The following is a 57671-nucleotide window of genomic DNA, read 5'->3' as shown; positions in this document are numbered from 1 at the left end:
CATCTGGGCCACGCCCAGGCCGGCGACACAAAGGCGCTGGTAAGCGTCGGCGTCGCTCACCGTGAGCCGTGCCGGCACGTCCACCAGGATCTTCCTGCGCCGCCGGTGGAATTCCCAGGGGAAGGGCCGGCCGGTGAGCGGATCGCGGAAATGGATGCAGCGGTGGTTCGGGCTGGCCAGTTCCTGCGGTGTGGCGGGCGGGCCGTGCCGCGCCAGGTAGGCGGGTGCGGCCACGGTGAGGATGCGTGATTCGAGCAGCTTGCGCGCAACCAGGGTCGAGGAGGGTGGATGGCCGAAACGGATGGCCAGGTCGAAACCGTCGCCCACCATGTCGCCGAGCGCGTCGCGCGTGATGAATTCGAGCTCGAGTTCCGGATGCGCGTCGAGAAAGGTGGCGAGCCGCGGCCCGGCAAGCAGGCGCGAGATGAACGCGTCGACATTGACACGCAGCCGCCCGCGCACCGCGCTGGCCGCGCCGCGCGTGGCATGGGTGGCATCTTCTAGCGCGGCCAGGAGCGGCATCACCTGGTCGTGGTAACGCCGGCCCTCGTCGGTCAGCCGCACGGCACGGGTGGTGCGCTCGAACAGGCGGATGCCGAGCCTGGCCTCCAGGCGAGCGATGGCGCGGCTCACGCCCGACTGCGACATGTTCAACGCCTCGCCCGCGCCGCCGAAGCTGCGCGCCTCGACCAGCGCCGCCATCACTTCCACACCTTCGAGCAACTGGGCGTTGAACCTGGGCATTGATGATTCTCCGGCATGGATCAAATGACTTTCATGCTATCGCAATTCCGGCCGAAGGTTTCCACAATCGCCTCCAAGCGGTGCACGGTGTGCCGCGCACAGGAGAAAACATGTTTGCGATTACGGGAATCACGGGGCAGGTCGGCGGCCAGTTGGCCGGTGTTTTATTGGGCCAGGGCCTGAAAGTCCGCGCGGTGTTGCGCAATGAGGGCAAGGCCGTCACCTGGGCCGCGCAGGGCTGCGAGATTGCAATCGCCGCGATGGATGATGCTGCGGCACTGCGGGCCGCGTTCACCGGCGTCGAAGCCGTGTTCGTGCTGCTGCCGTCCAACTTCGACCCAGTGCCGGGCTTCGGTGAGGTGGCGCGGCTGCGTGATGCCTTGGTTGAAGCGCTGCGCGCCGCGATGCCCCCGCGCGTGGTGTTCCTCTCGACCATCGGCGCCCAGGCGCGCGAGGAAAACCTGCTGACGCAACTGCAGATCGTGGAGCGCGCCCTGGCCGAATTGCCGATGCCGCTGGCCTTTCTGCGCGCGGCCTGGTTCATGGAGAACACGGCGATGGACATCGAGTCGGCGCGGCAAAGTGGCGTGGTGCAGAGCTTCCTGCAACCGGCCGACAAACCCGTGCCGATGGTGGCCACGGCCGACATCGCCGCCGTGGCGGCCGAGTTGCTGCAGGAGCGGTGGACCGGTTTGCGCGTGGTGGAGCTCGAAGGGTCGGCGCGCATCACACCGCATGAACTCGCGGCAACGCTGGGCCGGGTTCTGCAGCGCGAGGTGAAGGCCGAGGCCGTGCCACGCGGCAGCTGGGAAGACCTGTTTCGCGCGCAGGGCATGGCCAACCCCGGGCCGCGCATGCGCATGCTCGATGGCTTCAACGAGGGCTGGATCGAATTCGAATCCGGCCCGGGCGGGTCGCGCAAGGGCACGACTTCGCTCGAGACGGTGCTGCGCGGCCTGGTGGCGGGCTGAGCCGGAGGTCGGTTCAGTCGATCGCCACCTTCGCCTCCTTCACGAGCCGCGCGTACTTGGCCGTGTCGTCGTGGATCTGGCTGGCCATCTGCTCGGGGCTGTTGCCCACCGGTTCGGCGCCGATGTCCTCCATGCGTTTCCTGAACTCGGGCGACTGGATGATCTTCACCATTTCGGTGTTGAGCCGGGTGACCACTTCCTTGGGCGTGCCCGCGGGCGCGAGGACGCCGAACCAGGTGCCCTGGTCGAAATCCTTCAGGCCGGCTTCGGCGAGCGTCGGCACTTCGGGCAGGGTGCTGGAGCGTTTGGCCGTGGTGACGGCCAGCGCGCGCAGCTTGCCGCTCCTGATGAAGGGCACGACCGGTGTGATGGTGTCGAAGGACATGTAGACCTGGCCGCCCAGCAGATCGGTCGTCAATGGTGCGCTGCCTTTGTACGGCACGTGCAGCAGTTCGATGCCGGACATGCTGGCGAACTGTGTGCCGACGAGATGCTGCAGCGTTCCGTTGCCATTGGAGCCGAACGCGAGCTTGTCCTTGGCTGCCTTCGCTTCGGCCACCAGTCCCTTCACGTCCGTGACCGGCGAATTGGTGTTGACCGCGAGCACGTTGGGCACCAGGGCCACGGTCGTGACCGGTGCGAAACTCCTCTCGAAGTCGTACGGCAGCTTCTTGTACACGCTGGTGGCGATCGCATGGTGCACCGCGCCCATCAGCAAGGTGTAGCCGTCCGGCTTGGCCGTGGCGACGTAGGCCGCGCCGAGCGTGGCGCCGGCGCCGGGCCGGCTGTCGACGATCACCGGCTGGCCCAGGCTCTGCGACAACTTCTCGGTCAATGCGCGGGCCAGCACGTCCGAGCTGCCGCCGGGCGGAAACGGCACGACCAGCGTGACCGGCTTCGTCGGAAAACCCTGGGCGCCGGCCGCGGCCGCGGCAAGGCCGAGGACCAGCGCGGTGAAGCTGGCCCGCAGGCCGGATGGATGGCTATGCATGTCTTGTCTCCTGTTCGATTTTTCTTATGCGGCCTTGCGCTGGCTGGTCGCGGTCAGCAGTTCGCACATCGCCTGCGTGACCTGCTCCGTGGTGGCCGTCCCGCCAAGATCGCGCGTGTGCAGCGCCTGGTTGGCGGTAACGCTTTCCACGGCGTGCATCACGCGTGCGGCGGCATCGAGTTCGCCCAGGTGTTCCAGCAGCATGACCACCGACCAAAAGGTGCCCACCGGATTGGCCAGGCCTTTGCCCATGATGTCGAAGGCCGAGCCGTGGATCGGCTCGAACATCGAGGGATAGCGACGCTCCGGGTCGATGTTGCCCGTGGGCGCAATGCCCAGGCTGCCGGCCAAGGCCGCGGCCAGGTCGGAGAGGATGTCGGCATGCAGGTTGGTGGCGACGATGGTGTCCAGCGTGGCCGGGCGGTTCACCATGCGCGCGGTGGCGGCGTCGACGAGTTCCTTGTCCCAGGTGACGTCGGGGAACTCCTTGGCGATCTGCACCGCGATCTCGTCCCACATCACCATCGCGTGGCGCTGCGCATTGCTCTTGGTGACCACGGTCAACAGCTTGCGTGGCCGCGACTGGGCCAGCTTGAAGGCGTAACGCATGATGCGTTCGACGCCAGCGCGCGTCATCATCGACACGTCGGTGGCCGCCTCGATCGGATGGCCCTGGTGCACCCGGCCGCCGACGCCCGCATATTCGCCTTCGGAGTTCTCGCGCACGATGACCCAGTTCAGATCATCCGGGCCGCAGCGCTTGAGCGGGCCGTCGATGCCGGGCAGGATGCGCGTGGGCCGCACATTGGCGTATTGGTCGAAGCCCTGGCAGATCTTCAGGCGCAGGCCCCACAGCGTGATGTGGTCGGGGATGTGCGGGTCGCCGGCCGAACCGAACAGGATGGCATCCTTGTCCTTCAAGGCCTCCAGGCCGTTGGCCGGCATCATCTCGCCATGGGCGCGGAACCAGTCACCGCCCCAGCCAAAGTTCTCGAACTCGAACTGGAAGGTGCTGCTGGTGCGGGCCAGTGCCTGCAGGACCTCCTGGCCGGCCGGTACGACTTCCTTGCCGATGCCGTCTCCGGGGATGGTGGCGATGCGGTACGTCTTCATGGCTTGTTTCCTGTCGATGGAGTAGTTTCAAGTGGCGCCAATGTAGGTCTTGTACGGGCTGCACGATCAGCGCTAAAGTGAAGGCATCGTTAACCTGCGTTCAACAATCGGCCCGCCATGCCCAGCAAGATTCAACCGGCCGACCTCGGCTTCTTCTCGACGCTCGCGAGTGCCGGCAGCCTGAGTGCGGCGGCACGTGAACTCGGCATCACCACGCCGGCGGTGAGCAAGCACCTGGCGCTGATGGAGTCGCGTGTGGGCGTGGCGCTGGTGAACCGCACGACGCGGCGCATGGGCCTCACGCCCGAGGGCGAGGTCTACCTGGCGCATGCGCGGCGCATCCTCGCCGACATCGACGGCATGGAGGAACTGCTGGGCGCGGCCAAGGCCGTACCCAAGGGCCTGCTGCGCGTGAACGCCACGCTGGGCTTCGGCCGCAGCCACGTGGCGCCGCTGATCTCGAGGTTCGTGCGCCGTTTTCCAGAGGTCGAGGTGCAACTGCAGCTGTCGGTGAACCCGCCACCGATCACCGAAGACGTGTTCGACGTCTGCATCCGCTTCGGCGCGCCGCCGGACAGCCGCATGATTGCGCGGCACATCGCGCCGAACCGCCGGCTGCTGTGCGCCGCGCCGGCCTATCTGGCGCGGCACGGCACACCCAAGGTCCCGGCCGACCTGACGCGGCACAACTGCATCGGCATCCGCCAGGGCGAGGAGGCCTATGGGCTGTGGCGGCTGGCCAGCGGCAAGGCCCGGCATGCGCGGGCCGAAGCCGTGAAGACATGCGGCAACCTCACCACCAACGATGGCGAGATCGCGGTGAACTGGGCGCTCGACGGCCATGGCATCCTGATGCGCGCCGAATGGGACATCGAGCGCTACCTGCGCAACGGGCGGCTGGTGCGCGTGCTGCCACAGTACGACACGCCGGATGCGGACATCTACGCCGTTTATCCGCAGCGGCACCAGATGGCGGCGCGGGTGCGGGCCTTCGTGGATTTCGTGGCCGTGTCGCTCGCGAAATAACGCGCGTCAGGCGAGTTGCAGCGTCCACCAGTCCGGCAGCAGCTTTTGCACCTCTGCGCGCGCGAAGCGCTGGTCCATCAGCAGCAGCACGCCCTGGTCTTCGGGCGTGCGGATCACGCGGCCGGCGGCCTGCACCACCTTTTGCAGGCCCGGGTAGAGGTAGGCGTAGTCGTAGCCGTTGGCGAACACCGCTTCCATGCGCTGGCGGATCTGCTCGTTCACCGAGTTCACCTGCGGCAGGCCCAGCGTGGCGATGAAGGCGCCGATGAGCCGGTCGCCGGGCAGATCGATGCCTTCGGCGAAGGCGCCGCCTAGCACGGCGAAGCCGATGCCCTGGCCCCCCGGCACGAAGCGCGCCAGGAAGGCCGCCTGGTCGGCTTCGCCCATGCGACGTGACTGCAGCCACACCGGCACTTCGGGGGCGTGCGCGGCGAAACGTGCCGCAGCCTGCTGCAGGTAGTCGTAGCTGCTGAAGAACGCGAGGTAGTGGCCCGGTGCCGCGGCGTATTGCCGGGCCATGAGTTCGGCGATCGGCTGCAGCGAGCCGGCGCGGTCGGCGTAGCGCGTGGACACGCGGCGCGCGACCTGCACCGACAACTGCGCGGCCTGGAACGGCGCCGGCACATCGATCCAGGCGGTGTTGGCCGGCAGGCCCAGCGTGTCCTCGTAGAAGCGCGGCGGGCTCAGCGTGGCCGAGAACAGCGTGGCCGCGTGCGCCGCGGCCAGGCGCGGTGCGAGAAACGGCGCGGGCACGACGTTGCGCACACACAGTACGGTGGACCGTGCATCGGCTTTGCCAATGTCGAACAGCGAGTGCGCGCCAAATTGTTCGGCCAGGCGGACGAAGTGCTGCGCATCGAACTGGAAACGCTGCAGCGCGGCGTCCACCGCCGCCGGATGTTCGGCCAGGTGTTCCCCGACGTCCGATGCCGCGGACTGCAGAGCGGTCAGAAATTTCGCAGGGATCGTGTCGTACGCCTGGTAGGTCCCGGTCTGGGCCTGGTGCAGTGCCTGCCACTGGCGCTGCAGCCGGTCGAGCGATTTCTTCAGCGCGGGTGGCGCGCTCTGGCGCAGGCGCTTGAGGTCGGCCTGGTCCAGGCTCGCGCTGTACATCTTGCGGCCACGCTCCAGCAGGTTGTGCGCCTCGTCCACGAGCAGGCTCACGCGCCATTGGTTGGCCTGCGCCAGCCCGTGCAGCAGGGCGCTGGTGTCGAAGTAATAGTTGTAGTCGCCCACCACCACGTCGCTCCAGCGCGCGAGCTCCTGGCCCAGGTAGTACGGGCAGACCCGGTGCGCGAGCGCGGTGTCGCGCAGGGTGGCCTTGTCGAGGAAGCCCTGCGCCACGGCGGCGGCGCGGGCGGCCGGCAGCCGGTCGTAAAAGCCCTGTGCGAGCGGGCAGGACTCGCCGTGGCAGGCCTTGTCCGGGTGTTCGCAGGCCTTGTCGCGCGCCACGAGCTCGAGCACGCGCAGGTGGGCGGTGCCCAGGCTCTTCAGGGCATCGAGCGCGAGTTGCCGGCCCGAGGTCTTGGCGGTGAGGAAAAACAGCTTGTCCAGCGCCTGGCCCGGCGCGGCCTTGAGCAGCGGGAAGATCGTCCCCACCGTCTTGCCGATCCCGGTGGGCGCCTGCGCCATGAGGCAGCGGCCGGCGCGGTTGGCCTGGTAGACGGCGGTGGCGAGTTCGCGCTGGCCGGTGCGGAAACGCGCATGCGGAAAGGCCAATGCCGTGAGCGCGGCGTCGCGTGCGGCGCGGTGCGCCAGTTCCTGCGCGGCCCAGTCCAGGAAACAGTCGCACTGCGCCTCGAAATGCTGCCGCAGCGCGTCGGCCGTGGCGGTCTCGAGCAGCACCGTTTCGCGTTGGCTGTCGATGTCGAAATACACCAGGGCCAATGTGACCTCCGCCAGGCCACGCTGCGCGCACAGCAGCCAGCCGTACAGCCGCAGTTGCGCCCAGTGCAGCGTGCGGTGGTTGGCCGGCTGGCGCGCCAGGTCGCCACGGAAGGTCTTGATTTCCTCGAGCCGGTTCGAAGCCGGGTCGAAGCCGTCGGCCCGGCCGCGTACTTGCAGATGCCGATGGCTGCCCGCGAGGCTGAGCTCGGCTTCGTAGCCCGCGCCGCGGCGCTTGGCCACGATGCCATGCCCGGCCACGCCTTCCTGGGCTGTCGGGCTGGGCGTGAAACGCAGGTCGAGGTCGCCGCGCTTGGCGGTGAACTCGCACAGGGCACGGACGGCGATGGTGTAGGTGGGCTGCTGCAAGGGTGGTCGCGTGGAAGCCGCGACGGTGTGAAGCGCCATTCTAGGAAGATTTCCTTCCGGGCCGACAAGCCATGCCATTCTCATCTTGCAAAATCGGCAGCAATACCAAAGTAGTCTTTTATCTAGAAATACTACTTTAGAAGTATTAAATTTTGACAATCAAATCATCCTGAAGTAGTATGAGTGAACAAAATACTACTTTGGTACCATGAAATCCATCGCAGATATTGCCAATGGCCTGCGTAGCCAACTCAAGGCCACGGGCATGACACAGGCCGCATTGCGCGCAGCGGCCGGCCTGTCGGCACGCACGTTGACACTGCTGCTCAGCGGCAGCCACGATTTCAAGCTCTCCACCCTGCTGGCCGTGGCGGACCGGCTCGGGCTGGAGATGGTGCTGGTTCCAAAAGGCGCCGCGGCTGGGCTCCCCCAGGCCGGCGCCGCCCCCGCCTCCACCGTACCTTCGCTGATCGACCTGGCCCAGCGCCGCATCGGCGCCGACCAGGGGGCTGACGCGGGCAGGCCATGAACGTCCAGGCGCTCGACATCTTCCTCGGGGCACGGCACCTCGGCGTGCTGTTCCGTTACGCCATGCCCGGCGCGCCGGTGATCACGCGTTTTGTCGCCGATCCGGATGTCACCCGGCAGTCGCAACCCACACCGCAGCCTCTGCTGGGCGCCGCCTTTCTCGCCCCCACACCCGACAGCCAGCGCCAGCTGTGGCTGGACATCCAGTCCCCACGCTTCAACGGCCGGTATTCCGCGCAAGGCGGCTGGCTGCTGCCGCCGTGGTTCCAGAACCTGCTGCCCGAAGGCGTGTTCCGCGACCACGTGGCCGCCCGGCGCGGTTGTGATCCGAACGACCATTTCGAGATGCTGGCCGCCTGCGGCCTGGATCTGCCGGGCAACGTGTCGGCCCGGCCCGCGCACCTGGACCGCGAGGGCCTGGCGCACCTGGTCACGCAGGACAACGACGCGCTCGAGATGTCGGTCACCGCCGAGCCGATGGAAGAGGGCGTTTCCGTCTCCGGCATCCAGCCCAAACTGGCCGTGTTGCGCCAGGGCGACCGCTACGTGGGCCGCACCAAGGCGCACGACACCCACATCATCGCCAAGCTGCCGGTGGTCGGCCGGCCGCGCCTGCCCGAGCTCGAGCACCTGTCGCTGCAACTGGCCGGTGCCGCCGGTGTGAACGTCTGCGAAACCAGCCTGGTGCCGCTGCGGCAACTTGTGGCCGAGCACGGGTACGAACTGGAGGACAGCGACGGCACGACCAACTTCCTGGCCGTGGTGCGCTTCGACCGCACGCCCACGGGCCGCATCCACTGCGAGGATTTCGCGCAGGTGCTCAGCGTGATGCCCGAGGAGAAATACAGCGGCAGCTACCTGGCCGTGGCGGCGGCCATGATGGCCCTGCCTTCGCTGGGCGAGCCGGCCGTGCACGAATTGCTGCGCCGCCTGGCGGTGAACGAAATGCTGGGCAACCCCGACATGCACCTGAAGAACATCGGCCTGATCTACCCCGATGGCGTGACGCCAGCGGTGTCGCCGGCCTACGACATCGTCGGTTACAGCGCCTTCAGCAAGATCTCCGGCCATGCGCTGCGCATCCTGCCGGCCGAGTTCGATGCCGAACTGCAGAGCGCGGCGGCGCGGCGGTCCGCCCCGGCGCCGGCCGCCGATGGCAAGCCAAGGCTTGGCCCGTATGTGCTGCGCATCTTTTGCGACAAGCTGGGCATCCCGGAAAAGCCGGCGACCGCGGCCGTGCGGCACTGCGTGGCCGCGGCCGCGCGCGATTGGCCGGCGCTGATTGCGCAGTCGCTGCTGTCGGAGGCGCAGAAGGCCAGGCTGCTGGCGCACTTCAAGGCGCATCCCTGGCTGAGCCAGAAGGCCGCGCATTCACTGCGCGCGGCTCCCACCATCGCTTGATTCAGCGCACCGGCCCGAAGCCGAAGAAAGCCTTCTTTTTCGCAGGCGCCGGTGCTTCGTCGTCTTCAGGCGCATCCGCCGATGCTTCATCGGCCTTGCCGCGCTTTTGGGCGGGCGCTCCGACCTCCGGTTCGCCGCGCGGCCCGAGGTTCACGTCGTCCACCAGTTCCTGCAGCGCCGCCAGTCCACCGGCCATGGCCTCCTGGTAAGACGCCACGGGTTTGCCCGCGCGCTGCAGCATTTCCCAGTGCACGCCGCCGTCGGCGGATTCGTTCAACACCCAGGCGAAACGCTTCGGGCGCGGCTCCTCCACGTAAACGGCGATGTGGCGCAAAGGCAGGTGCGATGGCATGCTAAGAGCCTAGCGCAGACGGAGCGGCCGGGTTGTCAACGCCGGCCTACTTTGCGTGTGCTGCGCAACCTACAGCGTCCGAAAATGGCTGCGGGAAGAATCGAAGTTTCATCGTCCAAAGGAAATCCCATGGCCACTGGCAGTCGCGTGCTCTGGAAAGGTGCCATCACCTTCGGCTTGGTGCACATCCCGGTCGGTCTGCATACGGCCAGCTCCGAGCAGGGCATCGATTTCGACTGGCTCGACAAACGCAGCATGGACCCGGTTGGTTACAAACGCATCAACAAGAAGACCGGCAAGGAAATCGACAAGGACAACATCGTCAAGGGCATCGAATACGAGGACGGTCACTACGTGATCATCTCGCCCGAGGAAATCGCCGAAGCCTATCCGCGCACCACGCAGACCATCGACATCCAGCGTTTCATTGACGCCGGCGACATTCCTTTCGTCTTCCTGGAACGGCCGTATTACGTGGCGCCGATCAACAAGGGCCAGAAGGTCTATGCGCTGCTGCGCGAGGCATTGGTCAAGACCGGCAAGATCGGCCTGGCCAAGGTGGTGATCGCCACCAAGCAGCACCTGGCGGCGCTGGTGCCTTCCGGCCCGGCGCTGGTGCTGAACCTGCTGCGCTGGGGCGACGAGGTGAAGACGCTCGACGGGCTCGACCTGCCGCCGGCCGGTGCCAAGGCACCCGGCTTCAGCGCCGCGGAGATGAAGATGGCCACGCAGCTGATCGCCGAGATGTCGGGCGACTGGAACCCCGACGACTTCAAGGACGAGTTCAAGCACGAGGTGATGAAACTCGTGGACAAGAAGGTCAAGGCCGGCAAGACGGAAACGGTGATCCAGCCCGAGGAGGAAGCGCCCGGCGGTGCCGAGATCATCGACTTGAGCGAACTGCTCGCGCGCAGCCTCAAGGGCGGCAAGAAGCCTGCGGCGAAGGCGGCGCCGGCCAAGAAGGCCGCGGCGAAAAAGAGCACCCCGCAACGCAAGGCGGCCTGACGCAACAGAACACAAGCCATGGACGACCTGCTGACGCGTTACAAGGCCAAGCGCAACTTCGACATCACCTCCGAGCCGGCGGAAGGCGGCGAATCGAAAGACGGCCAACTCGCCTTCGTGATCCAGAAACACTGGGCCTCGCGCCTGCACTACGACTTCCGGCTCGAACTCGGCGGCGCGATGAAAAGCTGGGCCGTGCCCAAGGGGCCGAGCTACGACCCCAAGGACAAACGCATGGCGGTGCAGGTGGAAGACCACCCCATCGCCTACAACCAGTTCGAAGGCGAGATTCCCGCGGGCCAGTACGGCGCGGGCAAGGTCATCATCTGGGACGAGGGCACGTGGACGCCACTCGGCGACGCGGCCAAGGGTTACCGCGACGGCAACCTGAAGTTCGAGATGCACGGCCGAAAGATCCAGGGCCATTGGGCCTTGATCCGCATGAAGGGCAAGGGCGAGAAACAGCCGCCCTGGCTGCTGATCAAGGAAAAGGACGCCTTCGCACGACCCGCCGCGGACTTCAGCGTGGTCGACGAGATGCCCGATAGTGTCGTGCCGTTGCGAAGCAAGACCAGGACGCCGGCAAAGGCTGCCAAAGTCAGGGCGAGCGAAACGCCAGGGGAAAAAGCCGCGCTGCCAGCCACGATTCAGCCCCAGCTGGCCACGCTCGTCGATGGGGTGCCGGGTGATCCCAGTCAATGGTTGTTCGAGATCAAGTTCGACGGCTACCGCATGCTCGCGCGTGTGGAGGGCAAGACGGTGCAACTGTTCACGCGCAACGGCCACGACTGGACCCACAAGCTGCCGCATTTGGCCAAGGCGATCGCCAAACTCAAACTCAAGTCGGGCTGGCTGGATGGCGAGATCGTGGTGGCCAACGACAAGGGCGTACCGGACTTCCAGCGCCTGCAGAACGCGTTCGACAGCAGCGAGACGGAAAGCATCGTCTATTACCTGTTCGACGCGCCTTTTCTCGACGGCCGGGATCTGCGCCATGAACCGCTCGAAACCCGGCGTGCGCTGCTCAAAGGGCTTTTCGACGAGAAGACGCCGCCATCGCTGCGGTTCAGCGACGTGTTCGACGTACGGCCGCAGGACCTGGTCGCCTCCGCCTGCCGGATGGGCCTGGAAGGCGTCATCGGCAAGAAGAAGGACGCACCCTACAGCAGCCGGCGTTCGCCCAACTGGATCAAGCTCAAGTGCACGCAGCGCCAGGAGTTCGTGATCGGCGGCTACACCGATCCGCAGGGCACGCGCACCGCATTGGGTTCGCTGCTGCTGGGCGTGCACGACGACAAGGGCGCGCTGGTGTATGCGGGCAACGTGGGCACGGGTTTCGACCAGAAGACCTTGGGTGAACTCAAGGCGAGGCTCGATGCCGTGGCCGCCGACCAAAGTCCGTTCTCGGCGAAGACCGACCTGGACCGCAAGGCGCATTGGGTCAAGCCGCAATTGCTGGCCGAGGTGTCGTTCGGCGAATGGACGGGCTCGGGCCGCATTCGCCATGCGGTGTTCCACGGCCTGCGCGAAGACAAGAAGCCGCTGGCGATCAAGCGCGAAAAGCCGGTGCATGCCGTGGCTGAAAGGGGCGCTGCATCGAAAGCCAAGGCCGCGGTTCCGCGGTCGAAGCTGCACGTGACGCATCCCGAACGCGTCATCGACCCCTCCACCGGCCTGACCAAGCTCGACGTGGTGCGGTACTACGCGCTGATCGCACCGTTGCTGCTGCCGCATCTCAAGGGGCGTCCGGTCTCGCTGGTGCGGGCGCCCGGCGGCATCCAGGGCGAACTCTTCTTCCAGAAGCACATGGAAGGCAAGATGCCCGGCGTCAAGCCGCTGTCTCAGGCGCTCGACCCGGACCACGCGCCGTTGATGGAGGTGCCCACGGCACAGGCCGTGTTGTCTGCCGCGCAGATGAACGTGATCGAATTCCACACCTGGAACGGCGTGAAGACCGCCATCGACAAGCCCGACCGCATGACCTTCGACCTCGACCCCGGTGAAGGCGTCGCCTGGGAGAGCATGCAGCAGGCCGCGAAGCTGGTGCATGAGTTCCTCACGCAGCTCGGCCTCGAATCCTTCGTCAAGACCAGTGGCGGCAAGGGCCTGCATGTGGTGGTGGCCGTGAAGAAACAACACGATTGGGACACGGTGAAGGCGTTTTCGCAGGCCGTGGTGCAGCACCTGGCAAAGACGCTGCCGCAGCTGTTCGTGGCCAAAAGCGGGCCGAAGAACCGCGTGGGCAAAATCTTCGTCGATTACCTGCGCAACGGCTTCGGCGCGACCACGGCTTCGGCCTGGTCCGCACGCGCACGGCCGGGCCTGGGGGTGTCGGTGCCGATGGCCTGGGACGAGCTGGACAGCATCGGCAGCGGCGCGCATTGGACCATCACCAACATCCAGACGCGGCTGCATCGGGGCAACTCTCCATGGGATGCCTATGCGCCGCAAAGCCTGTCCAAGGCCATGAAGCTGCTCGACTTCAAGCCTTCGGCCAGCAAGTCATCTTGAAGGACGACAGCCGCTTGCGCATCGCCACCTTCAACATCAACGGCGTGCGCACGCGTCTGCCCGTGCTCAAGGCCTGGCTCGACGTGACCCGACCCGACGTGGTCTGCCTGCAGGAACTCAAATGCACCACGACGCAGTTCCCCGTCGAGGCGGTGCGCGAAGCCGGCTATGAAGCGCTGGTGGTCGGCGAGAAGCGCTGGAACGGCGTGGCCATCCTCGCACGTGGTGCGGCACCGCTGGAGATCCGGCGCGGCCTGCCCGGCGATCCGGCCGACTTGCAGAGCCGCTATGTCGAAGCCGCGGTGCGCGGCATCGTGGTCGGCTGCCTGTATCTGCCCAATGGCAATCCGCAGCCCGGTCCGAAATTCGACTACAAGCTCGTCTGGTTCGAACGGCTGCTGGCGCATGCGGCCGGCCTGCTCAAGTCGGGCCACCCGGTGGTGCTGGCGGGCGACTACAACGTGGTGCCGACCGATGCCGACATCTATTCGCCCAAATCCTGGCAGAACAACGCGCTGCTGCAGCCAGCACCGCGCGCGGCCTACCAGAAGCTGCTGAAGCAAGGCTGGACCGATGCGCTGCACGAGCAGTTCCCCGACAAGCCGGCCTTCACCTTCTGGGACTATTTCCGCAACCATTGGCCACGCGACGCCGGCCTTCGCATCGACCACCTGCTGCTGAGCCCCAAGCTCGCAACTCGCATGAAGGCCGCGGGGGTGGACAAGGCCGTGCGTGGCCTCGAAGGCGCGAGCGATCATGCCCCGGCGTGGGTAGAAGTCGAGGATTAGCGGGCTTCGCTGCCGCATCGATCCGCTCGTGCGCCACGCGGACGTCGGACCCTGCCTACGGGCATACGGGCCCTGGCCTGCTAACCCGGCGTGGCTTCGCCGGTATGCTCGGCCTGCATGACGACCTCCCGCACCGTTTCGTTTCCCCGCCGGCATCCGATCCTCGTGGCGCTGCTGGTCGCCCTGGTCGTCCTGGTGCTGCTGTTCGACTGGAACTGGTTCCGGCATCCGCTGGAGCGCTACATCTCGAACAAGACGCAGCGCACCTTCACCATCTCCGACCTGCATGTGCGCCTGGGCTTGACGCCGACCATCAGCATGCGCGACGTGTATTTCGGTAACGCCGACTGGGCGGACGACCAGGCCATGGCCCGCATCGCGCAGGTGGAGTTTTCCGTCTCCCTGCGTGACTTGCCCGGCAAGGTCTACATCCCGCGCGTGGCGCTGGCGAAACCGGAGTTGCTATTCGAGCAGCACAAGGACGGCCGGCGCAACTGGACCTTCCAGGAACCATCCAAGAGCACCGAGCCGAGCAAGCTGCGCATCGGCAGCCTGTCGGTCGACGAGGGGCGCCTGCGCTACCTGAACCACGGAGAGCCGTTCGACATCGACGTGATGGCCTCGACCTTCGACCCGGCCAAGCAGGCGCAGGTGAAGGACGCGGACGCCAAGCCGGTCAATGACCGCTACGCCACCCGTTACGCCTTCAAGGGTAGTTACCATGGTGCGGGGTTCTCGGGCACGGCCCTGAGCGGCGAGGTGCTGAGCTTCCAGGAGACGGGTGTGCCGTTTCCGCTGAAGGGCGACCTGGTGGCCGGCACGACCAAGCTGTCGGTGGAGGGCACCATCGCCGACGCGGCCAACATCACGGCCATCGACACCCAGCTCAAGATCCAGGGCCAGACGCTCGCCAACCTGTACCCCTTCCTGCTGTTGCCGCTGCCGGCTTCGCCGCCCTACAGCCTGCAGGGCCATCTGGTGCTGAAAGGCAACCGCTACGGCATGGACGACCTCAAGGGCCGCATCGGCTCGACCGATGTGAGCGGCAGCGCCTCCTACATCGACCAGAAGCCGCGCCCGCTGCTCAAGGCCGACCTGGTGAGCAACAAACTGCACGTGGCCGACCTCGGGCCGATCGTCGGTGTGCAGACCAAGGAAAGCGGCGGCAAACCCGCGCTGTCGCAGGCCGACACCAATACCGCCAAGGGCGCCGCCGGCAAGGCGAACCGGGTGGACCCCGACCACGTGCTGCCCGCGGGTTCGTTCGACGGCAGCCGGCTGCAGAAGATCGATGCCGACTTCACGCTGGTGGCCAAGAAGCTGGAGGTGCCGGTCGATCTGCCGCTGGAGAGCATGAATGTGGTGTTGAAACTCAACGACGGCTTGCTCAAGCTCACGCCGCTGGAGTTCGGCTTCGCTGGCGGCAAGATCACCTCCGAGCTCAGCCTGGATGCGCGGCAGCCGGTGATCAAGACCGACGCCAAGATCGACTTCCGCAGCATCCGCATGGACCGCCTCGTGCCGGCCGATTCCAAGCTGGCGCAAGGCGCGGGGCTGCTGGGGGCCAGCGTGCAACTGGCCGGCGCCGGCAATTCCATCGCCGATGCGGCCGCCGCGTCCAATGGCAAGGTGTCGGCGGCGATCTCCAACGGCCGCATCTCCAACCTGCTGGACGCCGCCAGCGGCCTGAATGGCGGCAAGGTGCTCAAGCTGCTGGCCGGCGGCGACAAGACCATCAGCGTGAACTGCGGCGGCATGGTGTTCGACATCAAGGACGGTATCGGCAAGTCGGACCTGATCGTGGTCGACACCGAGCAGACGCAGATCCTGGGCGAGGGCGGCTTCAACCTGAAGAACGAGCGCTTCGACATGACGCTCACGCCCAAGCCGAAAAGCATGGGCATCCTGTCGTTGCGCACGCCGGTGCGGCTTTACGGCAGCTTCAAGCAGCCGGATTTTTCGCTGGAAAAAGGCCCGTTGCTGGCGCGCGCCGGCGGGGCCGTGGCGCTGCTCGCCGTGGCGCCGATCGCGGCCCTGCTCCCGCTGATCGAAACCGGCCCCGGCGAAAACTCCGACTGCCGCAAGCTGCAGTCCAGCGCAGGTGTGCAGGAGGCGCAGAAACAGGCCGTCACCAAACGCAGCTCGACCAAGAAGGCCGGCGCGAAGTAAGTGCTTGGGCCGTTTGTCAGGCCTTCTTTTGCAGCAGCTTGATCACACTCGAAAAATCGAGCGCGCCATGGCCCGCTAGGCTGTGCGCCGCATACAGGTTGCGCGCCAGGCCGCCGAGTGGCGTCGCCGCGTGCACGGCGGAGGCGTTCTCCTGCGCCAGGCCCAGGTCCTTGAGCATCAGGTCGGTGCCGAAGCCGCCCGCATAGGCCTTGGACGCCGGCGCCGTCTCCATCACGCCCGGCAGCGGGTTGTATTTCTCCAGCGCCCAGTTGCCGCCCGAGCTGCGCCGCATGATCTCGGAGAGAACCTTGGGATCGAGCCCGTTGGCCACGCCCAGGGCCAGGGCTTCGGAGGTGCCGATCATCAGGATGCCGAGCAGCATGTTGTTGCAGATCTTTGCGGTCTGGCCCGCACCGACCGCGCCCGCGTGGAAGATGTTCGCCCCCATTTTTTCGAGCACGGGCCGCGCGCGCTCCAGGTCGGCGTCGCTGCCGCCGACCATGAAGGTCAGCGTGCCGGCGATGGCGCCGCCGGTGCCGCCCGACACGGGTGCATCGATCATCGCCACACCGCGTCGGGCCGCGGCTTCGGCGACCTTGCGCGAGGTGGCGGCGGCGATGGTGCTGCTGTCGATGACGAGCGTGCCGGCGGCGATCTGCGCCAGGATGCCGGGTTGGCCCTCGCGGCCGAGGTACAGGCCTTCCACATGGGCGCTGGCCGGCAGCATGCTGATGACGATTTCCGCGTCAGCCAGCGTGGCCGCGGCCGAGGCGGCGATCGGCAGGCCGGCTGCGGCGAATTTATCGCGTGCGACAGGTGAAAGGTCGAAGGCGCTGAGCGTGTGGCCGGCTTTCAGCAGGTTCAGGGCCATCGGCCCGCCCATGTTGCCCAGGCCGATGAAGGCGATGTTCATGTTGTCTCCTTGAATTGGTTGGCCATTGGTATCTCCGCATTGCCTGACGACCCCGCCCGTTCTCACTGCGCTTGTCGAAGTGCCTGCTTGCCGTCGCCAAGGGCTTCGACAGGCTCAGCCCGAACGGCGGGTTCGCGTGTCTTTGATTTTGAAAGCCTCAATGGCCGAGGGTGGCCAGTTCCACCGGCATCTCGCCGCGCGGCTTCAAGTGGTCCTCGATCAAGTCCGGTGTGATGTCTTCGAGGCGCGCGGGACTCCATTTCGGATGGCGGTCCTTGTCGATCAGCACGGCGCGGATGCCTTCGGCGAAGTCGGCATGGGCGCAGCAACCGAGCGAGGCCCAGTACTCGAGCCGGAACACCTCGGCCAGCGACATGTGGAGCACGCGCTGCCACAGGGCGAACGACAGCGCCGCCGAACTCGGCGCACCCTTGACGAAGGTGCTGGCGGCGGTCTGCAGCCAGGGCTCGTCGCTGTGCAGCGTGCGCAGGCGTTCGGCCATGTCGATCAGGGCGTCGCCCGCCATCAGCGCGTTGATGGTGTCGAGATGGCCGCGTACCTTGGACGCCGGCACGTCCGCACCCGCCGCGGCGCTGGCCAGCAGGCGGGAGAGGGCGGCACGGTCGGCCAAGGGTTCACCACGCCAGGCCGTGGCCCCGATGCCTTCGAGCACCTTCGCCTTGTGTTCGTGCGGCACGGCGATGTCGGCGAAGCCGCAGAAGATGGCATCGGCCGCGTTCAGCGGCGCGGCGGTGAGCGCGAGGAACAGGCCCGTGCGGCCCGGTGCGCGGCGCAGGAACCAGCTGCCACCGACGTCCGGGTACAGGCCGATGCTGATCTCGGGCATGGCAATGCGGCTTTGCGGCGTGACCACGCGGTGCGAGGCGCCGGCCATCAGGCCCACGCCGCCGCCCATGACGATGCCGTGGCCCCAGCACAGGAAAGGCTTGGGATAGGTGTGGATCAGGTGGTCGAGTTCGTATTCCTCGGCGAAGAAACGCTCGGCGTAGACGTTGCGTTCGGAGCCGCAGTCGCGCAGCGTCTGGTAGAGCTGGCGCAAGTCGCCACCGGCGCAGAAGGCCTTCTCGCCACTGGCCTGCAGCAGCACGCCGACGACGTTCGCATCGGCAGCCCAGGCGCGCAGCCGGGGCGTGAGCAGCCGCACCATGTCGACCGACAGGGCGTTGAGCGAGGCCGGCGCGTTCAGCGTGGCGATGCCGAAGACCCGGCCGTTGATCGTGGCGAGTTCTTCGAAGAGGACGACGTCGGAGGGTTCGAGCATGGGCATGATTTGCTATGTTGTTTGTAGCTGGCCGCGCAGGTGGTTATTGCGCTGGAGGCCGATTTTTCTTGAAAAAATTACCTCGTCGTTCGGGCTGAGCTTGACCCCACGGCTCCGGCTGAGCTTGACGCCACCGTTCGGGCTGAGCTTGTCGAAGCCTCGTTGCGGACACCAAGCCCTTCGACAAGCTCAGCGCGAACGGTGGCTGTGTTCACCTCGGCACCTCCGCATCCGGGTCCAGCAGCCGCCGCGCCACGATCACCCGCATGATCTCGTTCGTGCCTTCGAGGATCTGGTGCACGCGCGTGTCGCGCACCAGCCGTTCGAGCGGAAACTCGGCCAGGTAGCCGTAGCCGCCGTGCAGTTGCAGCGCGTCATTGCAGACGTTGAAGCCTGCATCGGTGGCGAAGCGCTTGGCCATGGCGCAGTAGGTGCTGGCGTCGGGATGGCCGGCGTCGAGCTTGCTCGCGGCCAGCCGCACCATCTGGCGCGCGGCGACGAGTTCGGTGGCCATGTCGGCGAGCTTGAACTGCAGCGCCTGGAAGCTGGCCAGCGGCTTGCCGAACTGCTGCCGGTCCTGCAGGTAGCGGCGCGCCGCGTCGAGCGCGCCCTGCGCCGCACCGACCGAACACGTGGCAATGTTGATGCGCCCACCGTCCAAACCCTTCATGGCGATGCGAAAGCCTTCGCCTTCGGCGCCGAGCCGGTGGTCAGCCGGGATGCGCACGTTGTCGAAGGCGATGGTGCGCGTGGGCTGGCTGTTCCAGCCCATCTTGTGTTCCTTCTTGCCATAGCTGATGCCCGGCGCATCGGCCGGCACGGCGAACGCCGAGATGCCGTTCGCGCCCGGCCCGCCGCTGCGCGCCATCAGCACCAGCACGTCGGTCGCGCCCGCGCCGGAGATGAAGGCCTTGCCGCCGTTGATGACATAACTGTCGCCATCGCGCTCGGCGCGGGTCTTGAGCGAGGCTGCGTCGGAGCCCGCGCCGGGCTCGGTCAGGCAGTAGGAGCCGAGCTTGCGGCCAGCCGTGAGGTCTTCGCCCCAGCGCGCGCAGACCGTATCGCTGCCCCAGGTGCCGATCATCCAGGCCGCCATGTTGTGGATGGTGATGAAGGCCGTGGTCGACGGGTCGATGGCCGCCATTTCCTCGAACACCAGCGTGGCGTCGAGCCGCGGCAGCGCCAGGCCACCGATGCGCTCCGGTGCGTAGAGGCCGCAGAAACCGAGTTCGCCGGCATGCGCAATGGCCTCCCTCGGGAAGATGGCCTCGGCGTCCCAGCGCGCGGCATGCGGCGCGAATTCGGCCTCGGCGAAGGCGCGGGCGGAAGCGGCGAAGGCCTGTTGTTCTTCGGAGAGTTCGAAGTTCATCGCCTGCGACTACTTCAAGCTGATCGTCGTGTTCACCCCATGCGACACCGTGCTGTCGTCGAACCAGCGCTGCGTGATGGTCTTCGTCTGCGTGTAGAACAGGATCACCTGCTTGCCGTAAGGCCCCAGGTCGCCGAGCTTGGAGCCGCGCGAGCCGCTGAACGAGAACAGCGGCACCGGCACCGGGATCGGCACGTTGATGCCGACCTGGCCCACGTCGATGTCTTCCTGGAAACGGCGCGCCGCCGCGCCGCTCTGCGTGAAGATGGCCGTGCCGTTGCCGTTCACGTTGCGGTTGATGAGCTCGATCGCTTCGTCGATGTTGTCGGCTGCGGCCAGGCACAGCACCGGGCCGAAGATTTCCTGGTCGTAGATCACCATGCCCGGCTTCACGCCCGAGAACACCGTCGGCCCGACGAAGTTGCCCTTCTCGAAGCCCGGCACGCGGGGTTGGCGGCCGTCGAGTTCCAGCATGGCGCCGTCGGCCACGCCGCGTTCGATCAGGCCGTTCACGCGGTCGTAGGCGGCGCACGAGACCAACGGGCCCACGTCCACGCCTTTCTCGGTGCCGGCGCCGATCTTCAGCGTCTTCGCCTTGGCCACCAGGTCGGGCACCCATTGCTGCGCCTCGCCGACGAGCACCACCACCGACAGCGCCATGCAGCGCTGGCCCGCGGCGCCGAAGGCCGCGCCGGCAATCGCATTGAGCGTCTGCTCCTTGTTGGCATCGGGCATGACGATGGCGTGGTTCTTTGCGCCCATCATGCATTGCGCCCGCTTGCCGGCCTGCGTCGCGCGGTTGTACACATGGGTGCCGACCTTGGTCGAACCGACGAAGGACACAGCCTTGACGTCCGGATGGTCGCAGATGGCGTTGACCACGTCCTCGCCCCCATGCACCACGTTGAGCACGCCCGGTGGGATGCCGGCCTGGAGCGCGAGCTCGACCAGGCGCATGGTCACCATCGGGTCCTGCTCGGATGGCTTGAGCACGAAGGTGTTGCCGGTGGCGATGGCCATGGGGAACATCCACAGCGGGATCATCGCCGGGAAGTTGAACGGCGTGATGCCGGCGCAGACGCCCAGCGGCTGCAGCAGGGTGTAGGTGTCCACGCCGCCGGCCACGTTGTTGGCCAGTTCGCCGAGCTGCAGGTTGCCGATGGCCGAGGCGTGCTCCACCACCTCGAGCCCGCGGAAGATGTCACCCTCGGCATCGGGCAGGGTCTTGCCCTGTTCGGCGGTGAGGATGGCGGCCAGCTCGGCCATGTTTTCGCGGATCAACTGCTGGTACTTGAGGAAGATGCGCGCGCGTGCGCCGATGGCCGTCTTGCGCCAGGTCTTGAAGGCTTCCTTGCCCGCGGCAACCGCGGCGTCAACCTCGGCGGGCGTGGCGAAGGGCACGCGGGCCAGTACCTCCTGCGTGGCCGGGTTCACGATGTCGCGCCACACCGTCGATTGCGATTCGACGAATTCGCCGTTGATCAACAGCTTGACGGTGGGCACATCGGCCAACGGCCGTGCTTGAATTTCGGAAGGGGATTTGGGCAGGGCAGACATGTCTTCTCCGGTGTATTTCGTCTTGGCGCAAAGCCGTGCGAACGGCTGGCGCTGGGGGGTGTCGAGGGCGATGCTATCATTGCAAACACGCCGCAACAAGCCTCAAGAATCGATATCCATTCTGCAAAAATGCACAGCGATCAAGGCGCGAAAAACGCATGAACTGGGACGACCTGCGCTTCTTCCTGGAGGTGTCGCGCACCGGCCGGCTGGTGACGGCCGCACGCCGGCTGGAGGTCGACCACACCACGGTGTCGCGCCGCATCACGGCGTTGGAGTCCGCGCTCGGCACGCCGTTGTTCGAGCGTGCACCCACGGGCTATACCCTCACCGAGGCCGGCAGGCAACTGTTGCCGCATGCCGAGGACATGGAAACCGCCTGCATCGGTGTGCAGCGCCAGGCCGATGCGCAAGGCAGCCGCGGGGAAGACCTGTCCGGCGTGGTGCGCGTGGGCGCCACCGAGGGCTACGGCACCGTCATGCTGGCGCCGCAGCTGAGCCGGCTGGTCGCCAGCCATCCGCGCTTGGTGATCGACCTCCTGGCCGTGCCGCGCGTGGTGAACCTGTCGCGCCGCGAGGCGGACATCGTGATCACGCTGGAGCGGCCAACACGCGGCCCGTTCATCGTGCAAAAGCTCACCGACTACGCCCTGTGCCTGTACGGCTCGGCCGACTATCTGGCCGCGCATCCGCCCATCCTCACGCGCGAAGACCTGGACCGCCACATGTTCATCGGTTATGTCGACGACCTGCTGTTCAGCCAGGAACTGCATTACCTGGACGAACTGTGCCGGCCCGAACGCATCGGCCTGCGCAGCACCAGCATCCTCGCGCAGCACCGCGCCATCGCGGCCGGCGCGGGCATCGGCGTGTTGCCGGCCTTCATCGCCAGCCAGGACCCGAGCCTGCGGCGCATCCTGCCGGCCAAGGCGATGCAGCGCACCTTCTGGATGTCGATGCCGATCGAGATCAAGCACCTGGCGCGCATGCAGACGACCTGGCGCTTCATCAAGGCCCAGGCCGAAGCGCAGCAGGAGCTGTTGAACGCCACCGCCGATGACGCCGGACGCTGAGACCGCGGCCGTTGCCGGCCACCGCATCCAGGCGCGCAGCTACCGCATCGCCATCGCCGCGGTGCTGTTGCTCATCGTGTATGGCTCGCTGTACCCCTTGAGATGGGACTTCGCGCATCCGCAGGATTTCATCTGGCGCGGCCGGATCGGCCTGGGCGATCTGCTCGAGAACGTGGCGCTGTTCGTGCCGCTGGGCTGGCTGCTGGCCTGGTACCACCAGGATGCAACGAGACGCGGGCGCGTCTTCCTTTTCTGGTTCGTCATCGCACTGGTGGTGGCCGCGGCGCTGCAGTGGCTGCAGAAGTACCTGCCGCGCACGCCGGCGCTGTCCGACGTGGTGTTCAACATGCTCGGCCATGGGCTGGGCTGGTGCGCTGGCCGGTGGTCGGTGCGGTTGATGCATCGCGCGCACGGGCATCACGCGGCACTGCAGGCGGCCGACCGTTTTGCGTTGCTGATGCTCGGCGTGTGGTGGGTGGCGGAACTGTTTCCGCTGATCCCGACGATCGACGTGTCTTCGGTCGTGGACAACGTCAAGTCGCTGTGGCAGCGGCCGTGGTGGGAGCCGCGTCGCATGTTGCAGCATGTCGGCATGACGGTGATGGGCCTCGAAGCCGTGGCGGTGCTGCTGGCGTCCATCGCCTGGCCCCGGCCGGGACGGACTGGCTTGGTGCCGGCCTGCGCCGCTATGACGGCGCTGGTGCTGGGCGGCAAGTTCGTGGTGATCCACCAGGTGCCGGGCATGGCGGTGGTGCTCGGCCTGGCCGGCGGGCTTGCGCTGTGGGGCGTGATCCACCAGGCGCGGCCCGCACGCCGTCTGGCCGCGCTGTTCGCCGTGGGCCTCGCCACCTACCTGATGCAGGCGATCTGGCCCTGGCAATGGCGCGCGCAGCCACTGCCCATGGGCTGGATGCCGTTCGGGTCGTCGCTGGCGGGCAACATCGAATCCGTGATCACCAATGTGGCCTTCGAATGCCTGTGTTTCGGCTCGATGGTCTGTGTCGCCGTGCGCGCGGGCTACGACTGGCGTTACGCCGCCGCCGGCGTGGCGCTGCTGGCGCTGGCCTGCGAATGGCTGCAGCGCTACTTGCCGGGGCGTACGCCGGAGATCACTTCGGTCGTGCTGGCGCTGGGCATGGGCTGGCTGGTGTCAGCTCTGGCCCAGGCCGCGCCGCCAAGGAAAGCGGCCGGCGAAGGTTCAGCGGCGTAGCGGCGGCGCCTTGCCGGGCCGCACACTCAGCCCGAGCATCAGCACCAGGTAGAACAGGAAGGCCAGGCGGGGCACATCGACCAGGCTGTCGAACAGGCCGACCACCACGAAGCCGATGAGGCCGCCAGCGATGGCGGGTGCGAGAGCATGGTCCTTGGCGCTGCCGAGCACCACGCGCCACAGGGCGGTGATGCCGAGCAGCCCGAACAAGGCCAGGCCGACCAGGCCCTGGTCGAACAACACGTTCATCAACAGGCTCTTGATGTGCCAGGGCATGTGGTTGCGGTCGCTCGAGAAGAACCAACGCTGCAGGCCTTGGGAGAAATCGCCGTTGTCGAGCAGGCTGCGGCCCTGGCCATCGGTCAAGGTGATCCTGTCGATATCGACCACGCCCTCGGCCGTGCCTGTGGCAATGGAAAACACGGTCAGCCTCGGCGCATACCAGGCCGACGCGGACAGTTCCTTGCCCTGCAGCGGAACGTTCACTTGCTGCCATTGCCCCTTGCTGTCCGGCTTGACATCGAGCGTGGTGCTGCCCAGCAGGCAGTCGGCGTTGTAGAGCAGGTGCTTCTGGCAGACTTCGAGGTGCAGATAGACCGGCTGGGCCGCGCGGGCCATGAACGACACCTTGGCCGGTACCGTGGGGGGCGCGATGCGCTGCGAAATCCGAAGCATCTCGCCCCAGCCCATGTAGCGTTGCTTGCCGCCGCCGATCGTGAGGTAGGTGTTGCCCGGCTCCGACTTCAGCCGGTAGTCGCCGGGATGTTCCTCCGATACGCCGGCAAAGAAATAACTCGCCGGAAAACGGCCCAGGCCTTTGCCGAGGGCCTGGTCGGCCGGGGTGGACAGCATCCACCAGCCCCTGCGCCAATGGTCGATGCGGCCGTCCAGATCGGTCTCGCTGGTGGAGAAGCGCTCGCTCATGTAGGCACCGCCAGCCATCACGCCGAGGGTGCCGCCCACCATCAACATGGCCGCCAGCGCCGTGGCCTGCCACCGGTAGCTGGCAGGCCACGGCGGTTTGGGTGCAGCACCGGCCCACAGCACCAGCAACAGGAATGCCAGCACCACCAGCAGCATGGCATTCAGCGCACCGGGCCCGCCCCAATGGTTGGCCACCAGCACCGCGCTGACCAGCAGCGCCAGGTAGCCGGAGAACGCCAGCTGCGCGGCCAGTCCGGCACTGCCCCGGCGCTGACCGAAGGCGGCGCTGTGGTGCTCCAGGAAGAGCATGCAGACGCAGAACGCGGCGCTGAGCGCATAGGCGAAGTAGGCGCCCTTGTCGACGAGCGATGCGATGGCCGCCGCGCCCGCGCCGAGCACGGCACCACCGATCACGGCCATCACCCAGTCGACCGCCTTGTAGCCGCGCATCGGCCGCGCCAGCGGCAGCGCCAGGCCCAGTGCGCCCAGCAGCGCCAGCAGGCCGCGGTAACCGCTGGACGGGAAAACCCACCAGATCGCGGCGGTGAACGACGCGACCAGCAGCGCACCGGGCAGCAGGCCGCTGCCGCCACTGGTCGCCACCGGGGCGGCAGGCAGTGGCGCCCCGGCCGTGGTGGCGGGCGGCGAATGGGCGCTGCGTGCCGAGGACGCGGCCTGACGGCGTGCGCTCAGCATGCAGCAGGCGAGCGTCACCGCCACGGCGATCGGCACGGCCAGGTAGACGCCGCGCGAGAAGGTGGTCAGGCAGGCATAACCCGCCAGGGCCAGGCAGGCCACGGCGGCGGCCCAGCGCCGGGTGGAGCGTGCGAAGAACACCTCGCGCACCGCGAACGGCACACACAGCGTGAGGAAACCGTCGAGCGCGGCGCCGCCCACATGCATCTCCCAGAACATGCCGGTGGTGCGGTAATCGCTGGAGAAATCGAAGAGGCCGGTGAATGCCAGGCGTTCCCACACCGTGGTGAGCGATGCCGCGGCCAGTCCCAGCGACAAGCCCGTGGCCAGCCAGGTGGCGGCCTGCTCGCCGCGCCGGGCCACCGCGCCCCACCACAGCGGCACGACCAAGGCCGCGAGGAAGAAGCTCTTGGCCAGGCGCAGGCTGTTCATCGGTTCGTGGTAGCCCTGGTACCAGCCGAAGGCGAAGCCGCCCGCATCCTCGAAGCCGCGTTCCATGGCGACCAGCGTCGAAAGGGCGAACGCCAACAGCAGCAACAGGGGCCCGGGCGAGAGCAGATGCACGCGCTGGCCCCGGGCGGGCAGCGGGGCGCCGGGCAGGGCCGCGCGGGCGTAGCCACCGGCCGCCGCGGCCAGCACCAGCAGATCGAGCTCTTCGAAAGTGATCCATCCCGTCCATGGCGCGAAGCCGACCAGCGGCAGCAGGGTCGGCACGGCCAACAGCCAGAGATCGGGCCAGCGCAAGAACACGGCGACGGCCAGCGCAAAGGCGACCGCCGCCACCACGGGGACCACCGGGTAGTGCATGGCCAGCAGACCGCCGGCGCCGATGCAGGCCAGCGCCACGAGCGCGAGGTGGATGCGGAATCGGGTGGCCTCTTGCCGCGGCCGGCTCCGGGCTGAGATCGTCCGGTGGGTCTGGATGTCGTCCATCGTGGAGGCTGCCTTTTGAGGGGCGGTGGTGGCTGTCGATGCCCACTGTACCGAAGATCGGGGCGGCGTTTCCATGCCGTCGCGCTAATTTTCGGTGCCATCTTCCCGGTGCCATCTTCCTATAGCGGGATCCGCATGACCTTGCACGCACCCTCGGCGCAACGCGCTGCTATAAGCAAGGTGTTCCTTCACTTTGTAGACCTGCCGCCCATGAGCGCTCTGTTTTCCCCTTTCGCCCTCGGCCCGCTGGCCCTGCGCAACCGCATCGCCATCGCCCCGATGTGCCAATACTCGGCCGAGGAGGGCAATGCCACCGACTGGCACATGATCCATCTCGGTTCGCTGGCGCTGTCCGGCGCGGCACTTCTGACCATCGAAGCCACGGCGGTGGAGGCCATCGGCCGCATCACGCCCGACGACCTGGGGCTGTACAACGACGACAACCAGGCGGCCCTGGCCAAGGTGCTGGGAGCCATCCGCAAGCATTCGCCCATCAAGGTGGCGATACAGCTCGCCCACGCGGGGCGCAAGGCCTCGAGCCACGCGCCCTGGAAAGGTGGCCAGCAGATCCGGCCCGATGAGCCCGGCGGCTGGGACACGGCGGCGCCTTCGGCCTTGGCGCACAACCCGCATGAAGTGGCGCCGCTCGCGCTCGACGATGCGGGCCTGGCCCGCATCCGGGACGCTTTCGCCAGGGCGGCGCAGCGTTCGCAGGCGCTGGGCATCGACGCCATCGAATTGCACTTCGCGCACGGTTATCTGATCCACCAGTTCCTGTCGCCGCTGGCCAACCAGCGCAGCGACCGCTACGGTGGCGCGTTGGAAAACCGCATGCGCTTTTCCCTCGAAGTGTTCGACGCCGTGCGCGCTGCCGTGCCGGTGTCGATGCCGGTCGGCGTGCGCATCTCCGCCAGCGACTGGGTCGATGGCGGCTGGGATGTGGAACAGAGCGTGGTGCTGGGCCAGGCCCTGGCCGAACGCGGTTGTGCCTTCATGCATGTGTCGAGCGGCGGGGTTTCGTCACAGCAGAAAATCCCGCTGGTGCCGGGCTACCAGGTGCCGTTCGCCGAGCGCATGAAAGCCGCCTGCGGCATGCCGACCTTTGCCGTCGGCCTCATCACCGAGCCCGCGCAGGCGGAAAACATCGTGGCCAGCGGCCAGGCCGACGTGGTGGCGCTGGCGCGCGCCATCCTGTTCGATCCGCACTGGCCGTGGCATGCCGCAGCCGAACTGGGTGCCACGGTGGACGCCCCGCCGCAGTACTGGCGGTCGCAGCCGAGGGAGTTGAAGAACCTCTTCGGCGAGGTGCGCATCGGGTCCCGATAGCGTTCACCAGGATCAGCCTTCGAGCCACCGCATGGTGGCTTTTTTTTGTCCGCAATTTTTAGAACCAATTGAAATACAAAGGAGTATGCAAAACAAATAAATGAATTGGTAAAATTAACAATGTGAACATAGTATTAATATGTATACTAAATAAAAACTTAAAAACGTGAAAAACATGCTTTGACGGCCCTTGCGGCTTCGATCAACGGAAGGAGGCCCTATGTTGATTCTGGTTTTCCTCTGGCGAACGTCCATCCAATGCCGCGGGAATTTGTTGCATCTTGTTGCGGTCTGAGCCATGGCCATCTCCAGACGCATCCTTTTTGGCAAGCTCGACGCGACGCTGTTTCGAGCCCTCGAGTCGGCCACGGCCTTCGCCCGCCTGCGCGGTAATCCTTATGTGGAACTGACCCATTGGGTCCACCAGCTGTGGCGGGCCAGCGACGGTGACCTGCATCGCATCTGCCGTCATTACCGTTTCGACGAGTCGTCTTTCGATCGCGACTTGACCACGGCTTTGTCCGTGCTGCCGGCGGGCGCGACGGCGCTCAGCGACTTTTCGGACCACATCGGCGCGGCCGTCGAGCGCGCGTGGGTCATGGCCAGCCTCGAGTTTGGCGCCCGTTCCGTGCGTGGGGCCTGGCTGCTGGCGGCCTTGCTGCAGACGCCGGAATTGCGCCGGGTGATGCTGGGCATCTCGCCAATGTTCGCCAAGATTCCCGCGGACCAGATGAACGAGAGCCTGGCTGCCATCGTTGCGGGCTCACCCGAAGAGGGCGAAGGGCCGCAGGATGGTGCGCCCGGCGAAATGGGGGAGGGGGACTCCGCTGCCCCGATGGACGGCGCTGCTGGCAATGACTCCGCGCTCGCGAAATACTGCAGCGACCTGACCGCGTTGGCGCGCAGCGGCGGCATCGATCCCGTGATTGGCCGCCAGGACGAAATACGCGCCATGGTCGACATCCTGTTGCGGCGCCGCCAGAACAACCCTCTGCTCACCGGCGAAGCGGGTGTGGGCAAGACGGCCGTGGTGGAAGGGCTGGCCCTGGCCATCGCCGCAGGCGAAGTGCCGCCGAAGCTGCGTGAAGTGCGTTTGCTGAGCCTGGACGTCGGCGCGTTGATCGCCGGCGCGGGTGTGCGCGGGGAGTTCGAGTCGCGGCTCAAGGCGCTTCTTGCGGAGGCGGCCAAGTCCACGCAACCCGTCGTGCTGTTCATCGATGAGATCCACACCCTGGTCGGTGCCGGTGGGCAGGCCGGCACGGGCGATGCGGCGAATCTGCTCAAGCCCGCACTCGCGCGGGGTGGCCTGCGCACGGTGGGTGCCACCACCTGGAGCGAATACAAGAAGCACATTGAAAAGGACCCGGCGCTCACGCGGCGCTTCCAGGTGTTGCAGGTGCCCGAGCCCGAGGAAGCGGCGGCCATCCAGATGCTGCGTGGTCTGGTCCGAACCTTCCAGTCGCACCATGGGGTGGCGGTGCTCGACGAAGCGGTGCGCGCCGCCGTGGTGCTGTCGCACCGCTACCTGCCGGCGCGCCAGCTGCCCGACAAGGCCATCAGCCTTCTCGATACCGCCTGCGCGCGCGTGGCGATGTCGCTGCACACGCCGCCGCCCGCCGTGGCGCACCTGCGCCAGCGCATGGCAGCGCTCCAACTCGAGCTGGACCTTCTGGCCCGGGAGCACGGCGTTACCCAGGGCAGCGACGAGCGCGTACAGCGTGTCGAAGCGGCCATGGCGCAACAACAGGTCGCGGCCGAACAACTGAACGGGCAGGAGCAGCGTTGGCGGGACGAACTGGCCCTGGTGGAGGCCGTGCTGGCGGCGCGCGCTGCGGTTGGGCACCTTGCAGGCGAGCCCGCCGATGCCGTGTCCGCGCAGCCGACGCGCGATCTGGAGCAGGCGCTGCTGGCGATGCAGCAGGACGCGCCCATGGTGTTCGCGCAGGTCGATGAGGCCGTGGTCGCCGCCATCGTCGCCGACTGGACCGGCATTCCCGTGGGCCGCATGGTGCAGGACGAAGCCGCCGCGGTGGTCGACCTGCAGGACACGCTGAACCGGCGCGTGATCGGGCAGGGCCGTGCGCTGCAGGTCATCACCGAGCGCGTACAGACAGCGCGCGCGCGGCTGACCGATCCCGACAAGCCGGTGGGTGTGTTCCTGCTGGTCGGCCCGTCCGGCGTCGGCAAGACCGAAACCGCGCTGGCGCTGGCTGAAGCCATGTATGGCGGCGAGCAGAACCTCATCACCATCAACATGAGCGAATTCCAGGAGTCGCACACGGTATCCACCCTGAAGGGCGCGCCTCCTGGCTATGTGGGCTATGGCGAAGGCGGCGTGTTGACCGAAGCCGTGCGGCGCAAGTCCTACAGCGTGATCCTGCTCGACGAGGTGGAGAAGGCGCACCCTGACGTGCACGAAATCTTCTATCAGGTCTTCGACAAGGGATGGATGGAGGACGGCGAGGGTCGCCGCATCGATTTCCGCAACACCACCATCCTGTTGACCAGCAACACCGGCTCGGAGTTGATCTCGGCGTTGTGTGAAGACCCCGTGCTGACGCCCGACGACGCGGCGCTGCGTGCGGCCTTGCAGCCGGCCTTGCGTGCGGTGTTCCCGGCGGCCTTCATCGGGCGGCTCAGCGTCGTGCCCTACCTGCCGCTGGCCGAGGACGCGCTGGCGCGCATCGTCCGGCTGCATCTGGACCGGGTGGTCGATCGCATGGCCACGCAGCACGGCATCACGCTCGGCTACAGCGCGGCGCTGGTCGATCACATCATCGCGTGCTGCGGCACCCACGAGACGGAAGCGCGGCGGCTGATCGGCTTCATCGAGCAGCAATTGCTGCCCAAGCTCTCGCGGCTCTGGCTTGCCGCCCTGCAGGACCAACGCCGGATTCTGCGCATCGACGCCGATGTGGAAGAGGAGGTCATCACTTGCGTGACCGCATATTCCTGACTGCCTTTGCAATGTTCCGCGCCGGTCCGTGATGGGCAAGGGATCGGCGGTTCTCCCAGCCCCGAGTTGTTCTCCAAAGGATGTTCACATGATCAACAACAGCCAGAAATTCATCGCCCGCAACCGGGCGCCTCGCGTCCAGATCGAATACGACGTCGAGATCTATGGCACCGAGAAAAAAATCGAGCTGCCTTTCGTCATGGGTGTGCTCGCCGATCTCTCCGGCAAGCCGACCCAGCCGCTGCCGCCGGTGGGCGAACGCAAGTTCCTCGACGTCGACATCGATAACTTCGACGAGCGCATGAAAGCCATCCAGCCGCGCGTGGCCTTTGCCGTGCCCAACACCCTGTCCGGGGAGGGCCAGCTCATGGTGGACATCACCTTCGAGAGCATCGACGACTTCTCGCCAGCCGCCTTGGCACGCAAGGTCGAGCCGCTGGCGCGCCTGCTCGAAGCGCGCACGCAACTGGCCAATCTGCAGACCTACATGGACGGCAAGGCCGGCGCGGAAAGCCTGGTCAACCAGTTGCTGCAGGACCCGGCGCTGATGAAGTCGCTCGCTGCAAGCCCGAAGCCGCAGGCCGCCGAAGCCGAGGCAACGGATACCGCCGCCACGGCCTGAGTTGGGCAGACACGACATTCAAGGAGCCGACATGAAAGCCAATGCCCAACGCGCCACCGCCAGCGCGACCCAGTACGCCGATGCACAGGATTTCGCCTCGCTGCTGGACAAGGAATTCAAGCCCAAGACCGACGAGGCGCGCGGCGCCGTCGAGGCCGCCGTACGCACCCTGGCCGAACAGGCGCTGCACAACGCCGCCACGATGACGGACGACGCCTATAGCAGCATCGAGGCCATCATCGCCGAGATCGACCGCAAGCTGTCCGAGCAGATCAACCTGGTGCTGCACAAGGAGGAATTCCAGAAGGTCGAATCGGCCTGGCGTGGCCTGCACCACCTGGTTTCCAACACCGAAACCGACGAGAACCTGAAGATCCGCTTCATGGACATCTCCAAGGACGAGATGCGCCGCACCATGCGCCGGCACAAAGGTGTGGCATGGGATCAGAGTCCGATCTTCAAGCGCATCTACGAGGAAGAATACGGCCAGCTCGGGGGCGAACCCTATGGCTGCCTGGTGGCTGACTACTTCTTCGACCACACGCCGGCCGATGTCGAGCTGCTCGGTGCGATCGCCAAGGTCTCAGCCGCCTCGCACGCGCCTTTCATCGCCGCCGCCGGCCCGTCGCTCATGGGCATGGAGTCCTGGCAGGAACTCGCCAATCCGCGCGACCTGGCCAAGATCACCTCGAACCTCGAGCATGCCGCCTGGACGGCGCTGCGCAACACCGAGGATTCCCGCTATGTCGGCCTGACCATGCCGCGTTTCCTCGCGCGCCTGCCTTATGGCGTGAAGACCAATCCCGTCGATGAGTTCGACTTCGAGGAAGAGACCGACGGCGCCGACCACCGCAACTACGTCTGGAACAACGCGGCCTATGCCATGGCCGTCAACATCAACCGCAGCTTCAAGCAGTTCGGCTGGTGCACCATGATCCGCGGCGTGGAGTCGGGCGGCACGGTGGAGAACCTGCCGTGCCATACCTTTCCTACCGACGACGGCGGCTTCGACATGAAGTGCCCGACCGAGATCGCCATCTCCGACCGGCGCGAGGCCGAACTCGCCAAGTCGGGCCTGATCCCGCTGGTCCACCGGAAGAACACCGACCATGCTGCTTTCATCGGCGCGCAGTCGCTGCAGCGCCCGCAGGAGTACATGGACGCGGACGCCACGGCCAACGCCAACCTGTCGGCGCGTCTGCCCTACCTGTTCGCCAGCACCCGTTTCGCGCACTACCTCAAGTGCATCGTGCGCGACAAGATCGGCTCGTTCAAGGAGCGCGAAGACATGCAGCGCTGGCTCAACGAATGGATCATGAACTACGTCGATGCCGACCCGACCAACTCCTCGCAGGAGACCAAGGCCAAGCGCCCGTTGGCCGCGGCCGAGGTGGTGGTGGAGGACATCGAGGGCAACCCCGGCTTCTACGGCGCCAAGTTCTTCCTTCGCCCGCATTTCCAGCTCGAAGGCCTGACCGTCTCGCTGCGTCTGGTGGCCAAGCTGCCTTCGCTCAAGGAAGCGGCCTGATCCGGGTACTCCCCATCGATCGATGAAGTGGCACGCAGATGCCACCCTGAAACGTCATGGACGCGGCCGTCCATGGCCAACCCTCCCTTCAAGAAGTTTTCCTCAGAGGTTCACCATGTCACAAGATATTTTTCTGAAAATCGCCGGTATCGAAGGCGAATCGCTCGACGCCGCCCACAAGAACGAAATCGAGGTTCTCGCCTTCAATTGGCGAGTCCTGCAGGAATCCACCATGCACGCCGGCTCCGGCGGCGGCGCCGGCAAGGCGACGGTGGAGGATCTCGAGTTCGATCACTACGTCGACCGTTCCAGTCCCAACCTGATGAAGTATTGCCTGACCGGCAAGCACGTGGCCGAAGCCAAGCTGACGGTGCGCAAGGCCGGTGGCAACCCGCTCGAGTACCTGAAGTTCACCTTCACCGACGTGATCATCACCAGCGTGTCGCCGTTCGGCTCCAACACCGACGAGCTGCGCGTCAAGGAGCGCGTGCGCCTGTCGTTCTCGAAGATCAAGCAGGAATACGCCGTGCAGAACGCGCAGGGCGGCAGCGGCGGCGCGGTCACCGCCGGCTATGACATCAAGGGCAACAAAGAGTCCTGAAATCCGGCCCGGCACGGCGTCGCCATGGCGGCGCCCGCCGGGCCATCCCAACACACTCGAGCAGAAACACCATGAGTTGGTACAACAAGGTTGCATGGAGCGAAGGCTTGTTCCTGCGGCCGCAACTCTTCCAGCAGCAAGAGCGTTACCTGGAGCATTTTGCGCACAGGCGTGCTGCGGCATTGACACCGTTCTTCTGGGGTTTCAGCCAATACGCCATCGACAGTGAATCGCTGTCGCTGGGCAAGGTCGTGCTGGCCCGCGGCACCGGCATCTTCGCCGACGGCACACCCTTCGACACGCCCGGCCAGACGCCACCGCCTGCGCCGCTGACGATCCGGCCCGAGCACGTCGAGCAGACCATCCACCTGGCCGTGCCGATCCGAACGCCGCATGGCGAGGAAACCAGCTTCGACGAGCCCGGCCAGGCCGAGGCTTCGCTGGCACGCTTCAACGTATTCGACACCGAGCTGCGCGACGCCAATTCCATCGGGCAGGGCCCCAAGACCGTGCAGCTGTCGCAACTGCGCCTGCGCCTGCTGCCCCAACGTGAACTCACCGACGCCTGGATCGGCCTGCCGCTGGCCCGTGTCACCACGCTGCGCTCCGATGGCAGCATCACGCTCGACACCACGTTGATCCCGCCCGTCTCGGGTTATGGCGCCAGTGCCTTGCTCACAGACTGGCTGACCCATCTGCACGGCCTGTGCCGGCTGCGTGCCGAATCCCTGGCTGGCCGGCTCAGCGGCAACGACGGCAAGTCGAGCGAGGCCGCCGAAGTATCCGACTTCCTGCTGCTGCAGATACTGAACCGCTGCGAGCCTTTGCTCGAACACTGGCTGCGCGTGGGCGAAACTTCGCCCGAGACCGTTTACGCCTTGCTGCGCACGCTGAGCGCCGAACTGGCCACCTTCGTGCGTGCCAGCACGCGCCGACCGCTGGCCCATCCGGCCTACAACCACGCCGACCCCTATCTCTCGTTCAAGGAGCTGGTGGCCGACGTGCAGGGCCTGCTCAACGAAGTGCTGGTGCGCAGCGCGCAGAGCATCCCTCTGGCCAACCGCCCCAATGGCGTGCGCGTGGCCAGCATCGACCCATCGCTGCTGCAGGGCTTTTCGAGCCTGGTCTTCGCCGTGGCGTCGCACACACCGGCCGACCAACTGGCCAGCCAGTTTCCCGCGCGCTGCAAGGTCGGTCCAAGCGACCGGCTTGCCGAACTCATCCGCGCGCATCTGCCCGGCATCCCGCTGCAGGCTTTGCCCGTACCGCCACGGCAGATCCCGTTCAATGCCGGCTTCGTCTACTTCCAACTCGACCAGCGTGGCCCCTTGTGGGAGCACATGGTCAAACATGGTGGCCTGGCGCTGCACATGGCCAGCGAATTCCCGGGTTTGCGGCTCGAGCTCTGGGGTGTGAGGGAGAAGTGAGCATGCTGCACGCTCACACGCTCACCGTCGAAAGTGAGGTCATCCCGGTCGTCAACGGCCAGCCTGCGCTCGAACCCGTACGCCTCAGCGGCCACGAAGGTGTGAACAGCCTCTTCGAATACGAACTGCTGCTGAAGACGCCGGACGGCCTGAACCTCGGCGCCAGCGAAGCCGCCGACTTCGACCTGGATGCCTTCATCGGCCGCGAGATCCGCTGCCGCATCCAGCTCGACGGCGCCGGCGCCTTCCTGCCCGGTACGGTCGGCGATGCGGCCGACCATATGGGCGCCGGCACCCGCGAGATCAACGCCCTGGTCGCCGACGCCGCGTTCTGGGGCGAGGAAGGTCGCTTCTCGCAATACCGGCTCACGCTGCGCCCCTGGCTGCACCTGGCGACCCTCAACACCGACTGCCGCATCTTCCAGAACCAGACCGTGGTCGAACTGCTCGACACGCTGCTGGCCGACTACCCGTTCCCGGTCGACAAACGCCTGATCGACACCTACCCGGTGCGCGACTACCAGACCCAGTTCAACGAATCGGACTTCGCCTTCTTCAGCCGGCTGTGTGAAGAGTGGGGCATCAACTACTTTTTCGAGCATGACAACGGCCGGCACCGGCTGGTGCTGATCGACAACATGGGCGCGCACCTGAAGAACCCGAGCACCGCCTACCAGGCCGTGGACTACCACCCGCCCGGCTGGAAGACCGATGCCGAATACATCCACAGCTTCTTGCCGCAACACCGGCTCACCAGTGGCCGCTACAGCACCCGCGACTACGACTACACCCGGCCGCGCGCCGACCTGTCGGCCAGCCGCAAGGACCCGCGGCCCACGGGCCAGAACGATGCCGAGGTGTACCAGTGGCACGACGGCGTCGCGGGTAGCCACTATGCGCAACCCAAGGCTGGTACGGCCGAGGCCAACGACCCACAGGCCGAAGCCCGCCAGTTCGCGCTGCTGCGCATGCAGGCGCTGCGCAGCCACGGCGCGCGCGCCCAGGGCAGCGGCAACCTGCGCGGCATGGTGCCCGGCTGCAGCTTTACCTTGCAGAACCACCCGCGCCAACAGGCCAACGGCGACTACCTGGTGCTGGACACCCGGTTCCTCATCGAAGACGTGGGCCAGGCCAGCCAGGTCAAGGATGCCGCAGCGCTGCGCAAACAAGCCTGGCGCGTCGAGGTCGACTTCACCGCCCACCCGATGGCAGAGACTCTGCGGCCGGCGTTGACGCAGCCCAAGCCCGCCAACCCCGGCCTGCAAACTGCGCTGGTCGTCGGCCCCGAGGGTGAAAACATCTGGACCGATGCACTCGGCCGCATCAAGGTGCAGTTCCCTTGGGACCGCGAAGGCCAGAAGAACCAGCACAGCAGCTGCTGGGTGCGCGTGAGCAGCCCCTGGGCCGGCAACAAGCTCGGCAGCATCCAGCTGCCGCGCATCGGCCAGGAGGTGTTGATCGCCTTCATTGGCAACGACCCGGACCTGCCCGTCTGCACCGGGCGCGTGCACAACCAGAACAACCTGCCGCCGTGGGCGCTGCCGGGCCAGGCCGCGCTCAGCGGCTGGCGCAGCCGGGAACTGAACCCCGGAGGCGGCAACAGCGCGGCCGGTGGCTCCAACCATGTGCTGACAGACGACACCGCCGGGCAGCAGCAAGTGCAGCTCAAGAGCGACCACCGGCACAGCCAGTTGAGCCTGGGCTTCATCACCCGCATCGAAGACAACGCCGGGCGCAAGGATGCGCGTGGCGAGGGCTACGAGTTGGCCACCGAAGCCCACGGCGCGCTGCGCGCCGGGGAAGGGATGCTCATCACCACCGAAGGTCGCGAACGTGCCCGTGCCCACGTCAAAGACATGGATGAGACGCTGCATCGCCTCACACGCGCTCGCGATCAGCACGAAGCGCTGGCATCGCTGGCGCAGCAGCACAAGGCCCAAGACGGCGAAGACGATCAGGCCGCCGTTGCCAAAGACCTCAAGACACAGAACGACTCGCTCAAAGGCACCGGCAGCGTCGACGCGGCAGAGGGCCGTTTCCCCGAAATCGAAGCGCCTCATCTGGTGCTGGCGAGTGCGGCCGGTATCGGCGCCACGGCCAACGGAGCCGTACACGTTGCCGCCGGTGCCCACGTCGTCACCACCAGCGGCGGGCACACCAGCATCAGCAGCGGCAAGAGCTTGCTGGCGAGTGCGTTGGATGCGATCCGTTTGTTCGCGTACAAGGCCGGCATCCGCATTTTCGCCGCGCAGGGTCCGGTGCAAGTGCAGGCGCAGGACGACCTGATCGAACTCGTCGCCAAGAAGGCCGTCGAGCTCATCAGCACCACCGACTGGATCAAGCTCAAGGCGAAGCAGGGCATAGAGCTAGACGCCGATGGCAGCACCCTCACGATCGATGGCAAAGGTTTCGGCTTCCACACACTGGCCGCGCACCATGTGTGGGCCGGCGACCACCAAACGTTCGGGCCCAAGTCGGTGCAGAGGCCATTGCCGCAACTGCCGACCAGCGTGTGTATTCGCTGCATGCTCAAGGCGGCAAAGGCCGCCAGTGCCATCACCCGGTTTTAACGGGAACGACCACATGGAAACCTTCATCCTGATGGACGGCGCAATGGTGTATGAAGCCATCAGCGCGTCCCGCGTGTTCGCCGAGCTGAACGCAACCTGGTTCGCGACCTTGATGCCCAGTGAAGATCTGCGGCTGGCCGGCCCGATCCTGATCTTCCAGACCCAGGCCCTCGCGCTCAAAAGTCAGACCGTCGAAACCGAGATCAGGCGGCTCGTTAACGGTTTTCCGCACCGGCTGCATTTCGTGCTCATCGAATCGGAGCATTCGCTCGATTCGCTGGCCGATCATCTACGCAGCTTCGTCTACTTCGGTGACGACACAGGACAGCCCTACGGCCTGCGCATCGCGGATAGTCGCGTCATGGCCTACTTGCCCGGCGTACTGACCCCTGCCCAGTGGGACGCCCTGACGGCCCCGATGGTGGATTGGAAAATCCATGACCGAGCCGGCCTGCGCAGAGTCATCCCTCTCTACGAAAGCCGGCTTGAGCGCACAGGGGCGTCAGAAACCCTCCAACTCAGCGACGCCCAAATCGACCTGCTCATTCAGGCGGGCGAACCCGATGCCTTGCTGGCGCAACTTGCCCGTTCACCGGAAGACGTGGCGCTCGCCGATGTGAAGTGGCACTACGAGGTCGCGCGCTACTGCATCGAGCGCTGGCAGCAAAGCGGTAGCACCGATCGCGGAGCCTTGCTGGTGTTTGCACGCCGGGTGTTCGCGAGCGAACGGGACTGGCTCAAAGACGCAGGCCGGGTGCAGCAGGAGCTCCTGGCCGCAGCAGCGAGCGTGACATAAGCGGTCGAAAGGCAAACACAAAAATGAAGCACTCTAGGGATGAAACACCCCCGATGCGCCTACGGCGCTTCCCCCTTGCAGGCGGCGATACCAGCGGACTGGCAAAGCCAGTTCCACGGTATCCCGGTATTCGGGCGCGCTGTTTCATGCGACGCGGGTCTCGCTTTAGCGTGATGGGAAACTGAAATGACAAATGCAATCAAGACGGATTTCAAGCGCGCTACGACACTTCGCATGCGGAAATTTCGTGACCTGGCGCGCCGCGCGCTACTGGCGGTTGCAGCCGTGGTGCTGGCCACGGCCTGCAGCACCGGCTCCGAGGATCTGGTGCCGGACAAGGACAAGATCGGCATTAGCATCTCTGCTGTCGGCCACTACGGTTCGATGATCGGGATACCCGAGTTCTATCTCGACGGGCATTGGGGCGGCAACGCCATGGGCTGGGGCGGCGGCGGCGGCGGAATGTGCTGCATGCTGCTGCCGCGCAAGATCACCAAGCCTGTGATGGTGAAGGTAACTTGGACGACGAATCGAAGCAATGTAGGTGAGGCTCGTCAGCACGAGGAAACCGTTCCCGTCAATTTCGCGGTACCGCCCGGGGATAGCGCAGGACTGTTCGTGCATTTCTTGCCGGGACACCACGTCGAGCTGTGGGTAACGCCTGGGTATCCGGAGGGCTCTAAGTATCCCGGCCCTAAATTCCCACGCCGCCCGGCCCCAGCCTACTCACCGTTGCCGGATGAAAAGCCGCAACCCGCCATAACAGGCAAACAACCCGGCGGAGCCACGCCATGAGCGAATTCAAGACAGTGCTCCAGCCGGCTTCGGTGAGCTGCCCGCGCCCTCTGCCTTCGACGGCCGCCCATGAATGCGAGGTCACCCTGAACATCGGGCTGTTCTTTGATGGCACCGGCAACAATAAGACCTTCTATAGCCAAAGAGACACCAACACAAACGTCGCGCGTTTGTGGGAGGCTTATCGGAATTCGCCTGACGATGGATTTTTCCGCCACTACGTGTCCGGTGTCGGCACGCCGTTCACCGAAATCGGTGAGGCCAAGCCGCCCAGTACGGGGGCGGCGTTTGGGGGGGGCGGCGAGGCCCGTATCGTCTACGGCCTGTTGCAGGTCATCAACTCTGTTCATCGATATCTCAATGGAGATCAGGCGCGGTTTGACCAGAAGCAACTCGCTGCCCTCTGCTCCGAAACCCGCGTCTCCTCCAATAACCCCGACGTCCAAAACCAGAGCGCACTCAGCGCCGAGCAAAAAATTCTGGACGATCTGGGTCTGTCCCAGGGCTTGGTCAGCGCCGAAGACGGCTCGTTTTTTGGCATTGCGCGCACGGGTGAGCGCCGCCGCTTCATGCGCAAGATGGCCACCGAGCTGCAGCAGCAAGTCCAGGCACGCGCTACGCTGCCCAAGGTCAAGGGGATCTACATCGATGTCTTCGGCTTCAGCCGCGGTGCGGCGCAGGCGCGCGTGTTTGTGACCTGGCTGCACGATTTGCTGCTGATTGATAGCAAATTGTTCGGGGTGGACAGCTACGTGCGCATGCTCGGCCTGTTCGACACGGTGGCGTCCGTCGGCTGGAACGCTGGCGCGGGCGGCCACCGACACAGCGCTTGGGCCACTGCCAGCAATCTGCGGATTCATCAGGAGGTGAAGAACTGCGTGCATTACGTGGCGCTGCACGAACTGCGCACCAACTTCCCGTGCGACAGCGTGGCCGTAGGCGGCAGCCTGCCGGATAAATGCCATGAACACCACTGCCCCGGCGCGCACAGCGACGTGGGCGGCGGCTATGGCCCGGGTGAGCAGGGCAAGGGGGTGCGCCTGCAGCGCATCAATCCCCAAGATCCAGAGAGCGGCATGCGCGCGGTGCCGGACGACCAGATCAAGCTCGCCAACCTGCCGCTCAACGAGATGTACCAGGCGGCGCTCAAGACCTGTGAAGCGCATGAGTCGGTGCCATGGATCGATCTGAACTCGGAGATCGCAAAAGACGCGGGCCTGCCTGCACGCTTCGGCCTGGATCGCCTTGCCATGGTGCGCCAGTCCGTACAGCAATATTTCGAGCTTTGCGACGTGCCCGCGGGTGTGGAAACCTTCGAGGCATTGCGCCAGCATGGCCTGCGTTATCTGGCCTGGCGCTACCAGATCAACAAGAGCGATGGCTTCGAGAAGCTGAGCAGTGTGGTTCGGGCGAAGTCGCTCGATGAGGCGGGCTATCGGTTTTATCTCAAGGGCCAGGCAATTTTCAAGAATCAAATTCGCTTGCTGTCAAACCCTTCACCAACTGTGGATTGGACCGCCCATGAGGAGGAGCGCAAAGCCTTTCATTCGCATGCCTCCGAGATCTTCAAGGACATGAAGACATTGGAGGTGAAAAGCGCTGTGGGTTCCTTCTTTGACGACTGGGTGCACGACTCTTATGCCGGCTTCATCGCCAGGTTCTACGAGGACAGTCGGGAGTTCACCGCTAAGGTTGCGCACCGCGCGGCGGAGGGCCAGGGCTATGTGCGCTGGCGCGGAAGTTATGCGGGAAGCGATGACCGGCTCAATGCCCTTCTGCCCGAGAACATGCAGCAGGGCCAGGACCAGAGGAGGACGGCATGAGCGACGAACCGACAAAGCGGGTATTCGACTCTGGCTTCGTCAAGCCCGGCGAACCGGCGCAGGGGACTATCGACAACGGGCTGGTTCCTTTGTACGGCACCGCCCCGAACCTCGAGGCCATCGCACATGCGTGACGCTGATAACCGCCGGGTGGTACGTCTGGGCGACCCGACCGACCACCATGGCAATGTGATCACGGCGCTCGACTTCATCGTGCAGGGCATTGCTGTGGCCGCTGAAGACTGCATGACCTGGTTCCCCAAGTGCAAGGGCAGTTTCAGGATCCTGACCCTTCGCGTTGGGCGTAAGCACATGGGCAAGACGATTGCCTACGAAGGCGATTTGACAGAGTGCGGAGCGAGGCTGATCTCTACATTGAGAGCTTGAGAACATGCAATCGATCAATGCACGCATCAACGGAGAGATAGGGGAGGGAGTCCAGGTGCGCTCATCGCGTCACCCCGGCTTCAATTCCTTTAGCTCGTTCAATCCAGTCATTTAGAGGTCCTCGATTCCCATGCCCAAAAACGAAAATTCCACAGATGAATCACAGGCAAGCAGTGGATCGACGCGGCAAACGAACGAAAACAGTCAGCCGGTCGATAGCCTGTTGAGTGATCTGCCGCCAATCGTGCAGCTCGCGCCCGAACCCTCGACGCAGAAGCGCCTGGCCGCCGTCAAGGCGGCACAGAACCCGCTGCTCGAAGCCGCGCAACCCCTGCTACGCGCGCTGGCCGACATGCCGGCCGAACTCGAGCCGCATGGCGTGACGGTGTTTCACCGCCTGCTGGAACGCGAGGTCACCACCTTCCAGTCTTTGTGCAACGACGCGCAGATCAGGCACGAGCACGCGGTGGCGGCGAGTTATTCGCTGTGTACCGCGCTTGACGAGGCGGCCAACAGCACGGTGTGGGGTGGTGGCACGAGGGGCGAAGTGGGGGTGTGGGCGGGCCAGCAACTGGCGGCGCATTTCCATGGCGACACCAAGGGCGGCGACAAATTCTTTCTGCTGATCGGCCGGCTGGCCGCCAACCCGCAGGAGCATACCGATCTGCTCGAGTTGCTGTACCAGATTCTCGGCCTGGGCTTCGAGGGTCGCTTCAGCACCGGCAACCAGGCGCGGCGGCAGTTGGAGACGATTCGTCATCGTTTGCTGACCCTGCTGGCTTCGGCACGCGGCGACGTGCCGCGTGAGCTGTCGCCACACTGGAAGGGGGAGGCGACAGGCAAGTTCCGCCTGCTGCGCAGCGTGCCGGTTTGGGTCACGGCGGCTCTGTTGTCCCTGGTGCTGCTGGGCCTGTTCTCCTGGTACAGCTACCAGTTGCAGACCACCCGCAGCGGGGTGGAGGCGCGCATCCGTAGCATCGGGGCGCTGCAGCCGCCACCCGCGCCACCGCGCAAACCCCTGCGGCTGAAGGAGTTGCTCAGCGCGGAGATCGCGCGCGGCACGGTGAGCGTGGACGAAGACAACGCGCGCAGCGCCGTGAGCTTCAAGGGTGACGACATGTTCGTGCCCGGCCAGGCGCGCATGAACCCGAAGATCCTGCCGGTGATCGCCAAGGTGGCCGGCGAGATCAACGAGGTGGCCGGCACGGTGCAGGTCACCGGGCATTCGGACAACCTGCCGATCAAGACCCGCGAATTCCCCGACAACCAAGTGCTCAGCGAGAAACGCGCCGCGGCCGCGGCCGGGGTGCTGAAGGACAACGGCGTGGCGCCTGAGCGGCTGAAGGTCGAAGGTCGCGGTGACGCGCAGCCGGTGGCCAGCAACGCCACCGCCGCCGGCCGTGCGCGCAATCGCCGCGTCGACATCGTCGTCATGCAAGGGAGCCAGTGATGGCACGCCGCATCATTCTCGTCGGCGACCCGACCAGCCACGATGGCGTGGTGCTGTCGGGCTCACCCGCCGCCACCATCGGTGGCAAGGCCATCGCCCGGCTCGGCGACGAAGTCAGCTGTCCGAGGCACGGCAACAACAAGATCGTCGAGGGCGAGACCGGCTACACCATCGGCGGCGTGCCGGTGGCGCTGGAGGGCCACCACGGCGAATGCGGCTGCAGCTTGATCGGCACCACCACCGCATCGGTCGGTTGAAGCCGCGAAGGAAATCCCATGCAATACCTCCAATCTTTCCTGTCATTCGTTTTCTCGCGCCAGATGCTGGCCTTTCTGGCGATGGTCGTGTTGGCCGCGGCGTTGTGGTTTGTCGGTCCGCTGCTGGCCATCGACGGCTTGCGGCCACTGGCTGGCATGGGCGTGCGCGTGACCTTCATCGTGCTGATGCTCACGCTCGGCATTCTCTGGCTCGTCAACGGTCCCTACAGTCTGGTCGGCGTGGCCGCGTTGTGCCTGCTGGTCTGGCATGCCGGGCCCTTGCTCTCGCTGGGTAACGCACGGCCCTTGGCCACACCCGGCGCGCGCACGTTGGTCGTCGCGGCGATCCTGTTCGTGTACCTGCTCTATGGTCTGTTCTTGCTGCGGCGCGCCCTGCGCGACGACAAGGAGTTCCTCGGCAAAGTGTTGAACTTCGGCAACACCACGCCAGAAGACAACGCCGCCAAGGAAGAATTGAAAACAGTGGCTTCCACGGTGAGCCGCGCCATGGCGCAACTGCGTAAGCTGCGCGGCCACGGCGGTCTGCGCCGGTTCTTCGAAGGCCGGCGCTACCTCTATGAATTGCCGTGGTACATGATCGTCGGCAGCCCCGGCGCGGGGAAGACCACAGCCTTGCTGAATTCAGGATTGCAGTTCCCCGTGGTCAACCAGGCTGGTCATTCACCACGCAGTGTGTTGCTGCACGCGCAGGGTGGCACCATGAATTGCGACTGGTGGTTCACCAACGAAGCGGTGTTGATCGACACGGCCGGCCGCTACACGCAGCACGACACCGGTGGTGTGAAAGACACGGCCGAATGGACGGGCTTTCTCGCCCTGATGCGCAAGCATCGCCCGCGCGCACCGTTGAACGGCGTCATCGTGGCACTCAATGTGGCCGATCTGCTGGGCATGGACGAGATCGGACGATCCGAACATGCGGCCATGGTGCGCGAACGCCTGGCCGAGTTGCGACAGGAACTGGGCATTCGTTTTCCGGTGTACGTGATAGTCACCAAGCTCGACCTGCTGGGCGGCTTCGAGGAATACTTCCAGTCGTTGACCAGCGAGGCACGCCTGCAGGTCTGGGGCTTCACGCTGCCCCATGTCGATGGCGGGCGCCGCAGTGCGGGCAAACGCGCGGCGGCGCAAAGCCGTGAGGCGCTGCGTGAGCAGATCACGACCGAACTCGGTCTGCTCAAGGATCGTTTGGCCGCGGGCCTGCGCCTGCACCTCAACGAAGAGTTCGATGTCGATCGCCGGCGCCGCCTGTTTGCGTTGCCGCAGGAGTTCGCGGGCCTCTCGTTGCCGTTGGCCCAGGTGGTCGACGAAATCTTTCTCGATTCGCGTTTCGATGACACGCAGTGGCACACCAGCCTCCGTGGTGTCTATCTGACCAGCGGTGCGCAGACGGCACGAACGCTGCCCGCCGAACCTGCGACGCTGCTGCAACGCATGAGACGGAGCCTTGGGTGGGGAAAAGACATCCCGGTTGCCGCCGCAGCCGCGACAGTATCGCAAGTGCCAACCGGGCTGCAGGATGCCCCCCTGGCCGGGCCACCATCCAACGCGTTGCCGCAGCTTGCGCCCGTTGCAGCGCGCCAGCGCAGCGTGGTGGACGCCAATGGCCGCACGGGCCATCAAAGTTTCTTCCTGCAGGACTTGATGACCAAGGTCATCTTCCCCGAAGCCCATCTGGTCCGGCCCAATTTGCGCTGGGAGTTCCGCTTCCGCCTGCTCGGCCTGCTCGGCCACACCCTGGCCGTCGTGCTGTTCGTCTGGCTGGCTGGTGCGCTGTGGCTGAGCTTCGGCAACAACCGCCAATACCTCGACGTGGTGGACGGCCGCGCCAGGGCGCTGGATGCGCGGGTACGCTCGCTGTTCGCAGATTTCAAGCCGGCGGGCGTGCCAGACACGTTGAACGAGGCCTACCAGTTGCCCGGCTATGCGGGCCTGGACCTGCAGGACCCGCCCGGCAGTTTCCGTTTTGGCCTGTACAGCGCTGCGCCCGTGCTCGAAGCCTCCACCGAAACCTACGCTCACTTGCAGGACCACATGCTGTTGCCGACGATCCTGCGGCGCATGGAGACGGTGCTGGCACAGAGCCTGAAGAACAACGACGCCACGACGGCTTACGAAACCTTGCGCGTCTACAAGTTGCTGCACGACCGGGCGCACTACATGCAGACCGGTGGTGCGGCCGACGTGCGCAACTGGGTGCTGAAGGATTGGGAGAACACCGACAGCGCGGCAGCCTTCGGTGGCCGGGCTTCGATGGTGGGCCACGTCCAGGCCCTGTTTTCCGGCACGCGGGCGGTGCAGTCCGCTTCCCTGCCGAATGAAGCGCTGGTGCGCGACGTGCAAAGGTTCCTGGACAGCAATACTTCCACCCAGCGCATCTACGAACGCGCCAAGGCGGCGATGCTGAACGAGGCGCCGCAGGAATTTACCCTCGTTCGTGCCGTCGGGCCGCAGGCCGGCACGGTGTTTTCGCGCGCAGGCAAGCTGCCGCTCGAAAAAGGGGTGCCTGGGCTCTTCACCTACGATGGCTACCACGAGGTGTTCAACAAACGCCTGCCCGAGTTCGTCGGCCGTGCGCTGGCCGACGATGCCTGGGTGATGGGCCGCGGCGCGGCCGACAGCACACTGGCCGGGGGCGCCAAATCCGCGCTGGCAGGTGGCACCGGCGGCACGGGCGGGCAGGGCAGCGATGCGCTGCTCGACGACATCCGCCGCCAGTACCTCACGGAGTACGCGCAGCAGTGGGATGACTTCCTGAACTCGATCCGCACGGTGGCGGGCAGCGACACCACGGGCAGCAGCCTGGGCTTCGACCTCAGCGTGCTGCGGCAGTTCGCTGCACCGGATTCGCCGCTGGCCCGGTTGGCCCGAGCCGCGGCGCGTGAAACCACGCTATCCCGGCCGCTGGTGACGCGGGCGCCGGAGGACAAGAGTCTTCTGGACAAGGCCGCCGATCAACTCGCCAAGCAGACGAAAGATATCGGACGCAACCTCGGCATACGCCAGGAGGAAAGGCTGGAGAAGCAACTCGTCGACAATCGCTTCGCCGCACTGCGCGAGGTCGTGACGGGCCAACCCGACGTCGCCTTCGGCGCGGGCCAGCGGGCGGCCGTGGACGCCAACGGCGCCAAGCCGGGCCTCGAGGGCATTTCCAGCCTCGTCAACGAGTTCTACACCTTGCTGGTGGTGGCCGATACCGCACTCACCGCCAACAGCCTGCCGCCGGCCGGTGCCGAGGTCGGTTCACGCTTGAAGCTCGAAGCGGGCAAGCTGCCCGCGCCATTCCGCGAGGTGCTGACGGCGCTGGCCACGAGTGGCGGCGACAAGGTGCTACAGGGCTCGACCGACATCATCCGCAAGCAGGCCCAGGTTCAGCTCGACCGCCTCATGGGCCTGATGGCGATGCAGGTCAGCGAGGTCTGCAAGCGCGGGGTGGAGGGCCGCTACCCCTTTGCGGCCGTGCCACAGGACGCGTCCATCGAAGACGTGACCCAGGTGTTCGCCACCGGCGGTGTGGCCGACGAGTACTTCAACAAATACCTCGCCCCTTTCGTGGACACGAGCGTGCGCCCATGGCGCTACAAGAGCAGCACTGTCGCTGGCGCGATGGTTGGGCTTGAAAGTCTTGCGGCCGGCGCGTCCGCGGCGGTCACGCCGGCGCCAGCGGGCAACGGCCCGACCCTCGTCGGCGAACTGCTCAAGCTACTGGCACAAAGCGGTCCCAACCTCGATGCTTTCTACCGTGCACAGCAGATCCGTGAACTGTTCTTCCGCGAGGCCGGTGGCAAGAAGATGGCCTGGAAACTCGACGTGAAGGTGGTCGAACTCGATCCGACCATCACCGACCTGGTGATCGACATCGACGGCCAGGGCCAGCGCTACATGCACGGGCCGGTGCAGAGTTTCACTGTCAACTGGCCCGGCACGCGGGGCGGCGCCATGGCAGAAATCGTCGCCAACCCGCGGTTGTCCAATGCGGCCTCCACCCTGCAGGCGAGCGGCCCCTGGGCCCTGTTTCGGCTGCTTGACAAGGGGCGCATCGTGAGCACCGCCACCTCGGGCCGGGTCGGCGTCGAATACAGCTTCGACGGCCGCAAGGCGTTGCTCGACATCAGTGGCGGTAGTCAGCCGAACCCGCTCAACAGCGACGTGCTCAGGGGCTTCCACTGCCCCGGCACGGCGGCTTGAGGCGTTTCAAAGGAAAAGTCCGTGTTGCAAAGACTCATCGCCCACCGGCTGGTCACGCCGCCCGCGATCTGGGGCAAGCTGCCCAGGCATGCCGATTTCGTGCGCAGTGGCATGCGGCATGGCGAAAGCGAGGCGTGGCAGTCCTGGCTGGCGCTACAGGGTTGCCTGGACCGCGAGGCGAGGCCAGCGCTTGGGGCGGCGCTGCCCACGGCTTTTGTGCTGCCGCCCGGCAGCCTGCCGTTCGCCGCGCGCCGTTTCGTGATCGGTGTGCTCGCGCCGTCTGTCGACAAGGTTGGTCGGTCGCACGTCTTGCTGGTCTACCAGACCGCGCATCTGCGCTGGCTGCGGTTTCAATTCGATGACGCGGTGCCGCATGACTGGTTGTTCTGGCTGGCGCGAACCGTTGCGCGTCACGTCCGCGCCGACACGCCGTCCGACAGCCAGGCCATCGACCAGGCCGTGCGGCGTCTGTGGCGCGTATATGCGCCGGGCACCTGTGATCTTTGGGCCCGTGCGGCGGCGTCGCCAGCGACCCGCCAAGCACGGCGCGCGCGGCAGACCGCGGCGCGGCGGCAGTCCGAATCGCCAGCCGCGCCCTTCTTCGCAGACGACTTGGCCGCGCAGCTGCACGGTGTGACCCGGCTGCCCTGGGCCGACTGGCCTCATCGACTGTACAGGCCGCATGGCCATGGCATGTTCTGGCAGCAGGACGCGAAGGGCGGCTTCGTGAATGCCGCCACGCGGCTGGCCATCTTATGGGGAGAGGCCTGATGCAAGGCGAGGACAACGCAGCCATGGCGCCGGGAGGCGGACCAAGCGGATCAAGCGAAGCGCACATGGAAAGAGAGCGCCATGCTGAGGGCCACACGCAGCCCCAGCCGCTGCGGTTGAAGCTGACGCACAGCCATGGGCGAAGTGCGGATGGCGTACTGGACCTGCCCGCCACGGGCACCGGCCTGGCGCAGGCCCTGGCGCTTGGCGGCGAGCGGCTGAACGCGGCGCAATGGGAGGATGCCGAGCGCTGCCGCATCGCCTGGCAAGGTCCGGAAGAAGGCTGGCGCCTGAGCCATGGCGGGCGCGCCATGGTCTGTGTGCTGAACGGTGGACGCGTGGCCGCGCGGGCGAGCCTACCGCTGGCCGTGGGGGATGTGTTGGAGCTTGGCTGGCAGCGTTTCGACGTCCAGGCCGCCGGCGGTGCGCCGACGCGAATCGGTCGTGCACCCGGGGCGGCGAGCGCGGCGACGCCTGAAGCGACGCGGCTGCCGGGCTGCTCCGCTCGGTCGGAAGGGACAACATTCGATCTTCGCGACCTGGCGAGTCAGCCTGATGCTGCGGCTGGGCAAGGTGACCCGTTCGGGGCGCTTGGCATTCCCGGTGCCGAGCAGCGGCCTGCGGGCGATCCGTTGGCCGAGTTGCTGGGTGAGGCGCCCCGACGCACGGTATCGCCGCGGACACCGGACCAGGCTCCGCAGACAGGGCAGCTCGGCGTGTTCGAAAGCCTGCACGAGGAGTTCCACTGTGTCGTGCGCGATCCGGCACAACTCTCGGGCAGGGCGGATTGGGATGACGCGGACGTACCCAGCAGCGATCACGCGACGTCGATCGAAGAGCTGCACAGGCTTGCCGCCGCCTACCCGTTGTTACGCGACATCCTGCAAAGACGCGAACACATCGACCAGACCATCCGCGACTTCCATCCGCTGGCCCGGCCTACTTTGCTGGACATCGATGAACCGGAGGACGTATTGCGCCTGTTCGCGCCATCTCAAGGCGACGGCGTGTCCACAGCGGTGCCCAGTCTGACGCGGCGCGAACACCACGACCTGTCGCCCGACAGCCATCTGCGCCTGCACGCATTCCAACCAGAAGCCAAGAAGGAGCCGCCCCGATGAACAATCCGCCGTCCGCCACCGCCACCATGAGCACCCGCACCTTCCGGGACTGGTCCCAGTCCAGGCCGCTCGCGGAAAGCCTGGCGCGGGCCGAGGCCCAGGTGCGCGCCAGGCCACAGGATGCCAATGAGCGCTGGCTGTTGTTCGAACTGCTGTGCGTGTTGGCACAGTGGGATCGTGCGCTGGTCCAGCTGCGTTCGTGGGCCGGACTGGCATCGCATCCCGGTAGCGTGGCAGACGTCATGCGCGGGTTGATCATGGCCGAGCGTCAACGCGGCGAGGTATTCAGCGGGCGAGGGCGGCCCGCGCCCATGTCGGTGGGCGACGAGGCCACCTGCGAATGGATGACCGCCATGGGCCGGGCGCTGAAGCTGGCCGCAGGCAAGGATGCCGCTGCGCTCGAGGCCAGCGACGCCGTGCGCGAATCGGCTCTGGCGCAGGCTACCGAAACGCCAGGCTCGAGCAACTTGCAGCCGGCCTTCGCGTGGATCAGCGACTCGGACAGCCGGCTTGGTCCGGTGTGCGAAGTGATGGTCGGGGGCACCTACCGCTGGCTGGCTTTCGCCGATCTCGCCGCGGTCGAGAAAGACGCGCCGTCCTCGCTGCTCGACCTGGTGTGGAGCAATGCCGCAGTCCGGTTGCGTGACGGCACCGTGCTGGACTGCCACTTGCCGATGCGTTATCCCGTACATGCCGACGACCGCGACGCCTTGCGGCTGGGGCGGGAAACCGTCTGGGCCGAAATCGGGCGTACGGGCGTTTTCGCGCGCGGACAGAAGACCTGGACCAGCGATCTCGGTGACATGCCGCTGTTCGACTTGCGCCGATGCATTTTCGGTACCGAACCCGGCAATGGCGCACAGACGGCGTCGGCGGAAGGAGAAGGCCATGCCGAGCATTGAAGCCACGGCAAGTCTGGCCGAGGCCATCGTCGAGGCCGAGCTGGCCAACGCCACCGCTTCTGGTTCCACGGCGGTGCCGAATCCGAGCCGGCTGCACCCGGGAACGCGCATTGCCCGCAGCTGGGAGCAGGGCGCCGCACGCCATCGCAGCCAGCGCATGCCGACACTGTTCGACCGTTTGCGCGACGACGCGCCCAGCCAATCCCGTGAGGCACCGACCGCCTACACCGTCACGCCCCATCAACTGCGCGACATCATCCAGCGCGACCTGGCCTTCCTGCTCAATGCCACCAATGCGGAAGACCTGATCGACCGCGAACGGTATCCCGAGGCCGCGGCCTCCACGGTTAACTTCGGTGTGCCGCCGTTGGCCGGTGCCTACGCGTCGGAACGCAAGTGGGAGGAGATCGAACGCATGATCCGCCGCGCCATTGCCGACTACGAACCGCGGCTGATACCGGGCAGCCTCAGCGTCGTGCCGCTGATGAAGAAGCAGGCGCAGGACGACTACAACGTGCTGGTCTTCGAGATCCGGGCCATGGTCGCCTCGACACCCTATCCGCTGGCGCTCACGGTGCAAAGCGCCGTCGACCTGGAGACCAACCGCATGAGCCTGGTCGACACCGGACGTGCGGTGGTCCGCGCCCCACGCTGACTGGAGAACACCATGGATCCGCAACTCCTCGACTACTACAACAAGGAGCTCCTCTACGTACGCGAGGCCGCTGCCGAGTTCGCCGCGGCCCATCCCAAGATCGCGCGGCGCCTGGGGCTGCATGGCATCGAGGTCGACGACCCGTACGTGGAGCGGCTCATCGAGTCCTTCAGCTTCCTGTCCGCGCGCATGCAGATCAAGCTGGATGCGGAGTTTCCGCGCTTCACCCAGCGGCTGCTGGAGGTGCTCTATCCCAACTACCTGAGCCCCACGCCGTCGATGGCGGTGGCGCAGCTCAATCCCAACGTGAACGAGGGCGACTTGTCCCGAGGCTTCGTCGTGCCGCGCGGCACGGCATTTCATGCCAAGGTACCCGTCGGCGAGGAAACCCCGTGCGAATTCCGCTCCAGCCAGGACGTGACGCTGTGGCCGATCGAGATCGTCGAGGCCAAGCTCACCGGCGCGCCGCCCGACATCCACGGGCTGGAGCGCCATTTGCCGCCGCAGGTGCATGTGCGGGGCGCGCTGCGCCTGCGGCTGCGCATGGTCGGCGAACGTCGCTTCGACAGCCTGGCCGGGCTGGACCGGCTGCCGATCTACCTCATGGGCAATCCCCAGCTCGCCTCGCACCTGTTCGAGTTGCTGCATACCTCGGCGGTGGCCAGCTTCACGGGCGAGCCGGGCCAGCTTTCGTCCCGTCCCCATGTGGTGACGGAACGCGCCCTGGTCTACGAAGGGCTGGCGCCGGGGCAGGGCCTGCTGCCGCTGGAATGGAACACCTTCCATGGGCACAACCTGCTGCATGAATATTTCGCGTGCCCCGAGCGGTTCTACTTCTTCACGCTGACCGGGTTGGCCGGAGGCCTTTCACGGCTGCAGGCCAGCGAAGCGGAAATCGTGGTGCTCCTGACCAAGCCTCCCGGCGCGCTGGGTGCGGTGGTCGACGCGGGGCAGTTCGGGCTGTTCTGCACACCGGTGGTGAACCTGTTCGAGCGCCGCACCGACCGCATCGAACTCAACACCGCCGACCCGGAATTCCATCTCGTGCCCGACCGTTCCCGCCCGCTCGATTTCGAGGTCTATGCGGTGCAGGCGATCACCGGCCAGCAGGCGCAGACCACGGCTGCGCTGGCGTTTCGCCCGCTGTACCAGACGCTGAACGAGGACGAGGGCAACTACGGTCGGTACTTCTCGGTTCGGCGCGAGTTGCGCATGGCCTCGGACACGGCACGCAAGTACGGCACGCGCACGCCGTATGTCGGTACGGAGGTTTTCCTGTCCCTGGTCGATCAGCACGAGGCCCCCTATGCCGAAGCCATGCGCTACCTGTCGGTCAAGGCCTTGCTGACCAATCGCGACCTGCCTTGCCTGGTGCCTCGCAATGGTCGCTCGGACCTGGCCGTGGCCGATTCGATTCCGGTCGTCGGCGTCGGGTTGATCCGCCCGCCGAGCATCCCGTCGTCACCGTTCGCGCAGCGGGAGATCGCCTGGCGGCTCATCCGCCAGCTCGGCTTCAACCACCTGCCGCTGACCGAACTGTCGCATCGTGAGGGCGCGCAGGCCTTGCGCGACATGCTGCGGCTCTTCGTGGCGGCCGACAACGACGTGCAGCGCCGCCAGATCGAGAGCCTGATCGGCTCGCGCACCGAGCCCGTCACACGGCGACTGCCGGGCGCGGGCCCACTGATCTACGGCCGCGGGGTGTTGTGCACGCTCAGCGTGGACGAGGAGGGCTTCTCGGGCACCAGCCCGTACCTGTTCGGGCTGGTGCTCGAGCACTATCTGGCGCGGCACGTCAGCATCAACGTGTTCACGCAGACGGCGCTCGAATCGATGCAGCGCGGCGAGATCGCTCGCTGGCCGGTACGCATGGGCGGGCGGGGGATCGTGTGAAGAACGAGACCAGGCACCTCGATCCGGACATCCCTCCGGCTGGGGACGGCATGCCGTCGCTGTTGCGCCGGCTGAGGGCTGCGCCGTGGAAATTCGGCTTCACCACCTTGCTGCGCCGCATGGCCGTGAGCCCAAGCCCCGCGTCGCCGCAACCGCGCATCGGCCTGGCCAGCCGTCCGCAGCAGGAGCCTTTCCGCCTGGGACAGACGGCCGCGCTGAGCTTTGCGCCGCGCGAGATCGCCGAGGTCTACCTGCCCGGGCCTGAGACCGGCACGCCGCCGGTACGCGCCGGCAACCAGCCGGACCTGCCCGCGGTGCGCGTCTACGGGCTCGGCATGCTCGGCCCGAACGGTCCGCTGCCGCTGCACTACACGGAACTGGTGCGCGAGCGCACCGAGAACTTCAACGACAGCACGCTGGCCGATTTCCTCGACGTCTTCCACCATCGTTACCTGACCCACATGTACCGCGCCTGGGCCCAGGCCCAGGCCGCGGCCGGCCTGGATCGCGCCGAGGACGAAACCTTCAGCGCCTACGTGGCCCGGCTCACGGGCCATGACCCGCTTGAAATCCGGGATTCGGTACTGCCGGCCCATGCGCGGCTGGCCGCTTCCACCCACTTGAGCCGGGAAGCCCGCAATCCGGACGGCCTGACGCAGACCCTGGCCAAGTTCTTCGCCGTGCCGGTGCAGTTGCAGGAATTCGTGATGCACTGGATCCGCATCGACGCAGCCGACCAGAGCCGTCTCGGCCTGCCGCGCACCTCGAGCATGCTGGGCGGGGGAGCGATCGCGGGGGATGTGGTGGCCGATCGCCAGAACAAGTTCCGCCTGGTGCTGGGGCCCTTGTCGCTGCAGCAATACCTGCGCTTCACGCCACAGGGCCGCGATCTGCCGCTGCTCATCGAATGGGTGCGTGGCTTCATCGGCTACGAATTCGTCTGGGAGGTCGAATTGCGCGTGCGCCACGTCAACGCGCCGCCGGCCAGGCTCGGCGACGGCGAAAGGCTCGGCTGGTCGACCTGGCTGGGCGACGCCTCTGCGGCGGCGATGCCGCCGGGCAGGCGCACGAGTCCCAGCCCGCGCCAGGCGCGCACCGCTCAGGCGCCCGACTATGCCGTGGGCATGGTCTTCGAGCCCGAGCGCTACGTCGACTCCCAACGGCATCCAACGAGGTCCGCATGAACACCCCCGTCCCCGTCCCCATCAGCGAGTTCGAACCGTGTGGCCCGAACCTCGAATACGACCACGAATTCGCCGTACTGCTGGCACGCATGGTGCCGCGCGCGGATGCGCAATATGGCAGCTTCGTCGGTCTCGCGGAGCCGCCCAACTGGGCCGAGATCGAACGCGATTGCCGACGGCTGCTGCTGCGCAGCCACGACATCAACCTGCTGGTCTGGCTGTGCCGCGCCCGCACGCGGCTGGCCCAGGCGCCCGGCCTCGCGCAGTCGCTGGGCGCGCTCAGCCAGGTGCTGCATGCCTGGCCCGATGCCGTGCACCCGCAGATCGTGCTCGACGGCGAGCGCGAGCCTGCGGTCCGCGCCAACGCCTTGGCCGCTTTGGCCGATGCCGAAGGCCTGCTCGGCGACGTGTGGGAGATCGTGGTAGCGCACAACACCGCGCTGCGCCTCACGGTGCGCGACGTGGAGCGCGCGTTTGCGGTACCGCCCGTGCCGCAGGCGCTGAGCCCGGGTGCCGTGAGCCGGCAGTTGGCGGCGTTGCGTGTGGCTGCGCACGGCGCGCCGCCCGGCCGTGACGAAACGACGATCGACTGCCTGGCCGAAGCCGCCCGCCACGTCTCCGACATCGATGCCTGGGCCAAGGCGCAACTCGGTGACGACGCCCCGTCTCTCGTTCCGCTGAGCCGGGCATTGCGCCCGTTCGTCGACCAGGCACAGGCGGCGCCCGCTCCCCCCGTCGTCGCGGTCGCTCCGGTGATCGCCCCTGGTTCGCCGGCATTTTCCAAATCACCTGCAGGTGGCCCAGCAACGCAGGGCCGCACCGAAGTGCTGGCCAGCATCCGCGGGGCACGTCACTGGTTCGAGCGGCATGAGCCAAGCAGCCCCGTGGCGGTTCTGCTGAAACAGGCCGAGCGCCTGGTGGGCAAACGCTTTTCACAGGTGGCGGGTTGCATCCCGCCGGAGTTGCTGCAGCAATGGGACGCCGAAACCGAAGACGGCACGGGAGGTGATCATGGGTGAGACGATGGCGATCGGCCTGGCCTGCTTCCTGGCGGGCCTGGCGGGCCTGGCGGGTGTGCTGGTTGGTGCGGCCATCGTCTGGCGACTGGGCCTGGGGCGCACCGTCGGCGAAATGTCCACCGAGGACAGGGCGCGGGCGCCCGACGGCGATCCGCTCCTGCCTGAAATTCACAACCTGTTGAGGCAACATCGCGAAGCCACGGCCAAAGCCCACGCCGGCACGCGGGAGATGCTCTCCCAATGGCACACGCAGCAGCAGCACGGCCTCGCCGCGTTCGCCGCGGCGCAGGTGGCGTTGCTCGACGACTTCCTGAAATCGCAGACAGTGCCACGTGCTGACGTAACGCCGCCGGCCGGCGCGACGCCCACCACGCCGTCGGTGCCGCGCCCGTCGCTGGCGCCCATGCAGCCTCGCCCATCCGCAGCGCCTTCGGCGCGGCCACCCGAACTTTCATCGAAGCCACTGGCGGCGCCCGCGCCTGCGGCGATCGAAGAGGCGCCGGCGCGCGAACTCAGCGATGCGGAGATCGACGCCTTGCCACCCGACTTGCCGGCTCGGGCGCCGCCGCGCAGGCGTGTACTCCCCGCGCCCAAGTCGCCCGCCATGCGCCGCCTATGAAATCGTTTGCGCCCACCCGTCGTCCAAGCACCGCCCTCATGGAGGAAACCATGTCCACCCACCCCATCCGAAGGCTGATCGGCCCATGCCTGATGCCCTTTGTGCTGGCAGCCTGCAGCGTGCTCGGCGGCGGCAACGAGGCCCCCGCACAGAAGGAGCCGGCTCGGCTGAACATTGCCATCAGCGCCGATGCCGACCTCAACACCGACATCAAGGGCCGTGGCGCACCGGTGTTGTTGCGCATCTATGAACTGAAGTCGGACGTGTCCTTCCAGGAGGCGGCGTTCTTCGCACTGCAGAACACCGACAAGGCGGTGCTCGGCGCGGACCTGCTGGCAGTGGACCAGTTCATCCTGCGGCCCGGCGAAACCCGGCAGATCGTACGCAAGTCAAACCCGGAAACCACCGCCATCGGCGTGTTCGCCGGCTACCGCGACCTGCCCAACGCCACATGGCGCCTGGTGCACCGCCTGCCGCCGGCGGTCGAGCAAAGCTGGTACCGCATGGTGATGCCGGCCAACAAGGTGAGGCTGAAGGTCGACCTGCATGCCAATGCGCTGCAGATCACCGACGAACTGGCCGGCAAACCTGCCATGCAACATGCCGAGGAGTCGAAAAACGGGTTGGATCCAGGGCCGGCGGATGAGGTCCGACCATCGGCGCGAGGCGGTGGTCCGACGGTAGGCGAAATGGTGAACGCCCTGCCGAAGCCGCCCGTGAAATAGCGCGGTACAGGGTGCGCCAGCGATCCTCGGGCGGCTCTCCTTTCTACGAGGCCGCTCAGCCGGCCTGACCTGGGGCCGGCGGCGCGCCGTACTGCTGTGCCCGCAACTCCAGCATCTCCACCACCTGGCGCGCCATGAATTCCAACTGTTCCATCTGGTTGGCGGTCAGGGTGCGCGGCTTGCGGTCGATCACACACAGTGTGCCCAAAGCCTGGCCATTGCGGGTCATCAACAATGCGCCGGCATAGAACCGGATGCCCGGCTCGCCCGTGACCAGTGGATTGTGTTGGAATCTGGGATCGCTGGCAGCGTCCTCCACCAGCAGCGACCGGTGCGCAGCTACCGCATGCGCGCAAAAAGCGAACTCCCGAGGGGTTTGCCTTGCGAGAAGACCGACCCTGGACTTGAACCACTGCCGCTTGTCATCGATCAATGAAATCAGCGCGATCGGCGTGTCGCAGATCTGGGCGGCAAGACGGGTGAGATCGTCGTAACACACCTCATCCGCAGTATCCATGACGAGAAGGCGCTTCAGTTCCGCGAGGCGGGCCTGGCTGTCCAGGATGGTGTTGTCGAGCATGGGGGTGGCTGGGTTATCCATCGAAACCTTCAAATTCGCTCGTGCACAATGCAATCGGCCCAAGAAAAAAGCGCCCATGGGGCGCTTTTTTGACTTTTTGGCGGAACAGGCGGGATTCGAACCCGCGGAGGGCTATTAACCCTCACACGCTTTCCAGGCGTGCGACTTAAACCACTCATCCACCGTTCCTTAGCCTCAAATTATAGCAGTCAGAAAGACGCATTGCGGCTCGGCGCGGCATGGCGTTCCAAATCTTCGAGCAGGACAAACTCCAACGCCTTGATGTGGGTGGATTCGAGCACCACCAATGGAGCGCAGCCCGCTTCGAAGGCTTCCTTCCAGCGGTTGGCGCAAAGGCACCAGCGGTCGCCGGGGTTCAGGCCGCTGAAACGCCAGGCCGGCTGGGGCGTGCTCAGGTCGTTGCCGCGGGCCTTGGAGAACGCAAGAAACTCGGCCGTGACCTTGGTGCAGATGACGTGGGCGCCGCGGTCGCTGTCGTCGGTATTGCAACAGCCATCGCGGAAGTAGCCGGTCAGCGGGTCGTAGGAGCAGGGCACGAGTTCGGAGCCCAGGACATTGTGTTCCATGACTGGCCTTTCTTCGTTGTCGAACGGATCGCTCATGCCGCTCACGCCGTCTTGTTGGCCTGCACCATCTTCATCGCCGAGGCGATGAGTGCGGAGACTTCGGTCATGTTGCTCGGCACGATGAGGGTGGTCGTGGCGTCGCTCGCCACGCGACTGTAGGCTTCGACGGCTTTCTCGGCCACCTTCAACTGCACGGCCTGTTCGCCTCCGGGCTGGCGGATGGCGGCGGCCACGCGTTCGATGGCCTCGGCATTGGCTTGGGCCACGGCGAGAATGGAAGCAGCCTCGCCCTGCGCCTTGTTGATCACGGCCTGTTTCTCGCCTTCGGAGCGAGCGATGAAGGCCTCGCGTTCGCCGGTGGCGATGTTGATCTGTTCCTGGCGCCGGCCTTCCGAGGCAGCGATCAGCGCGCGCTTCTCGCGTTCGGCGGTGATCTGGGCCTGCATGGCATGCAGGATTTCCTTGGGCGGCGTGAGGTCCTTGATTTCGTAACGCAGGACCTTCACGCCCCAGTTCAGCGCGGCTTCGTCGATGGCGGCCACCACCTGGGCGTTGATGATGTCGCGCTCCTCGAAGGTCTTGTCCAATTCGAGCTTGCCGATCACGCTGCGCAAAGAGGTCTGCGCCAGCTGCGAGATGGCCATGATGTAGTTGGACGAGCCGTAACTCGCGCGCATGGCGTCGGTCACCTGGAAATACAGGATGCCGTCCACCTGGAGCTGGGTGTTGTCGCGCGTGATGCAGACCTGGCTCGGGATGTCGAGCGGTATTTCCTTCAGGCTGTGCTTGTAGCCCACGCGGTCGACGAAGGGCACCAGAAGGTTCAGGCCCGGTGTGAGGGTCGCATGGTATTTGCCCAGGCGCTCCACCACCCAGGCGTTCTGCTGGGGAACGATGCGAATCGAGCGGGCGATGAAGATCACCACGATGACGAGTAGAACCAGGCCGATTTCCATGAAGCTTCCGATCAGTCGATGAATGAGAATGAGAGCGAGCCGGTGGGCATCAGAGCTTCTCGACCAGCAACCGGTTGCCGATGACTTCTGCAACCCGGTGCGG

General features: G+C 66.2%; 48 protein-coding genes and 1 tRNA gene (2 of these 49 only partly in view). 34 read left to right on the top strand and 15 right to left on the bottom strand.

Going from position 1 to position 57671, the window contains the following annotated elements:
* Positions 1 to 744 carry the 5' portion of a LysR family transcriptional regulator gene (locus tag RD110_RS14895; RefSeq protein ID WP_076200198.1) on the bottom strand. 165 nt of this gene lie to the left of the window's left edge, so the window shows 744 of its 909 coding nt (coding positions 1–744); it begins with the start codon at positions 742 to 744; its stop codon lies beyond the left edge, outside the window.
* Positions 745 to 854: 110 nt separating this feature from the next.
* Between RD110_RS14895 and RD110_RS14890 the strand changes: the two genes are divergently transcribed.
* Positions 855 to 1715 (top strand): NmrA family NAD(P)-binding protein, encoded by an 861-nt coding sequence (locus RD110_RS14890; RefSeq protein WP_076205063.1) that lies wholly within the window; start codon positions 855 to 857, stop codon positions 1713 to 1715.
* Positions 1716 to 1728: 13 nt separating this feature from the next.
* On the opposite strand, the gene RD110_RS14885 is transcribed toward RD110_RS14890, so the two are convergent.
* Positions 1729 to 2706 carry a Bug family tripartite tricarboxylate transporter substrate binding protein gene (locus RD110_RS14885; RefSeq protein WP_076200197.1) on the bottom strand — a complete coding sequence of 326 codons (978 nt, stop codon included), beginning with the start codon at positions 2704 to 2706 and terminating at the stop codon, positions 1729 to 1731.
* 24 nt (positions 2707 to 2730) lie between these two features.
* Complete coding sequence (locus RD110_RS14880) at positions 2731 to 3819, bottom strand: tartrate dehydrogenase (protein ID WP_076200196.1); 1089 nt, start codon at positions 3817 to 3819, stop codon at positions 2731 to 2733.
* Positions 3820 to 3936: 117 nt separating this feature from the next.
* On the opposite strand from RD110_RS14880, the gene RD110_RS14875 reads away from it, so the two are divergent.
* Positions 3937 to 4845 (top strand): LysR substrate-binding domain-containing protein, encoded by a 909-nt coding sequence (locus RD110_RS14875; RefSeq protein ID WP_076200195.1) that lies wholly within the window; start codon positions 3937 to 3939, stop codon positions 4843 to 4845.
* Between the two features lie 6 nt (positions 4846 to 4851).
* Here the strand turns inward: RD110_RS14875 and RD110_RS14870 are convergent, their stop codons facing one another.
* Entirely contained in the window at positions 4852 to 7137 is a 2286-nt protein-coding gene (locus tag RD110_RS14870) for an ATP-dependent DNA helicase (RefSeq protein ID WP_076200194.1), read from the bottom strand.
* Between the two features lie 169 nt (positions 7138 to 7306).
* Here RD110_RS14870 and RD110_RS14865 point away from each other — a divergent pair, with 169 nt between their 5' ends.
* A complete protein-coding gene (locus tag RD110_RS14865) occupies positions 7307 to 7627 on the top strand; it encodes a helix-turn-helix domain-containing protein (protein WP_076200193.1) in 321 nt (106 codons plus the stop codon).
* Positions 7624 to 9027, top strand: coding sequence for a type II toxin-antitoxin system HipA family toxin (locus RD110_RS14860; protein ID WP_076200192.1), 1404 nt, complete (start codon positions 7624 to 7626; stop codon positions 9025 to 9027). Before RD110_RS14865 ends, RD110_RS14860 begins: the two co-directional genes overlap by 4 nt.
* Before the next feature lies 1 nt (position 9028).
* On the opposite strand, the gene RD110_RS14855 is transcribed toward RD110_RS14860, so the two are convergent.
* The gene (locus RD110_RS14855) at positions 9029 to 9379 is read right to left on the bottom strand and encodes a hypothetical protein (RefSeq protein ID WP_157900195.1); all 351 of its coding nucleotides are present in this window, start codon (positions 9377 to 9379) and stop codon (positions 9029 to 9031) included.
* 129 nt (positions 9380 to 9508) lie between these two features.
* Between RD110_RS14855 and ku the strand changes: the two genes are divergently transcribed.
* From ku to RD110_RS14835, 4 genes are all read left to right on the top strand, one after another.
* The gene (ku, locus tag RD110_RS14850; RefSeq protein WP_076200190.1) at positions 9509 to 10384 is read left to right on the top strand and encodes a non-homologous end joining protein Ku; all 876 of its coding nucleotides are present in this window, start codon (positions 9509 to 9511) and stop codon (positions 10382 to 10384) included.
* 18 nt (positions 10385 to 10402) lie between these two features.
* Complete coding sequence (ligD, locus tag RD110_RS14845; protein WP_076200189.1) at positions 10403 to 12895, top strand: DNA ligase D; 2493 nt, start codon at positions 10403 to 10405, stop codon at positions 12893 to 12895.
* Complete coding sequence (locus tag RD110_RS14840; RefSeq protein WP_076200188.1) at positions 12892 to 13683, top strand: exodeoxyribonuclease III; 792 nt, start codon at positions 12892 to 12894, stop codon at positions 13681 to 13683. Before ligD ends, RD110_RS14840 begins: the two co-directional genes overlap by 4 nt.
* A 117-nt stretch (positions 13684 to 13800) precedes the next feature.
* Complete coding sequence (locus tag RD110_RS14835) at positions 13801 to 15852, top strand: AsmA family protein (RefSeq protein ID WP_076200187.1); 2052 nt, start codon at positions 13801 to 13803, stop codon at positions 15850 to 15852.
* 16 nt (positions 15853 to 15868) lie between these two features.
* Here RD110_RS14835 and mmsB read toward each other — a convergent pair whose 3' ends face one another.
* From mmsB to RD110_RS14815, 4 genes are all read right to left on the bottom strand, one after another.
* Positions 15869 to 16765, bottom strand: a complete 897-nt coding sequence (gene mmsB, locus RD110_RS14830; RefSeq protein WP_076200186.1) for a 3-hydroxyisobutyrate dehydrogenase — start codon at positions 16763 to 16765, stop codon at positions 15869 to 15871.
* Positions 16766 to 16922: 157 nt separating this feature from the next.
* Positions 16923 to 18047, bottom strand: a complete 1125-nt coding sequence (locus RD110_RS14825; protein ID WP_076200185.1) for an enoyl-CoA hydratase/isomerase family protein — start codon at positions 18045 to 18047, stop codon at positions 16923 to 16925.
* Positions 18048 to 18258: 211 nt separating this feature from the next.
* Positions 18259 to 19416, bottom strand: a complete 1158-nt coding sequence (locus RD110_RS14820) for an acyl-CoA dehydrogenase family protein (RefSeq protein ID WP_076200184.1) — start codon at positions 19414 to 19416, stop codon at positions 18259 to 18261.
* A 9-nt stretch (positions 19417 to 19425) separates the two neighbouring features.
* Positions 19426 to 20973: a CoA-acylating methylmalonate-semialdehyde dehydrogenase gene (locus RD110_RS14815; protein ID WP_076200183.1), complete on the bottom strand. Its 1548-nt coding sequence runs from the start codon at positions 20971 to 20973 to the stop codon at positions 19426 to 19428.
* A 158-nt stretch (positions 20974 to 21131) separates the two neighbouring features.
* On the opposite strand from RD110_RS14815, the gene RD110_RS14810 reads away from it, so the two are divergent.
* Together RD110_RS14810 and RD110_RS14805 are read left to right on the top strand one after the other, a co-directional pair.
* Entirely contained in the window at positions 21132 to 22046 is a 915-nt protein-coding gene (locus tag RD110_RS14810) for a LysR family transcriptional regulator (RefSeq protein WP_076200182.1), read from the top strand.
* Positions 22030 to 23256 (top strand): VanZ family protein, encoded by a 1227-nt coding sequence (locus tag RD110_RS14805; protein WP_076200181.1) that lies wholly within the window; start codon positions 22030 to 22032, stop codon positions 23254 to 23256. Before RD110_RS14810 ends, RD110_RS14805 begins: the two co-directional genes overlap by 17 nt.
* On the opposite strand, the gene RD110_RS14800 is transcribed toward RD110_RS14805, so the two are convergent.
* Positions 23245 to 25809: a hypothetical protein gene (locus RD110_RS14800; RefSeq protein ID WP_157900194.1), complete on the bottom strand. Its 2565-nt coding sequence runs from the start codon at positions 25807 to 25809 to the stop codon at positions 23245 to 23247. The genes RD110_RS14805 and RD110_RS14800 overlap by 12 nt on opposite strands.
* Before the next feature lie 210 nt (positions 25810 to 26019).
* On the opposite strand from RD110_RS14800, the gene RD110_RS14795 reads away from it, so the two are divergent.
* The 24 genes from RD110_RS14795 to tssJ all read left to right on the top strand — a co-directional run bounded on the left by RD110_RS14795 (position 26020) and on the right by tssJ (position 55445).
* Positions 26020 to 27135, top strand: a complete 1116-nt coding sequence (locus RD110_RS14795; RefSeq protein ID WP_076200179.1) for an NADH:flavin oxidoreductase/NADH oxidase — start codon at positions 26020 to 26022, stop codon at positions 27133 to 27135.
* Positions 27136 to 27433: 298 nt separating this feature from the next.
* Positions 27434 to 30091: a type VI secretion system ATPase TssH gene (gene tssH / locus RD110_RS14790; protein ID WP_076200178.1), complete on the top strand. Its 2658-nt coding sequence runs from the start codon at positions 27434 to 27436 to the stop codon at positions 30089 to 30091.
* 88 nt (positions 30092 to 30179) lie between these two features.
* Entirely contained in the window at positions 30180 to 30713 is a 534-nt protein-coding gene (gene tssB / locus RD110_RS14785) for a type VI secretion system contractile sheath small subunit (RefSeq protein WP_076200177.1), read from the top strand.
* 31 nt (positions 30714 to 30744) lie between these two features.
* On the top strand, positions 30745 to 32241 hold the full coding sequence (tssC, locus tag RD110_RS14780; RefSeq protein WP_076200176.1) for a type VI secretion system contractile sheath large subunit: 1497 nt from the start codon (positions 30745 to 30747) through the stop codon (positions 32239 to 32241).
* Positions 32242 to 32356: 115 nt separating this feature from the next.
* A complete protein-coding gene (locus tag RD110_RS14775) occupies positions 32357 to 32842 on the top strand; it encodes an Hcp family type VI secretion system effector (protein ID WP_076200175.1) in 486 nt (161 codons plus the stop codon).
* 71 nt (positions 32843 to 32913) lie between these two features.
* Complete coding sequence (gene tssK / locus RD110_RS14770) at positions 32914 to 34269, top strand: type VI secretion system baseplate subunit TssK (protein WP_076200174.1); 1356 nt, start codon at positions 32914 to 32916, stop codon at positions 34267 to 34269.
* Between the two features lie 2 nt (positions 34270 to 34271).
* Entirely contained in the window at positions 34272 to 36839 is a 2568-nt protein-coding gene (locus RD110_RS14765) for a type VI secretion system Vgr family protein (protein ID WP_076205060.1), read from the top strand.
* A gap of 13 nt (positions 36840 to 36852) precedes the next feature.
* Positions 36853 to 37635 carry a DUF4123 domain-containing protein gene (locus tag RD110_RS14760; protein WP_076200173.1) on the top strand — a complete coding sequence of 261 codons (783 nt, stop codon included), beginning with the start codon at positions 36853 to 36855 and terminating at the stop codon, positions 37633 to 37635.
* Positions 37636 to 37821: 186 nt separating this feature from the next.
* Positions 37822 to 38430 carry a DUF3304 domain-containing protein gene (locus RD110_RS14755; protein WP_083686288.1) on the top strand — a complete coding sequence of 203 codons (609 nt, stop codon included), beginning with the start codon at positions 37822 to 37824 and terminating at the stop codon, positions 38428 to 38430.
* The gene (locus RD110_RS14750) at positions 38427 to 40253 is read left to right on the top strand and encodes a T6SS phospholipase effector Tle1-like catalytic domain-containing protein (protein ID WP_076200171.1); all 1827 of its coding nucleotides are present in this window, start codon (positions 38427 to 38429) and stop codon (positions 40251 to 40253) included. The genes RD110_RS14755 and RD110_RS14750 overlap by 4 nt, the downstream gene beginning before the upstream one ends.
* Positions 40250 to 40387: a hypothetical protein gene (locus tag RD110_RS27995; RefSeq protein WP_157900193.1), complete on the top strand. Its 138-nt coding sequence runs from the start codon at positions 40250 to 40252 to the stop codon at positions 40385 to 40387. Before RD110_RS14750 ends, RD110_RS27995 begins: the two co-directional genes overlap by 4 nt.
* A complete protein-coding gene (locus tag RD110_RS14745; RefSeq protein WP_076200170.1) occupies positions 40380 to 40640 on the top strand; it encodes a PAAR domain-containing protein in 261 nt (86 codons plus the stop codon). Before RD110_RS27995 ends, RD110_RS14745 begins: the two co-directional genes overlap by 8 nt.
* A 223-nt stretch (positions 40641 to 40863) precedes the next feature.
* Positions 40864 to 42090, top strand: a complete 1227-nt coding sequence (tssL, locus tag RD110_RS14740; RefSeq protein WP_239467043.1) for a type VI secretion system protein TssL, long form — start codon at positions 40864 to 40866, stop codon at positions 42088 to 42090.
* The gene (locus tag RD110_RS14735; RefSeq protein WP_076200169.1) at positions 42090 to 42347 is read left to right on the top strand and encodes a PAAR domain-containing protein; all 258 of its coding nucleotides are present in this window, start codon (positions 42090 to 42092) and stop codon (positions 42345 to 42347) included. Before tssL ends, RD110_RS14735 begins: the two co-directional genes overlap by 1 nt.
* 18 nt (positions 42348 to 42365) lie before the next feature.
* Entirely contained in the window at positions 42366 to 46556 is a 4191-nt protein-coding gene (gene tssM, locus RD110_RS14730) for a type VI secretion system membrane subunit TssM (protein WP_083686286.1), read from the top strand.
* A 21-nt stretch (positions 46557 to 46577) separates the two neighbouring features.
* On the top strand, positions 46578 to 47327 hold the full coding sequence (gene tagF, locus RD110_RS14725) for a type VI secretion system-associated protein TagF (RefSeq protein WP_157900192.1): 750 nt from the start codon (positions 46578 to 46580) through the stop codon (positions 47325 to 47327).
* Positions 47327 to 48448: a TagK domain-containing protein gene (locus RD110_RS14720; RefSeq protein WP_157900191.1), complete on the top strand. Its 1122-nt coding sequence runs from the start codon at positions 47327 to 47329 to the stop codon at positions 48446 to 48448. Before tagF ends, RD110_RS14720 begins: the two co-directional genes overlap by 1 nt.
* Positions 48445 to 49350 (top strand): type VI secretion system accessory protein TagJ, encoded by a 906-nt coding sequence (locus RD110_RS14715; RefSeq protein ID WP_083686285.1) that lies wholly within the window; start codon positions 48445 to 48447, stop codon positions 49348 to 49350. Before RD110_RS14720 ends, RD110_RS14715 begins: the two co-directional genes overlap by 4 nt.
* 157 nt (positions 49351 to 49507) lie before the next feature.
* Positions 49508 to 50005 (top strand): type VI secretion system baseplate subunit TssE, encoded by a 498-nt coding sequence (tssE, locus tag RD110_RS14710; protein WP_076205048.1) that lies wholly within the window; start codon positions 49508 to 49510, stop codon positions 50003 to 50005.
* Between the two features lie 12 nt (positions 50006 to 50017).
* Positions 50018 to 51898 (top strand): type VI secretion system baseplate subunit TssF, encoded by a 1881-nt coding sequence (gene tssF / locus RD110_RS14705; RefSeq protein ID WP_076200166.1) that lies wholly within the window; start codon positions 50018 to 50020, stop codon positions 51896 to 51898.
* A 50-nt stretch (positions 51899 to 51948) separates the two neighbouring features.
* Complete coding sequence (tssG, locus tag RD110_RS14700; RefSeq protein ID WP_076200165.1) at positions 51949 to 53082, top strand: type VI secretion system baseplate subunit TssG; 1134 nt, start codon at positions 51949 to 51951, stop codon at positions 53080 to 53082.
* On the top strand, positions 53079 to 54101 hold the full coding sequence (locus RD110_RS14695; protein WP_076200164.1) for a type VI secretion system protein TssA: 1023 nt from the start codon (positions 53079 to 53081) through the stop codon (positions 54099 to 54101). The genes tssG and RD110_RS14695 overlap by 4 nt, the downstream gene beginning before the upstream one ends.
* The gene (locus RD110_RS27990) at positions 54094 to 54720 is read left to right on the top strand and encodes a hypothetical protein (RefSeq protein ID WP_076200163.1); all 627 of its coding nucleotides are present in this window, start codon (positions 54094 to 54096) and stop codon (positions 54718 to 54720) included. Before RD110_RS14695 ends, RD110_RS27990 begins: the two co-directional genes overlap by 8 nt.
* Positions 54721 to 54770: 50 nt before the next feature.
* The gene (tssJ, locus tag RD110_RS14685) at positions 54771 to 55445 is read left to right on the top strand and encodes a type VI secretion system lipoprotein TssJ (protein WP_239467042.1); all 675 of its coding nucleotides are present in this window, start codon (positions 54771 to 54773) and stop codon (positions 55443 to 55445) included.
* Positions 55446 to 55500: 55 nt separating this feature from the next.
* Here the strand turns inward: tssJ and RD110_RS14680 are convergent, their stop codons facing one another.
* The 5 genes from RD110_RS14680 to RD110_RS14660 all read right to left on the bottom strand — a co-directional run.
* Entirely contained in the window at positions 55501 to 56025 is a 525-nt protein-coding gene (locus RD110_RS14680) for a GAF domain-containing protein (protein ID WP_076200161.1), read from the bottom strand.
* A 98-nt stretch (positions 56026 to 56123) separates the two neighbouring features.
* A tRNA-Ser gene (locus RD110_RS14675) sits at positions 56124 to 56214 on the bottom strand.
* A 20-nt stretch (positions 56215 to 56234) separates the two neighbouring features.
* The gene (locus RD110_RS14670; RefSeq protein ID WP_076205046.1) at positions 56235 to 56612 is read right to left on the bottom strand and encodes a DUF2237 family protein; all 378 of its coding nucleotides are present in this window, start codon (positions 56610 to 56612) and stop codon (positions 56235 to 56237) included.
* Positions 56613 to 56653: 41 nt separating this feature from the next.
* Positions 56654 to 57568: an SPFH domain-containing protein gene (locus tag RD110_RS14665; RefSeq protein ID WP_076200160.1), complete on the bottom strand. Its 915-nt coding sequence runs from the start codon at positions 57566 to 57568 to the stop codon at positions 56654 to 56656.
* Between the two features lie 49 nt (positions 57569 to 57617).
* Positions 57618 to 57671, bottom strand: the end of a protein-coding gene (locus tag RD110_RS14660) for an NfeD family protein (RefSeq protein WP_076200159.1). 372 nt of this gene lie beyond the right edge of the window; 54 of the gene's 426 nt are visible here — the last part of the coding sequence; the start codon falls outside the window, past its right edge; its stop codon occupies positions 57618 to 57620.

This window comes from Rhodoferax koreense, assembly GCF_001955695.1.
Taxonomy (GTDB): domain Bacteria; phylum Pseudomonadota; class Gammaproteobacteria; order Burkholderiales; family Burkholderiaceae_C; genus Rhodoferax_B; species Rhodoferax_B koreensis.
This window is presented reverse-complemented; position numbering and strand designations above follow the sequence as displayed.

What these genes read in the sequence shown, in the direction of transcription:
- RD110_RS14870 (WP_076200194.1), bottom strand. Translation starts at nt 7,137, where the DNA reads ATGGCGCTTCACACCGTCGCGGCTTCCACGCGACCACCCTTGCAGCAG.
- RD110_RS14825 (WP_076200185.1), bottom strand. Translation starts at nt 18,047, where the DNA reads ATGCTCGAACCCTCCGACGTCGTCCTCTTCGAAGAACTCGCCACGATC.
- RD110_RS14750 (WP_076200171.1), top strand. Translation starts at nt 38,427, where the DNA reads ATGAGCGAATTCAAGACAGTGCTCCAGCCGGCTTCGGTGAGCTGCCCG.
- RD110_RS14695 (WP_076200164.1), top strand. Translation starts at nt 53,079, where the DNA reads ATGAACACCCCCGTCCCCGTCCCCATCAGCGAGTTCGAACCGTGTGGC.
- ku (WP_076200190.1), top strand. Translation starts at nt 9,509, where the DNA reads ATGGCCACTGGCAGTCGCGTGCTCTGGAAAGGTGCCATCACCTTCGGC.
- tssF (WP_076200166.1), top strand. Translation starts at nt 50,018, where the DNA reads ATGGATCCGCAACTCCTCGACTACTACAACAAGGAGCTCCTCTACGTA.
- RD110_RS14800 (WP_157900194.1), bottom strand. Translation starts at nt 25,809, where the DNA reads ATGGACGACATCCAGACCCACCGGACGATCTCAGCCCGGAGCCGGCCG.
- RD110_RS14795 (WP_076200179.1), top strand. Translation starts at nt 26,020, where the DNA reads ATGAGCGCTCTGTTTTCCCCTTTCGCCCTCGGCCCGCTGGCCCTGCGC.
- RD110_RS14775 (WP_076200175.1), top strand. Translation starts at nt 32,357, where the DNA reads ATGTCACAAGATATTTTTCTGAAAATCGCCGGTATCGAAGGCGAATCG.
- RD110_RS14835 (WP_076200187.1), top strand. Translation starts at nt 13,801, where the DNA reads ATGACGACCTCCCGCACCGTTTCGTTTCCCCGCCGGCATCCGATCCTC.
- RD110_RS14745 (WP_076200170.1), top strand. Translation starts at nt 40,380, where the DNA reads ATGCGTGACGCTGATAACCGCCGGGTGGTACGTCTGGGCGACCCGACC.
- RD110_RS14865 (WP_076200193.1), top strand. Translation starts at nt 7,307, where the DNA reads ATGAAATCCATCGCAGATATTGCCAATGGCCTGCGTAGCCAACTCAAG.
- RD110_RS27995 (WP_157900193.1), top strand. Translation starts at nt 40,250, where the DNA reads ATGAGCGACGAACCGACAAAGCGGGTATTCGACTCTGGCTTCGTCAAG.
- RD110_RS14875 (WP_076200195.1), top strand. Translation starts at nt 3,937, where the DNA reads ATGCCCAGCAAGATTCAACCGGCCGACCTCGGCTTCTTCTCGACGCTC.
- RD110_RS14670 (WP_076205046.1), bottom strand. Translation starts at nt 56,612, where the DNA reads ATGGAACACAATGTCCTGGGCTCCGAACTCGTGCCCTGCTCCTACGAC.
- RD110_RS14815 (WP_076200183.1), bottom strand. Translation starts at nt 20,973, where the DNA reads ATGTCTGCCCTGCCCAAATCCCCTTCCGAAATTCAAGCACGGCCGTTG.
- RD110_RS14680 (WP_076200161.1), bottom strand. Translation starts at nt 56,025, where the DNA reads ATGCTCGACAACACCATCCTGGACAGCCAGGCCCGCCTCGCGGAACTG.
- RD110_RS14765 (WP_076205060.1), top strand. Translation starts at nt 34,272, where the DNA reads ATGCTGCACGCTCACACGCTCACCGTCGAAAGTGAGGTCATCCCGGTC.
- tssJ (WP_239467042.1), top strand. Translation starts at nt 54,771, where the DNA reads ATGTCCACCCACCCCATCCGAAGGCTGATCGGCCCATGCCTGATGCCC.
- RD110_RS14735 (WP_076200169.1), top strand. Translation starts at nt 42,090, where the DNA reads ATGGCACGCCGCATCATTCTCGTCGGCGACCCGACCAGCCACGATGGC.
- tssM (WP_083686286.1), top strand. Translation starts at nt 42,366, where the DNA reads ATGCAATACCTCCAATCTTTCCTGTCATTCGTTTTCTCGCGCCAGATG.
- tssK (WP_076200174.1), top strand. Translation starts at nt 32,914, where the DNA reads ATGAGTTGGTACAACAAGGTTGCATGGAGCGAAGGCTTGTTCCTGCGG.
- RD110_RS14715 (WP_083686285.1), top strand. Translation starts at nt 48,445, where the DNA reads ATGAACAATCCGCCGTCCGCCACCGCCACCATGAGCACCCGCACCTTC.
- RD110_RS14755 (WP_083686288.1), top strand. Translation starts at nt 37,822, where the DNA reads ATGACAAATGCAATCAAGACGGATTTCAAGCGCGCTACGACACTTCGC.
- tssC (WP_076200176.1), top strand. Translation starts at nt 30,745, where the DNA reads ATGAAAGCCAATGCCCAACGCGCCACCGCCAGCGCGACCCAGTACGCC.
- tssB (WP_076200177.1), top strand. Translation starts at nt 30,180, where the DNA reads ATGATCAACAACAGCCAGAAATTCATCGCCCGCAACCGGGCGCCTCGC.
- RD110_RS14855 (WP_157900195.1), bottom strand. Translation starts at nt 9,379, where the DNA reads ATGCCATCGCACCTGCCTTTGCGCCACATCGCCGTTTACGTGGAGGAG.
- tssH (WP_076200178.1), top strand. Translation starts at nt 27,434, where the DNA reads ATGGCCATCTCCAGACGCATCCTTTTTGGCAAGCTCGACGCGACGCTG.
- RD110_RS14810 (WP_076200182.1), top strand. Translation starts at nt 21,132, where the DNA reads ATGAACTGGGACGACCTGCGCTTCTTCCTGGAGGTGTCGCGCACCGGC.
- RD110_RS14820 (WP_076200184.1), bottom strand. Translation starts at nt 19,416, where the DNA reads ATGAACTTCGAACTCTCCGAAGAACAACAGGCCTTCGCCGCTTCCGCC.
- ligD (WP_076200189.1), top strand. Translation starts at nt 10,403, where the DNA reads ATGGACGACCTGCTGACGCGTTACAAGGCCAAGCGCAACTTCGACATC.
- RD110_RS14860 (WP_076200192.1), top strand. Translation starts at nt 7,624, where the DNA reads ATGAACGTCCAGGCGCTCGACATCTTCCTCGGGGCACGGCACCTCGGC.
- RD110_RS27990 (WP_076200163.1), top strand. Translation starts at nt 54,094, where the DNA reads ATGGGTGAGACGATGGCGATCGGCCTGGCCTGCTTCCTGGCGGGCCTG.
- RD110_RS14880 (WP_076200196.1), bottom strand. Translation starts at nt 3,819, where the DNA reads ATGAAGACGTACCGCATCGCCACCATCCCCGGAGACGGCATCGGCAAG.
- RD110_RS14885 (WP_076200197.1), bottom strand. Translation starts at nt 2,706, where the DNA reads ATGCATAGCCATCCATCCGGCCTGCGGGCCAGCTTCACCGCGCTGGTC.
- RD110_RS14760 (WP_076200173.1), top strand. Translation starts at nt 36,853, where the DNA reads ATGGAAACCTTCATCCTGATGGACGGCGCAATGGTGTATGAAGCCATC.
- RD110_RS14890 (WP_076205063.1), top strand. Translation starts at nt 855, where the DNA reads ATGTTTGCGATTACGGGAATCACGGGGCAGGTCGGCGGCCAGTTGGCC.
- RD110_RS14665 (WP_076200160.1), bottom strand. Translation starts at nt 57,568, where the DNA reads ATGGAAATCGGCCTGGTTCTACTCGTCATCGTGGTGATCTTCATCGCC.
- tssG (WP_076200165.1), top strand. Translation starts at nt 51,949, where the DNA reads ATGCCGTCGCTGTTGCGCCGGCTGAGGGCTGCGCCGTGGAAATTCGGC.
- mmsB (WP_076200186.1), bottom strand. Translation starts at nt 16,765, where the DNA reads ATGAACATCGCCTTCATCGGCCTGGGCAACATGGGCGGGCCGATGGCC.
- RD110_RS14805 (WP_076200181.1), top strand. Translation starts at nt 22,030, where the DNA reads ATGACGCCGGACGCTGAGACCGCGGCCGTTGCCGGCCACCGCATCCAG.
- RD110_RS14720 (WP_157900191.1), top strand. Translation starts at nt 47,327, where the DNA reads ATGCAAGGCGAGGACAACGCAGCCATGGCGCCGGGAGGCGGACCAAGC.
- tssE (WP_076205048.1), top strand. Translation starts at nt 49,508, where the DNA reads ATGCCGACACTGTTCGACCGTTTGCGCGACGACGCGCCCAGCCAATCC.